We start from the raw sequence: 57,671 nt of genomic DNA, 5'->3' as shown, positions 1-57,671 counted from the left end.
GGCGCACTCCGTAAGGTGGTCGCGGAGTTCACCTGGGGGCTGTTGCAGCGTACGGCGGTCAGCGACCCGCGGCGTTGAGCACGTGCCGCACGACGCGCGGCACCGACCCGGGGTGCAGCCACAGGAACAGGTTCGGTTCGACCAGCTCCAGCTCCATCACCCGGGGCCGGCCGTCCTCCCCGTCCACGAGGTCGACGCGCGCGTACAGCAGCTCGGGCGCCCCGGGCACGGCGGCCAGGGCCCGCTCGGCGACGTCGATCTCGGCGGGGGCCGGGGTCCAGGCGGTCAGCCCGGGGTGGGCCACCTTGCGCCGGTCGTAGGGGGTCCCGGGTGCGAGCACCGGCCCCTTGCGGCTCGCGTGCAGCAGGCTCCCGCCGAAGAACTGCAGCGCCCGCTCACCAGCGGTGTCGATGCTGCGCACATAGGGCTGCACCATCGCGGTGAACCCCTCGTCGTGCATCCGCCGCAGATGCCGTACGGCCGTGTCGTGCTCCTCGGGCGTGTAGCGGGCGGCGAAGCGGGCGCCGGCGCCGGAGGTCGGCTTGACGACGTACTCGTGACCGTCCGGGAGGTCGACGGCGTCCCCGGGGGCCAGGTACCGGGTGTCCACCACCGGCACCCCGGCCCCGGCGAGCTCCCCGAGGTAGCGCTTGTCGGTGTTCCACCGCACCACGTCCGCCGGATTGGCCAGCCGCGTGGCCGTGCCGCACCGCTCGGCCCACGCGGTGAACTCGGCCGCCCGCCAGCTGTAGTCCCAGGTCGACCGGATCACGGCGAGGTCGAAGCCGCCCCAGTCGACGGCTCTGTCGTCCCACACTTCGGCGGACGCCTCGGCGCCCGCCTCCTCCAGAGCGCGCACCAGCCCCGGAAGGTCCCGGTCCTCGGAGACCTCGGGGCCGGGCCGGCAGGTCACTAGCGCGATACGGGGCACGACGGCTCACTCCTCGTACGAACAGCTGATCGACGAGCAGGCTAACAACCGCCCGGGAACCGCGACAGGCCGCTTGACCTTCACCTTCGGGGAAGCCCCAGCATCGGTGGCGGAACGCGGAACGGAGAGGGAGATGGACATGCTGACGATCGGCGCGTTCGCGAAGGCGTGCCGGCTGTCCCCGAAGGCGCTGCGGCTGTACGACGAGCTGGACCTGCTGCGCCCCGCCCGGGTGGATCCGGACACCGGTTACCGCTACTACGCGGCCGCGCAACTGGAGCAGGCCCGGCTGGTGGCGTGGCTGCGGCGGCTGGGCATGCCGCTCGCCGAGATCCGTCACGTCCGCTCGCTGGACGCCGGCGCCGCCGCCGTGGAGATCCGGGCGTACTGGGCCCGGGTGGAGGCGGAGACGGCCGTACGGCGGGACCTCGCCGCGTTCCTGGTCGATCACCTGACGGAAGAGTCGAGAAGGGACACCACCATGAACACGCTGGAGCTGCGCTACCGCGCCCACTCCGACCGGGGCCGCGTCCGCCCCGCCAACCAGGACACGGCCTACGCGGGCGGGCGGCTGCTGGCCGTGGCCGACGGCTTCGGGCCGGCGGGCGGGCCGGCGAGCAGCGCGGCGGTGGAGGCGCTGCGGTTCCTGGACACGGTGGAGATACCGGCGGGCGGGGTCCTCAACCTGCTGGAGGACGCGGTGCGGGGTGCGGCGCAGGCGGTGCGGGACGTGGCGGACGGCACGGAGGAGGCGGGCACCACGCTGACCGCCATGGTGTGGACGGGGTCCCGTCCGGCGCTGGTCCACATCGGCGACTCGCGGGCTTATCTGCTGCGCGACGGCGAGCTGTTCCGCATCACCCAGGACCACACCGTGGTGCAGTCGATGATCGACGAGGGGCGGCTGACCCCGGAGGAGGCGGTGTCCCATCCGCAGCGCACACTGCTGCTGAAGGCCCTCACGGGCACCGGCACGGCCGCCTCCCCCGACCTGCGCCTGCACGACGCCCGCCCCGAAGACCGCTACCTGCTCTGCTCCGACGGCCTCCCGACGGTGGTCCCCGACGACATCGTCCAGCACCTTCTCGCCACCGCCCCGACTCCCGACGAGGCGGTCGCCACCCTGATCGCCGCGGCCAACGAGGCCGGCGGCCCGGACAACATCAGCTGCGTGGTGGCGGACGTGGTGGAGACGGCGGCCTGACCGTCAGCGGGCGGTCAGCGCTGCTCCTCCGGGTCCCAGTCGAGCAGGCGGACCTTGGCCACCGTGCGGACGTGGCGGCGCATGGCGGTGGCCGCCCGGCGGGGCTGGCCGTCGGAGATGGCGTCGAGGATGGCCTGGTGCTGGGCCAGGGAGCGGTGGGGGCGGTCGGGCTGGCGGAGGGACTCGGTGCGGCTCTCGGCGATCTGCTCGGCGATGGTGCGCATGAACTCCGCGAGCAGGCCGCTGTGGGCGGCGGCCGTCACCGCCGCGTGGAACAGGCGGTCGCCCTCGACGCCGTGGCCGCCCGCCTCGATCTCCTCGGCCATGTGCGCGAGCGCGGACCGCAGCGCGTGCAGGTCGTCGTCCGTGCGGCGCTCGGCGGCCAGTTCGGCGAGCTTCGTCTCCAGCGCCTCCCTGGCCTCCAGTACGTCGGGGAGGCGCCGGCGGCGTTCCACCATCCGTTCGACCGGCTCGACGTCGAGGCTGTCCCGGACGAGGTAGGTGCCGCCGCCGTGCCGCGCCTCCACCAGGCCCTGGACCTCCAGGACCACGATCGCCTGCTTCACCGAGGCCCGGCTCACCCCGAGCCGCTGGGCCAGGTCCCGTTCGGGCGGGAGACGGTCACCGGCCCGCAGGCCGCCCTCGGTGACGTACTGGCGCAATCGGTCCAGTACCTGTTCGTACAGGCGCTGTTTCGTCATGGGGCGCAAGGCGTCGGTCACTGGGTCCCCCTCTCGTCGGGAGACTAGCACCGGGGTCACCCCAGTGGACGAGTGGCTGAACCAATTCCTGCGCGACCCCTTGACGTCCCTTCCCACGGGGCCCACTCTTTCCAGCCAGGCGTGCACCCCGACCCGCGCACAAGTGGTTCAGCCACTCAGCCACTCTTGTCTGCCCCCCCCCTCAACTGCCCGCTTCCACCCGCCCCCCTCCACTCCGCCGCTCCGCAGGGACCCAACGACGGGAGCCCGCATGTCCCCCGAACTCATCTCCATCCTCGTCCTGGCGGTGGTGTTCGTCATCGCCACCACCCGCTCCGTCAACATGGGCGCGCTGGCCTTCGCCGCCGCCTTCGGGGTCGGCACCCTCGTCGCCGACCTCGACGCGGACGGCGTCTTCGCCGGCTTCCCCGGCGATCTGTTCGTCGTCCTGGTCGGCGTCACGTATCTCTTCGCCATCGCCCGCGCCAACGGCACCACCGACTGGCTGGTGCACGCCGCCGTCCGGCTGGTGCGGGGGCGGGTGGCGCTGATCCCGTGGGTGATGTTCGCCCTCACCGGCGCGCTCACGGCGATCGGCGCGGTCAGCCCGGCCGCGGTCGCGATCGTCGCGCCGATCGCGCTGAGCTTCGCCGCCCGGTACCGGATCAGCCCGCTGCTGATGGGCGCGATGGTGGTGCACGGCGCCCAGGCCGGCGGCTTCTCGCCGATCAGCATCTACGGCTCGATCGTCAACGGCATCGTCGAGCGCGAGAAGCTCCCCGGCAGCGAGATCACCCTGTTCCTCGCCTCGCTGCTGGTGAACCTGGTCATCGCCGCGGTGGTGTTCGCCGTCTGCGGCGGGCCGAGGCTGTGGGCCAGGGGAGCGGTGACCGACGACTCCGCGACCGGCGCGGGCTCCACGGGAGGCACCGGCGGTGGCGGCGGCTCCGGCGCCGCGGGGGCGGGGGCGAAGACGGGGAACGGCACGGGGACCCGTACCGCCCCCGCGCCCACCGCCGTGGCCGAGCGCCCCGACGCACCCGCGGCCGTGCGGCTCACCACGCCCGTCATCGCCACCCTGCTCTCCCTGATCGCCCTCGTCGTCGCCGTCCTCGGCTTCGACCTGGACGCCGGACTCACCGCGATCACCCTCGCCGTCGTGCTGAGCGCCGCCTGGCCCGAGGACAGCCGCACGGCGGTCGGCCAGATCGCCTGGCCCACGGTCCTCCTGATCTGCGGCGTCCTGACCTACGTCGGTGTCCTGGACGAGATGGGCACGATCACCTGGGCCGGTGAGGGCGTCGGCGGCATCGGCGTCCCGCTGCTCGCCGCGGTGCTGCTCTGCTACATCGGCGCGCTCGTGTCCGCGTTCGCCTCCTCCGTCGGCATCATGGGCGCGCTGATCCCCCTGGCCGTGCCGTTCCTCGCCCAGGGCGAGATCGGCGCCGTCGGCATGGTGGCCGCGCTCGCGGTGTCGGCGACGGTCGTGGACGTGAGCCCGTTCTCCACCAACGGCGCGCTCGTCCTGGCCGCGGCACCGGACGTCGACCGCGAGCGGTTCTTCCGGCAGCTGATGGCGTACGGCGGGATCGTGGTCGCGGTGGTCCCGGCGGTGGTGTGGCTCACGATGGTCGTGCCCGGCTGGGGGTAGGACACCCGGACCACCGGGCACCGACAGCCTTCGCACGACGGCCTTCGAACGACACCCTTCGAACGACAGCCTTCGAACGACAGCCTTCGAACGACTCGAACGACGGCCGGCCGAAGACGGCCGGCAAGACAGCCAGCCAAGGAGTACGACGCGTGTCCTCTCTCTTCCCCGCCCTGACCGACGGCCCGGCCGACCGGCCCGCCCTGCGCTTCGGCGAACGCTCCCTGACGTATGGGGAACTCGCCGCGGCGGCCGGCGCGGTGGCCGGGGGCCTGGGGGAGGCCCGCCGGGTCGCCGTGTGGGCCACGCCGACCATGGAGACCGCGGTCGCGGTCACGGCGGCGCTGCTCGCCGGGGTGGCCGTGGTGCCGCTCAACCCCAGGTCGGGTGAGAAGGAACTCGGCCACATCCTGACCGACAGCACCCCGGACCTGGTGCTCACCGAGCCCGGCGCCGATCTCCCCGCCCCGCTGGGTGACCTGCCCCGCCTCGACGTCGACCCGACGGCCGGGACCGGCCCGGCGGCGCTCCCCGACGACCGCGCGCGGGACGAGGGCGAGCCGGCGCTGATCGTCTACACCTCCGGCACCACCGGCCCGCCCAAGGGCGCCGTCCTCCCCCGCCGCGCGATCGCCACGACCCTGGACGCGCTCGCCGAGGCCTGGCAGTGGACCGGCGACGACGTGCTGGTGCACGGGCTGCCGCTGTTCCATGTGCACGGCCTCGTCCTCGGCACCCTCGGCCCGCTGCGCCGCGGCGGCTCGGTGCGCCACCTCGGCAGGTTCACCACCGAGGGCGTGGCGCGCGAGCTGAACGGCGGCGCGACCATGCTGTTCGGCGTGCCGACGATGTACCACCGCGTCGCGGAGGCGCTGCCCACCGCGCCGGAACTGGTGAAGGCGCTGGCCGGCGCCCGGCTGCTGGTGTCGGGCTCCGCCGCCCTGCCGGTGCACGACCACGAGCGGATCGCGGCGGCGACCGGACGCCGCGTCATCGAGCGGTACGGCATGACCGAGACGCTGATGAACACCGGCGTCCGCGCCGACGGCGAGGCCCGCCCCGGCACGGTGGGCGTGCCGCTGCCGGGCGTGGAGCTGCGGCTGGTGGAGGAGGACGGGTCGCCGGTGACGTCGTACGACGGTGAGACGGTCGGCGAGATCCAGGTGCGCGGGCCTAACCTGTTCACCGAGTACCTCAACCGGCCGGACGCCACGGCCGCCGCGTTCACCGCCGACGGCTGGTTCCGCACCGGAGACATGGCGGTGCGCGACCCCGACGGCTATGTCCGCATCGTCGGCCGCAAGGCCACCGACCTGATCAAGAGCGGGGGGTACAAGATCGGCGCGGGGGAGATCGAGAACGCGCTGCTGGAGCATCCGGGGGTGCGGGAGGCCGCGGTCACCGGGGAGCCGGACGCGGATCTGGGCGAGCGGATCGTGGCGTGGGTCGTACCGGTGGACCCGCAGTCCCCGCCGGCCCTGGCCGAGTTGGCCGATCACGTCGCCGGGCGCCTCGCCCCGCACAAGCGCCCGCGCGTCGTCCACCACCTCGACGCGCTCCCCCGCAACGACATGGGCAAGATCATGAAGCGGGCGCTGCACCATGACTGACCGTCTCTCCGCCCGCGAGACCGTCGCCCTCGTCACCGACGACTTCACCGAACTCCCGTACCCGGCGCGGGAGTCGGCCGAGGACGGCCCGCTCGGCTGGCCGGGCTACGGCGCCGCCCGCGCCCGCGCCGCCGCACGCACCGGCGAGCAGGAGTCCGTGATCTGCGGCACCGCGCACATCGAGGGCACCCGGGCCGTCCTCGTCGCCTTCGAGTTCGGCTTCCTCGGCGGCTCCCTCGGCGAACGCACCGGCGACCGTCTGGAGGCGGCGTACGCCCACGCCCGCGCCCACCGGCTGCCGGTGGTGCCGCTGGTCGCCACCGGCGGCAGCCGCATGCAGGAGGGCATGCTCGCCCTCACCCAACTCCAGCGGGTGGCACGGGAGTCGGCGCTCACCCGGGAGGCCGGGCTGCCGCAGATCGCGGTGCTGCGCGATCCGACGACCGGCGGCGGCTGGGCGACCCTGGGCGCGGGCGCCGACGTCGTCCTCGCCCTGCCCGGCGCGCAGGTCGGTTTCGCCGGCTCACGGGTGCGGCCCGCGGACGCGGACCCGGCGGCGTACACGGCCGAGGCACAGGTGGCGGCGGGCGCGGCGGACGCGCTGGTACGGCCGGAGGAGCTGCGGGGGACGCTGGGCCGCTGGCTGCGGCTGCTGACCCGTCCCTCCACGGCGCCGGTCCCGCCGCCGCCCCCGCTGGGCGCGCGGGACCTCCCGGCCACCGGCTGGGACGCCGTCCGCCGCGCCCGCTCCCCCGAACGCCCGCGCGCCACCGCCTACTTGGACACCTACTTCACCCACCGCGTCGCCCTCGCCGGCGACCGCTGCGGCGGCACCGATCCGGACGGCATGCTGTGCGGCTTCGGTGAGCACGAGGGCCGTACGGTCGCCTACGCGGCACAGACCGGGACGGCGACCCGTCCCGCCGGGTACCGCACCGCCGCCCGGCTGGTCCGGCTCGCGGACCGGCTCGGCATCCCGGTGCTGACGCTGGTGGACACCCCGGGCGCGGCCAACGACGCGGAGGCGGAACGGCAGGGCGCGGGAGCCGCCATCGCCGACCTGTTCGGCGCCGTGGCCGCCGCCCGCACGCCGGTCACCACACTGGTCGTCGGCGAGGGCGGCTCCGGCGGCGCGCTGGCGCCGGCCGCCCCCGGCAACACCTGGGCCACCCCCGACAGCTACTTCTCGGTGATCGCCCCGGAACTCGCGGCGGCCATCCTCAAACGGCAGCCGGAGGAGGTGGAGGCGACCGCGGACCAGCTCCGCATCCGGCCGCAGGACCTCGTGGAGCTGGGGGTGATCCGGGGTGTCGTCGGAGTGGCGGACCCACGGGAAGGGCATCCGGCCGGTTAACCCCGGTGACACCGCAAACACCGCCCGTAACATGGGGGTTCACCACCGCAGTCGCACACCACGGGGAGCACGCCGAGCCATGGACGGGTTGATGCAGTTCACGACCGAGGACGGCGCCGCGGTCGTCGTGGAGGGCGTCGAGGACGAGTCCGGCGCCCGGCTCGTCTCGCGCGGCAACGGGCCCGCCCAGGCGGCGCGCACCTTCGAGAGCTCCCTGGAGGGCGTGCGGGCGGCGGCCGAGTCCGCGCTGCGGGTGTTCCGCGACGGCGCGCTCAGACCCGACACGGTGGAGCTGGAGTTCGGGGTGAAGCTGACCGCGGAGGCCGGGGCGGTCATCGCCAGGGGAACGGCGGAGGGACATCTGGTCGTCAAGCTCAGCTGGTCCCCGCAACAGAGCCGGACGAGCGCGGAGGCCGCCGACCGGTCATGAGCGACGCTGCCTGGCACACCCGGATCCGGTGCGGGAACGAGGTCGGCGCGGGCTTCCTCGTCTCCCCGCGGCAGGTGCTCACCTGCGCCCACGTCGTCGCGGCGGGCGACACGTCCCCGGTGTCCGTGAGCTTCCCGAACCGCGCCGACCTGGGTGAGGTCACCGCCGAGGTGACCGTCCACGGCGGCTGGCGGGGCGGCGACACCGACCCCGGCGACCTGGCCGTACTGGAGCTGGAGCGGGAGGTGGCGGTCACCCCGGCGGTCTTCGCGCCGCCCGGCGCCGAGCGCGGTGTCCCCGCGCCCGAGCTGGTCGCGTACGGCTTCCCCCGCGGCTACGACGAGGGCACCCTGGCGCTGTACCGGGCGGTGCCCGGTCCGCTGATCGCCGGTGAGTGGGTGCAGTTGGAGGCCGCCTCCGGGCACGGGCAGCCGCTGGCCCACGGTTTCAGCGGGGCCGCGGTGACCCTGGCCGACGGCTCGGTGGTCGGCATGGTCACGGCGGTCGCGGGCGGCCGGGAGGTCAGGGCCGGACGGATGCTGCCCACGGAGGTGATGGCCCGCTACTGGAGCGGCCTGGGCGAGCTGGTCCCCACCCCCGGCCACGCGACGGACACGCGCCGACGCCTGTACACCCTGGTGCGTCGGGCCGAGCGGACGGGACTGCGCTGTGATCCGCACCGGCTGTACGTCGACGCCGTGGGCCCCTTCGGCCCGCCCCTGCCGGACGGCGGCTTCGCCTCGCTGGCGTCGGCGGCGGCGTACGTGCAGTGGGAGGTCCCGGAGCCGGAGGCCGTGGCCCGGTTCGCCGACCGGCTGCGCGAGCTGCTGGACGGACCCCCCGCACGCCCCTCGGCCTGGTCCCCGGTGGTCGTCGAGATCGAGCACAGCGGCGCCGGCCCGGACCAGGTCACCGTCGAGGTGTCCGCATGCCTCGACGGCCGGCGCCACCCGGTGGGCGCGCGCCGGCTGCCACGCACCGGCGTACGCGCCTACGTGCAGGAGCGCATCGACGAAGCGGTCGCCCATCTCCCGCCCGGCGCGGAGGAGTTACTGGCCTTCGTGCTGCCGCGCGAGTGGCTGAACGAGCCCGTGGCGCACTGGGAGTGCGGCGCGGACGACCCCACACCGCTCGGCTGCGCCTACCCGCTCGTCGTCGCGGACCGGTCCCGGCACCGCAGCGGGCGGCTGCGCCACCAGCTCCGCAAGAAGTGGCAGAAACTGGACGCCGGCACGGGAGCGGCCGTGCACCGTATCGAGTGCGGCACCCCTGAGCGCCCGGCCGGCCTGCGCAAACGGCTGTGGGACGGCGACGCCGAACTGGCCGCCTTCCCGGCACCGCCCACGGCGGCCCGGCAGCACTTCGAGGTCGGCCTGAACGTTCCGGTGCCGGTGCTGCTGTGGCCCCGCACCGGCTGCCCGGAGCCGGGGCCCGACCACGGGAGTTCCTGCTCGGGCGGCGCGTTCCTCGACGAACTCAGCGCGTCCGTCGCCGGCGTGTTCCCCGCCGAACTCCCCCAGCACATCCTGTCGTTGCGGCTGACGGCGGACGCCGCCGAGGAACCGGACCGGCACTGGGCGAGGGACGTGCAGCTGCTGTGGGACGACCCGCGCTGCTTCCCCGCCACCGCCGCGAGCCTGCACTCGCCGGTCGCCTGACCGACCACCGTCCCCCGACCGCCGCCCCCACCGGAGAAGAGCACCATGCCCCTGTGGCCCGTCTACACCGGCACCGAGCGACCGCACGACGGCATCGACCGGTTACCGCCGCCCCCGCCCTGGCGTGCCTTCGACGGCGGGCCGGTGCTCGACCCGCCGGACGAGGCCGCCGACGCCTCCGCCGTCTCCCCCGACCGCGCCCACCGCGCCGTGACCTACCAGGCGACACCGCAGACGGTCCAGCTGGTCAACGCGGCCCTGTATCTGCGCCGCCCGCTGCTGGTCACCGGCCCGCCCGGCACCGGCAAGTCCTCCCTCGCCTACGCAGTCGCCCGCGAGCTGCGCCTCGGTCCGGTGCTGCGCTGGAACATCACCAGCCGCAGCACCCTGCACGACGGCCTCTACCAGTACGACCCGCTCTCCCGCCTGTACGCGGCACGGCAGAGCGCCGTCCGCCCCGGCGAGCGGTCCGACGCCGCGGCCCCGGAGCCGGGCGACGGGTCCGGTGTCGAGGACCACTTGCGCCTCGGCCCGCTGGGCACCGCCCTCCTCCCCTATGCCCGCCCCCGCGCCCTCCTCATCGACGAGATCGACAAGAGCGACCTCGACCTGCCCAACGACCTGCTGAACGTACTGGAGGAGGGCCAGTACGAGATCCCCGAACTGGTGCGCGCGGCACGCCGTCTCCCGCGGGCCGAGGTGATGGCCGACGGCACCGACGAGCGGGTGCCGGTGGAACGCGGCCGTGTCCGCTGCCGGTCCTTCCCGTTCGTCGTCCTCACCAGCAACGGCGAGCGCGAGTTCCCGCCCGCCTTCCTGCGCCGCTGCGTCACGCTGCGCCTGCGGCAGCCGGACGACGAGCAGCTCGCCGGGATCGTCCGCGCGCACCTGGGAGAACCCGACGCCCACGCCCGCCGTCTGATCGAGCGTTTCCTGTCCCGGGCGGGCGCCGGCGACCTGGCCACCGACCAGCTCCTCAACGCCATCTACCTCGCCCGGTCCTCCGGCCTCGGCGCCGGCTCCCTCGACGAACTGGCGGAGCAGCTGATGCCGTACCTGGGACAGGGCCCGCGACCCGATGCCTTCTGACCGGCGTCCCGGACCGCCGGGCGCCCCCGACCCGCTGGCCCGCCTCGCCGCCCTGCTGGCCGAGGTGTCCGGCGGTGTCCCTCCCACCCCGCTGGAACTGGCCGAACTCCTCTGGCTGGCCGGGACCATGGACACCGACGCGGCCGGCGCCCCGCCCGCGCGACCGCCCCGCGAGCCGGCCCCGCACCCCGTCGCCCCCGGCCACCGGCCGGAGCCCGCCCCCTCGCCCCGTGCCCCGCGCGAGGAGCGCGACGCCCCCCGCAGCCCGCTCCACCTGCCGTCCCCGGCCACCCCCGCCCCACCCCCCGGCGCGCGGACCGAACCGCACGCCACCCTGCTGGCGCCGGCGCCCCCGATGCTGCGCCACCCGCTGGCGCTGCAACGCTCCCTGCGCCCGCTCAAACGCCGGGTGGACTCCCCCGTCGGCTACGAACTGGACGAACGGGCGACCGCCGACCGGCTCGCCCGCCTGGGGGCCGCACCCGACGGGTGGCTTCCGGTGATGCGGCCCGCACGGGAGCGCTGGCTGCGCCTGTTCCTCGTGTGCGACGCCGGCCCCACCATGCCCGTCTGGCGGCCCCTGATCCGCGAACTGCGCACGGCGCTGGGGCAGTCGGGGGTGTTCCGCACGGTGACCGTGCTGCGCGCGGACCCCGACGGCACGGTACGCGGGCACGGCGCGCACGCCCCGGGGGACGGCCGCAGCGCCGCCCTCGTCATCAGCGACTGCATGGGCCCGCAGTGGCGGGAGGGCCCGGCCGGTGCCCTGTGGTACGCCACCCTGCACCGCTGGGCCCGCCGGATGCCCCTGGCCGTGGTCCAGCCCCTCCCGGAACACCTGTGGCGCGACACGGCCCTGCCCACCGTCGCGGGCCTGCTGGCGTCCCCGTACCCGGCCGCCCCCACCGCGGCACTCGCCTTCACCCCGTACGACACCCCCTGCGACACCCCGGACGCGCCGCGACGCGCCGTCCCGCTGCCCGTGCTGGAGCCGGACCCGCGGTGGCTGGCGAACTGGGCGTCCCTGGTCGCCGCGCCGGGCGGCGGCGAGGTCCCGGCCGCGGTCGCGGAGCTGGACGGACCGCTCCCGGCGGACCGCGACGAGCGTACGGACGTGGGCCGGCTCTCCCCCGAGGAGCTCGTGCTGCGGTTCCGGGCGACCGCCTCCCCGCAGGCGTTCCGGCTGGCCGGTCATCTGGCCCTCGGCCGTCCCGACCTGCCCGTGATGCGCCTGGTGCACGCCGCCATCGAACCCGACCCCCGGCCCCGGCACCTCGCCGAGGTGATCCTCAGCGGCATGCTCACCACCGTCCCCGGGCCGCCCGGCTCCTACGCCTTCCGCCCCGGCGTGCGGGACCTGCTGCTGCGGGGACTGCCGCGCACGGCCCGCAACCGCACCGCGGAACTGCTGGAACGGGTGGGCGGCCTGATCGACGAGCGTGCCGGCCGCGCGCCCGGCGACTTCCTCGCGTCCACGCCGTCCCGTTCCGGAACGCTCACGGGGCCCGCCGCCGGGGAGGCGTTCGCGACGGTCCGTCCGCGGATCGCGCGCCGGCTGTCCGGGTCCGTCGGGCCGTCCCCGGCGGCCGGCGCGGGCCGGTCCGGCTCCGCGCCGGCGCGGGACCACGCCACGATCACCTTCCGGGCCGAGGGCCTGGCCGGCCATCCGGAAGCGCGCATCACCCTCGAGAACGCCGTCCACGAGGTCCTCTCCCGGGGCGCCCTCACCCCTGCGCAGTACGAGGTGCGCGTCCTGCCCGACGGGTACGTCGTCCGCACCGGACCCGACGTCTATCTGCTGCCCGTCCTGGTCGCCATCCTGCGCCAGCTTCCCGGGGCGCTCGCCGGGCTCACGGATCCGCCGCGTCTGCGGGTGCTCCTCCGGGACGCGCCCGCCGCGCAGGCCGACCTGCCCGAGCCGCCCCGCCACGCCGGCACCGACCTCGTGGTCGTCGTCTCCCCCGCCCTGTGGGAGGAGTTCGCCGCCAGCTCCGCCGCCCGCGAGCCCCTGCGCTTCAGGCCCCTGTACCCCGCGGGCGCGCCGTCCGCCCCGCCGGTCGCCTGGTTCTGCCCGCTGGGCGGGCCGGCCGGCCCGCGGAACACCGACGCCCCGGCCCGCGATCTGGTGCGGGGCCCGTTCCTCACCCGTGACCTGCACGAGCTGGGTGCCCCCGCCCCGGGCCGTACGGCCGTCGTCCACACCCGGCCCGACGGCTCGCTCACCCTGCTCAACCCCATCCAGCCGTACGGCACCCGCGCACCGCATCCGGCGACGTACTACGTCGTCGACCTCACCGCACGACAGGCCCGGCACACGGTCACCCTGCCCGGCGCGCGGGGCGGCTCCTTCGCCGCGGCGGCCGACCTGTCCTGGCACGTGGCGGACCCGGTCGCCTTCGTCCGCGCGGAGGTCGCCGACGTGTCCGAGCTGCTGCTCGCCCATCTGCTGGACCGGGCGGCCCGCGTCACCCGCCACCACCCGGTACGCCGGGTGGGCGGGGCCCAGCGGGAGATCGACTCCGCTCTGGGCACCTGGCCGGTGCCGGGTCTCGCGGTGTCCTGCTCCGTACGGCTCGCCCGGGAGGGCACGCCGCTGCCGGAGCCGCCGGGACGGGGAGCGGCGGGTCTGCCGCCGGCCGAAGCCGTGGCCGACGTGCTGTCCCGCTCCGCCACCGTTCTCATCGGATTCGACGGGCCGCTCGCCCGCCTGTTCTCGGCGCACACCGCGCGCGAGGCCGCCCTGGACCTGCTGTCCGTCGTCGCCGAACACCGCGCGCCGCGCGACGCGTTCGCGGGCCGCCCGCCCGGCAGCGGTGACGTCTCCCGGGGGGCGCTGGTGCATCCGCTGGAGGTGCTGCGCGCCTTCGCGCACGACCCGCTGGGCGCGGTGCTGCGCGAACGCCTCGACGCGCTCGAACTGCGGGCGGCGCCCGACGCGCCCGCCACGCACCGCTCGGTCGCCCTGGTGCGTGCCCTGCACGCGTCCGGCCGGCGGGTCGTCGTCGTCGGCGACGTGGGCGAACAGGCGGTGCGGCGCTATCTGTTGCCCTACCGCATGCCGCTGTCCGGTATCCACGGCCGTGCCGACGACCTCACCCTGCTGATGCCCCACCCGGACTGCCTGCGGCGCGCCCTGGGCACCTCCGGCGCGCCCGCCGTACCCGCGGCCGTCGCACCCGCGGCCGTCGTGATCGGCTCGTCCGTCGCCGAGTTCACCGCCGCCCGGCAGAGCGGTCTGCCTTTCATCGGCTACACCTACACCTCCGCCGTCCGACGAAGCCTGCGCGAGGCCGGCTGCGCACTCACCGTCGACTCCCTGGACCCCCTCCTGGACGCCGCGCGCGGCCTGTCCCGCCCGGGCGGCTCATGAGGCGCGCCCCCCGTTCGGCGGCCCCCCACCCGGCCCCCCAGGAAAGGCGCCCGAACCCGCCCGCCGCGCACGATGCCTGAGAGGTCCGCCGTCCGGTGGGCCGTTGGGTCCGCACTCGGGAGGATCTGCCGTGACCGCCAGTCTGGAGCAGTTGCGCCGCTGCCACTTCGCCGTCGACCTGGGGGCGGCGCGCACCCGGGTGTACGTCAAGGGCACCGGACTCGTCGTGGACCAGCCGTCCGTCGCCGCCGTGAACACCCGCACCGGCGCGCTGATCGCGGTCGGTGAGTTCGCGGAGAAGATGAAGGGCCGCACGCCGGACTACATCCGCGTCGTACGGCCCGTCTCCGGCGGCACGGTCGTCGACATCGAGATGGCGCAGCGGATGCTGCGGCAACTGCTCGGTGACAGGATCCGCCGCACGCTGCGCCGCAAGCCCCGGCTGCGGGCCGCGGCCTGCACCCCGCACGACGCCGATCCGCTCGCCCAGCGCGCCGCGATCGAGACCCTGGTGGGTCTCGGCGCCCGCCGGGTGGAGCTGGTCGACACGCTCATCGCCGCCGCCGTGGGCTGCGGCCTGCCGGTGGAGCGGCCCGAGGCGACCATGATCATGGTGTGCGGGGCGGCGGCCACCCAGGTGGCCGTGCTCTCCCTCGGATCGATCGTGACGGCGGAGCGCATCCCGGTCGGCGGTGAGGCCGTGGACAACGCGATCGTGCAGCATCTGCGCCACCAGCACGAGCTGATGCTGCCCAGCCAGTCCGTACGGCCGTTGCAGCTGGCCCTGCACGGCAACGGGCTGACCCCGCAGGGCCCGGAGTCGACGGAGATCCACGGCCGGGACGTCGCCACCGGCCTGGCCCGTTCCGTGACGGTCGACACGGCGGCCGTGCGGCGGGCCATCCAGACGCCGCTGACCGCCGTCCTCGACGGCATCGGCACGGTGCTGCGGGAGTGCCCGCCCGATCTGGTCGCCGACCTCGCCGACCGGGGGATCATGATGGTCGGCGGGAGCGCCCTGCTGCCGGGACTGGACCAGATGCTGCGTCAGGCGACGGGCATGCCGGTGCACATCGCCGAGCGGCCGGACGTGTGCGCCGTGCAGGGGCTGGGCGAGATGCTGGAGGGCAGGATCGCGCCGATGGTGCTGGACCCGCTGGGCGCCTGAGCCCCGCGGAGGACGGCCGCGGAGGGCGGCGACGTGCGACAGCCAGTAGGGCCTGTCTGACGATTCCCGCCTGCCTCGCGACGCCATGCACGCACTCTCGCCGCACCGGGCGCAGAGCCGAGTACATCCCGTACGAGGCTCTACCCCCGGCACGCCGAGAGCACGCACCTGACACCGCGAGACCGCCCTGCGGGCGACGACGCGAATCGTCAGACAGGCCCTAACGGGCGAACCAGCACCGGATCGTCGTGCCCTCGTCCCCGGTGTGCACCCGCACCAGGTCGGCGATCAGATTGACCAGCAGCAGCCCCCGCCCGCCGCGCTGGTCGCGGGAGGCCGGCCGGCGTCCGGCGAGCGGATCGGTGAGCCGCCCCCCGTCACGCACCTCGCACAGCACGTGGCCGCCCTCGGCCCAGATCCGCAGCACGCCCGCACCGCCGCCGTGCAGCACACTGTTCGTGGTCAGCTCGGCCGTGGCGAGGGCCAGGTCCTCCAGGGTGATGCCGGTGAGGCCGAGCCGGCGTCCCTCCTCGGTCGCGGCATGCCGGGCCGAGGGCAGCGACTCGGCCGCGAACGGCACGGTCATGGCGTCCGCCACCAGCGGCAACGGCTCGTTGTAGCGGGCGACCACCGCGTCGGGGGCGTAGGCCTCGCTGTCCCGCACCGTGCGTGAGCCGGCGGGGATGACGGTGGGGTGGGTGGCGTACGCGTCGGCGAGGACGTGCCCGGGCAGGCGCACGGCGTCGTAGGGGCACAGGATGGTGACCGTACGCCCCTGGAAAGCGGCGTTGATCAGCGCCTCGTGCTGGACGCAGGCGGGGTACTCGGCCGCCGAGCGGCCGGCCCAGATCGGCTCGCCGATGATCCTGACCCGCTGTCCGGCCGGGCAGGTGTCGGCGAAGGCGCGCAGCACACCGGGGATGATCCGGCCCGGGTTGCGGCCGGCCTCCCGCATGTCGAGGAGCCGGACGGCGTCGGCGTCGGCGCCGAGCGCGTCCCTGATCAGCCGCAGCCGGTCACCGGGCACGGCGACCGCGACGGGTTCACCGGCCGCGAGTCCCTCGCGCACGAAGGAGACGGTGCCGTCCAGGTACTCCCCCTCGTCCCGGTAGAAGAGGGCGGGGTGGACGAAGTGCTCCTGGACGGTTTCCAGGGGTTCGGCCGCTGCGCTCATGACGTCGCCACCTCGATCGCCGGCAGGTGGGGCCAGAGCATCTTCAGCACCCGGCGCAGGGCCGGCGGCGGCCGGCGCACCACGAAGCGGCGGCCGTCCTCGAGCCGCTCGGCGGCGGCCACGAGCGCGCCCGCGCCCGCGACGTCGACGAACGTCACCTCGGACAGCTCCAGGTAGTACACCGACTCACCTCCGCGCACCGCCTGCTCCAGCACGCGTTCCCAGATCGAATGGGTGGCCAGGCCGATCTCACCGGCCACACGGACACCCCCGCACCCCTCCAGCGGGCGCACCGTCAGAGACGGCCCGGAAACTCCGGGCCCCGGCGTCCGATGCCGAGTGTCCGACACCCGTCTCCTCACACTCCCGGGGCCGTGCCTACCCCGTCGGTTCCCGGCCACTCCCCGGCCCGGTGTGTAGTACGCCGCGCGGTGGGCAGGCGCATCCGCAACGGAGCCGAGACCTTGGGCAGCCTACATGCCCGGTGGCGTCGGCGGCCGAACTCCCCCGAACCGCTCCGACTGCCCGCGAACGCCCCGACCATCCACGAGCACCGACAAGGCGGTGACATGACCTCCGCGGCATCGTTCCCCTTCCCGGGAAGGCTGAACACCTTGGTCATCGGCGGTCGTACGGACGCGGACAGAGCGCTGCTCACGCCGCGTGGTGAGCTGGTCCGCGGGTGCGCGGACATCTTGGCCGAAAGGCTTGCGCGGCTGCCCGCCGGCACGGCCCGGGTCGACCTGGACATGAGCGGTGTGTACTTCATGGACACGGCGGGCCTGGAGTTCCTGGAGGTGCTGCGCGATCACGGCCGGCGGCGGTCGATGCCGGTCACGGCCACACGCTGGAACGGTCAGCCGCGCCGCATCCTGGAACTCGCCGGCCTCGACACCACGGACCCGTTGCGCGCCCCGGCACCGGACGGTGCTCCGGCACCGGCCTCCTCGGCGGTGGCGCTGGAGCGGGAGGAGCGGCTGCGCAAGCTCCAGGAGGAGGTCGAGCAACTGCGGCGGGCGATCGCCTCCCGCCCGGTCATCGACCAGGCCCGCGGCATCCTGATGGCCACCTACGGCTGCACCTCGGACGAGGCCTGGCACATCCTCCGGGAGGCCTCGCAGACGTCCAACACCAAGCTCCGCGCGGTCGCCGAGGCCCTCACGTCCTCCGCGCAGGCGCGGGGCACTCCCCTGCCCGCGGAGGTCCGTGCGGCCCTGGCCCGGGCCCTCGCCCGCCGCTCGTCACGGTGACCCCGGCCCGCGCGGGGGTACCCGGCGGGGCGAGGCCCCGTGATCAGGGAGGAACACGATGAGCGAGCACACTCCGTCCCAGGCCGAGGGCGACAGGGACGACAGCGAGTGGACCACCCCGGACGTACCGCACACGACCCCCTCCCAGGCAGAGGGCGAGCGCGACCCGGCGGACGCCCCCACCCCGGCGGACGACGACGCCGTGGGCGGCTGAACCCCGCCCGCGCCGCCGGCCGTCCGACTTCGGGCCGGGCCGCCGTGATGCCCGCCCCGCGCGTTACGGCAGGCTCGCGCAGAGCGGGACATCCGGCAGCCGATTGTCCGGATGGCTGATGTAGATGTTGGAGATGTATCCGCCGTACTGGGGAAGGTAGGCCCACCAGTCGTTGGTGTACGGCGGGACGGAGACCGTCTGGCCCTTCTTCTGGCAGCCCACCAGTACCTCCACGCCGGCGGGCAGCCGGGTCAGCACGTTGTTCCCGAGAACCGGTGCGCTGCGGACGTTCACGAGCGAACTCCACGTCCCGTACCACTGTCCGGCGGGCGCCACGCCGCCGGGAACATCCAGTGAGCGGGTCAGCCGGCCCAGGTCGGTGAAGGCCTTGCCGTAGGACGTGCCGTTCGGGTGCAGCGTGAAGACCGCCACGATGGAGCGGTCACCGGCGCCGACCGTGCCGGTGGAGTGCAGGGCCGGACGCGTCAGGTCGACGTCCGCGGTGGCGGTGGACCCGGGCCCGGTCCCGTCCGCCGCCGCGTCCGCCCGGTTCGGGGCCGCACTCGGGGGGCCGCAGGTGCCGTCCGGGTAGGAGGAGCCCGCCCAGCCCTGCTTCACGGCCCACGGACGGTCGAAGGCGGCGGCGATACCGAAGTGCTGGTCGAACGTGTCCGACGCGCAGCGGGTCGACCGACGCAGGTTGCCCATGATGAAGTCGCGTACGGGCGCGGGTGCCCTTTCCAGGACATAGCGGTAGATCGTCACCGTGTCACGGGCCGACATGGCGGTGTAGCCCCAGAAGTCCTGGTCGACGGGGGGCGCCGTGTCGCTCAGACCGAGCCGGCTCACCATACGGGTGACGATCGAGGCATAGCCGTTGGCCGACCAGTAGTGATCGGCCGCCTCGTCGTCGCTGCTCCGCAGCATCGGTTCCAGCCTTGCCCGGTCGGCGGCGGGGACGCTGTAGTCGGGACCCCGGTTCCACAGGAAGTCGAGAGTGATCAGCAGCTTGACGATCGAGGCCGACCGGAATGGCGCGCTCGCGTTCACCTGCTCGGTGAAGCCGCCGGTCTGCCGGTCGAAGACGGCGACCCCGGCCGTGACGCCGGCGGGCACCTCGGCACTCGGTGCCGCGACGGACGAGGTGTCCGCGGGTCGATCCGGTGCGGCCGCCGCGGCAGGGGGGAGTGCGGCGCCGGCGACGATCAGGGAGAGTAACGCCGCGATCGCGGCGAGCGAGGTTCTGTGTCCACCACCCGTGGTGGCTCTGGATAAGGGAAAACGGCGCATATCGTCATCAGCCTTCGAGGTGAGAGGGCAGGGCTCCGAGGAGTCACGGCGCACGCCGTCGTGCGGGGAGCGCCGTCGTACCCGTGCCAGGTCCGAAGTCGTGCTCACGCATCGCTGTGGGTCTCGTGGGCGGGACGCCGGACGCGTCCTTCGCTCCCGTCCGGCCCCGCACCGCAGCTTGCCGACCCCCGGGTGAATCCGCGCCCCCTTTCGGTCTGGGCCGAATCCCGGTGGCGAGGGCACCTCGACGCGAGGCCGGGCACACGCCTCCCCCGGGGCCGTAGGCCCTCACGGCCGGTGCGGGGCGCTCCCCCTGCGCGGAGGACCGGGCCGCGTCACCAGCCGTGCGCGGCCATGGCGGCGGCCGCGGCCGCCCGCACCGCTTGTACGCCCGGACGGTCCCGGTGCTGGGCCAGCCAGCCGAGGGCCGACGTCGACGGGGACAGATCCGCCACGTCGACGTACCGCACCCCCGGGCGGGGGAACAGGTCCCGGGCTGCCGCCGGCAGGAAGCACACGCCTTCCCCCCGGGCCACGGCGAGAAGCAGCCCTTCCATGTCGGAGACCACGGGGCCGTAGCGCACGGGCGTGCCGTCCGGGCGCGGGTCCACCGCCCAGAAGTCCCACCAGAGCCGGGGCACCTGAGGGGGGACGTCCACGAAGGCGCGGTCGGTGAGGTCCACGAGGCGCAGTTCGGCCCGGTCCGCCAGGGGGTCGGCGGCCGCCAGGCAGGCGACACGGGGTTCCGAGGCCAGTTCCAGCAGCTCGATGGCCGGCGGCACCGGCGGCCTGAGGAAGGCGACATCGACGTCGCCGGAGAGCAACTGCGCAAGGTGTTCCGTGAAGTTGAGGCTGCGTATCTCCACGGTGATCCGGGGGTGGCGGGTGCGAAGGCGCTCGAGGATCGCGTGGGTGTAGGGCATCGCCGCCTCCGCGCCGATCGTCCCGACCACCACGTGCCCGGCGAGGGTGCGGGCCCACTGGTCGGCGCGGACGCGCAGCCGGCCCATCGCCTCCACCGTGGCGCGCGCCTCCGTCGTCAGGGCACTGCCCGCATCCGTGAGGAACACCGTGCGGCTGTCCCGTGAGAACAGCGGGACGCCCAGCCGCCTCTCCAGATCCCGTATCTGCCGGCTCAGCGCCGACTGGGTCATGTGCAGCCGCGCCGCAGCCCTGCCGAAGTGCAGTTCCTCGCTCAGCGCCAGGAACGACCGCAGTTGATGAATGCTCGGTTCCGCCGATCCCAGCGCATCAGGCACAGCAGACATCCTCCACCTGCGGCCATAGCAACCACTGCATCGATCAGTCGTATTTTCTCATCACTCGCCTCCCTGACAAACGCGTTGTTCCCGTATTGACTCGGAGAAGGCCACTTTGCCGACCGGACCGACCGCCGGGGACGGGCAGGGTGGCCGCAGCCGTGGAGCGAGGGGGAGACGGGGATGAGGACACGTCTGCTTTCAGGCGCGCACCATCTGCTGCCCGCCGGCTTTCCCGCGGCCGGCTTCTCCGCCGCCGCGTCGGTGCCCGTGTTCGTGCCGGCCGCACCACCGGGCCGCGTCGGCGGCGCCGAGCCCGGCACGGCGGTGGCACCGGCAGGAACGCCGCCCGGCACCCGCGCAGACCCGGCCCGTCGCGGCAAGGGCCCCTGGGCGGCCCGCACCGGGGGCACCGTCCCGCCTCGGTGACGGCCGCCGACGGAACGGCCGTCGGCCCCACTTCCCGGTTCACGGCTTCCTCTTCCGCGCGTCCGCGACCGGCGGGCGCGCCGCCACGCCCGCCCCCGAGGCGACGAACGCCGCGGTCCGCACCGGCAGTTCGGCTCCCTCACCCGCGGCAGGTGTCCCGCGTCGCCCGGAGCACACCTGCCGGACAGCGCGTCCACAGCGACCGACAGCGATCACCACACGGGGAGACAAGGTGCTGCGCATTCATTTCACGGACGGGGACCTGGCCCGCGTCCACCTCGCCCGGGAGCCGGATCCGGTCTGGGAAACCCTGTTGAGCCTGCACCAGCTGACCGTGCCACGGCGCGGCCTGCCGGTCTTCGCCCCGTGGCGGCGCGACGCCCTCGCCCGGCTGGCCGGGGATCACCTGGCGGGTCCGGTCCGGATGCTCTCCGCCCTGGCCCCCGCCTCGGCGGGCTACTGGCCCGACTTCCTGACTCCCGGCGCCTCGGCCGACGGCCTGGAGGCCGCGCTGGAGGCACTGCACGCCACCCCCGGTCCCCGGTTGCACCAGGAGATGAACCGGCTGGCCGGCACCCACCCGCTGCCGCGCTGGGCCCACGGCCTCGCCCGGGGCGAACGGGACCGGCTGGAGGAGGTCGCGACGGCCTTCCGGCTGGTGCACCGCACGATCATCACGCCCGACTGGACCGGAACGGCCAGGACCACCGAGGCCGACCGGGCCCTGCGGACGCGCGTGCTGCGCGATCGCGGCGTCCACGGACTGCTGGACTCCTTCCGCCCGCTGATGGACTGGCGGCCGCCCGTGCTGCACGTGCGCTACCCGGAGGACCGGGACCTGCACCTCGGCGGACGCGGCGTGCGGCTGATCCCCTCGCACTTCTGCTGGAACACTCCGATCGCCCTGGCCGATCCCACCCTGCCGCAGGTCCTGGCCTACCCCGTCGCCCATCCCCCGGCCTGGGCACCGGCGGCCACCCGCGACCGCCGTCCCGAGGCACTGGCCACCCTGCTCGGCCGGACCCGCGCACGCGTCCTGACCGCCCTGGACACCACCGCGACCACCACGGAACTCGCCCGGCGCCTGAACATCTCCGTATCCTCGGCCAGTGAGCACATCACCGCGCTGAGAGAGGTCGACCTCGCGCACAGCCAACGCGCGGGCACCCAGGTCATCCACACCCTCACCCCGCTGGGCACCGCGCTCCTGCGCGGCGAACTGCCGCCCCACGCCCCGTCCCTCTGAACCCGCGCACCCGTTCGCGGGACCACGAGCGGCGCCCGCCCCCGTCCGGTCGGGACAGGGGCGGGCGCCGTGGTGCGCGCGCGTCCGCGGTCACGGCCGCAGGACGACCGAGTTGATCGGCGTGAAGTCGATGCGTATGCCCGACCCGCCCTGGAGCGTGTGGAAGCAGTTCGTGCCGTTGTAGCCGTAGCAGAGGTCGACCTTGCCGTTGTCGTACTGGTTGTTGAGGATCCAGTGCATCCCGTACTGGTTGCTCAGGTTGTAGGCCCCGTAGGCCACGAACTCATGCGTCTTCGTGGTCGGCGGGTCCTGGTTCTCGGGATAGACGCAGGCCGCCCCGTACGAGCAGCCGGCCCACGGCGTGCCGTCGGCGGCCTGGGCCGTGGCGGTCGAGCCGACCGTCATCACGGCCGCGGCCACGGTCGCGACCGCGGCCGCCGCGGCGGCGCGAAACATCTTGCGCATGCGGATCTTCTCCCCTGTGTATGGATCTGCTGGGCGCGAGAGGCCGTCCGATCCGGCCCCGCGTCGCATCCTGCCGACCCGCGGGGGGAGCCCGCGCCCCCTTTCGGTCCGGGCCGAAACCCCCAGGTCCGGGGCACGACGGTGCGGCAGTGTCCGACCAGGGGATCGATAACGTCCGCGGGGTGGTGCCGACCACACCGGAGGGGGGAGTGAGCGGGTCGGGGCCGCCGCATCGGCCCGGCGACGGTGACCGTCGCGTTGCCGTACGGGGAAACGCTTCCTGCGCCCGAGGAGTCTGGGTGGGGCGGGTGGGACTCGAACCCACGGCCGACGGATTATGAGTCCGCTGCTCTAACCGGCTGAGCTACCGCCCCATAGCGGCGTGTCGCGTACAGGTGTGCGCGCCGTCTGCCGCAGCATAGCCGCTCATACGATCTCCTGCTTCGGATGGTCGGCTGCGTACGGCCCTCGTGACCATGGAGACTTCGCCGAGCCCCGCACGGTTCCCCCGCACATGAAAAAGGACCCCTGTGGGGTCCTCGTTCAGCATGCTCCCCCGACTGGACTCGAACCAGTAACCTGCCGGTTAACAGCCGGCTGCTCTGCCAATTGAGCTACGGAGGACCGAGCTCCCCCGACTGGACTCGAACCAGTAACCTGCCGGTTAACAGCCGGCTGCTCTGCCAATTGAGCTACGGAGGAATGCCTCGTTGCATCGAACGCACCCGCCTGGGTATTCGCCAGGGGGCGCGCGCTCGCTGCGACACATACATTAGCGCAAGCAGGGGGGTGCTCCGCCAATCGGTACTCCTCGGCGCTGTCGCCGCACCGGATACCTACGCAGACTGGAACAACGGGAAGGGTGGCCGCCATGCGTTACCGGCTCACGTTCGTCGCCGGAGTCGTCCTGGGTTACGTGCTGGGCACGAAAGCCGGGCGCGAGCGCTACGAGCAGTTGAAGAGGTCCGCGCAGCAGTTCTCGCAGAATCCCGCCGTCCGCAACACCGCGGAGAGCGCGGCGCAGCAGGGCCGCGAGTTCGCGGACAAGGCCTACCACGTGGTGAGCGACAAGGTCGGCGACCGCATGCCCGACTCGGTCGCCCAGCGCGTGCGCACCCTGCGCGAACGCACCGCCCACGGCCCGGCGGAGGACGACTGGGGCACCAGCAACACGTAAGGACACCTGTCCACACACCGGTCTCAACGGCGCCCACGCCCCACCCACCCCTCCCCATGCGGCAAAATCGGGCGCATGGGGATAGTCGCCGGGCTGGACAGTGCGCCCGATTTCACTCGCATCGTCGTCTGCGACACGGACACCGGAGCCGTGCTCAGGCAGGGGTACGCCCACCATCCGGCGCAGGGCCCCGACGGCGGACCTCGTTCCTCCGACGTCGACCCGCAGGCCTGGCTGCTGTCGCTGGGCGAGGCGGCGGGCGGCGGGCTGCTGGAGAGCGTGCAGGCCATCGGGGTGTCCGCGCAGCAGAACGCGCTGGTGCCGCTGGACTCGCAGGGCAACACGGTGCGGCCCGCCATGGTCGGCGGCGACAAGCGGGCGCAGGTCGCGGCGGCCGATCTGGTCGACGCGCTCGGCGGGCGGGAGGCGTGGGCGCAGGCCGTGGGCTGTGTGCCGGGGGCCGCCCAGCCGGTGACCAAGCTGCGCTGGTTGGCCCGTAACGAGCCGGAGAACGCCGCGCGCACCGCCGTACTGCTCCAGGCGCACGACTGGCTGGTGTGGCAGTTGCTGGGCCGGCCGGTGCGGCGGACCACCGACCGGGGCGGCGCCTCCGGCACCGGGTACTGGGCGGCGGCCACCGGTGGCTACCGGCCCGATCTGGTGGAGCTGGCGCTCGGTCACCAGGCGATGCTGCCCGAGGTGATCGGCCCGTCGGACGCGGCCGGTACGACGCCGGAGGGGCTGCTGATCTCCGCCGGTACGGGCGAGACGATGGCGGCGGCGTTCGGACTCGGGATCGGGCTGGGCGACGCGGTGGTGTCGCTGGGCGCGTCCGGGTCCGTGATGGCCGTGCACCCCGAGGCGCTGGTCGACCAGCACGGGATGATCACCTCGCTGGCCGACGCGACCGGCATGCACCTGCCCGTCGTCACCACCCTGAACGCCGTACGCGCCCTGCGCGGGACCGCGGAACTGCTCGGGCTGCCCGATCTGGAGAGCCTGTCCGAGCTGGCGATGAAGTCGACGCCGGGGGCGCACGGGCTGGTGCTGCTGCCGTATCTGGAGGGTGAGCGCACCCCGAATCTGCCGCACACCGCCGGGACGCTGGCGGGGCTGAGGCGCGAGTCGATGAAGCCGGAACATCTGGCGCGGGCCGCGTTCGAGGGGATGCTGTGCGGGCTCGCGGACGCGCTGGACGTGCTGCGCGGCCGGGGCGTGGACGTGCGGCGGGTCTTTCTGCTCGGTCCGGCGGCGGAGCTGCCCGCCGTGCAGGCGGCGGCGCCCGCGCTGTTCGGGGCGCAGGTGGTGGTGCCGCAGCCCGCGGACTACGCGGCGATCGGCGCGGCCCGGCAGGCCGCCTGGGCGCTCGGGGTGTCGCAGGGCACCCTCGATCCGCGCAACCCGCCGGTCTGGCAGGGTCCGGTGGCGCAGGTGCTGGATCCCGGCGAGGAGCTGGCGGTGGGGCAGGCGGTGCGTCAGCAGTACGTATCGGTGCGTGAGCAGACGCATCCGGGGGCCTTCCGCGGATAGCACGGCCGGCCGATTAATTCGGTTGAGGTAACGCGGGTGGAGTGTCCGACGATGGGGGCCACGGGCAACCGAACGCCCCCGCCGACCACCCGAGAGATTCAGCGTGCTCATACGACTTCTGCGGACCTTTCTCAGGCCCTACAAGAGACCCATCGTCCTGCTGGTGCTGCTGCAGTTACTGCAGACCTGCGCCACCCTCTACCTGCCCACGCTCAACGCGGACATCATCGACAGCGGCGTCGTCCAAGGTGACACGGGTTACATCCTGAGCTACGGCGCCCTGATGATCGGCATCTCGCTGGCCCAGGTCGTGTGCAACATCGGTGCCGTGTACTACGGCGCCCGGACCGCCTCGGCGCTGGGACGGGATCTGCGGGCCACCGTCTTCGACCGGGTCCAGTCGTTCTCCGCGCGTGAGGTGGGTCACTTCGGCGCGCCCTCGCTGATCACCCGTACGACGAACGACGTCCAGCAGGTGCAGATGCTGGTCCTGATGACGTTCACCCTGATGGTGTCGGCGCCCATCATGTGTGTGGGCGGCATCGTGATGGCGCTCGGGCTGGACGTCCCGCTGTCCGGGGTGCTGGTCGCGGTGGTGCCGGTGCTGGGGATCTGCGTGACGCTGATCGTGCGGAGGCTCCGTCCGCTGTTCCGGACCATGCAGGAGCGGCTCGACACGGTGAACCGGGTGCTGCGGGAGCAGATCACCGGCAACCGGGTGATCCGCGCGTTCGTGCGCGACACGTACGAGCAGGGACGGTTCCGTAAGTCGAACACCGAGCTGACCGACGTCTCGCTGGGCACCGGCAATCTGCTCGCGCTGATGTTCCCGGTGGTCATGACGGTGGTGAACCTGTCGTCGATCGCGGTGGTGTGGTTCGGCGCGCACCGGATCGACAGCGGCGGGATGCAGATCGGTGATCTGACCGCGTTCCTCGCCTATCTGATGCAGATCGTCATGTCCGTGATGATGGCCACCTTCATGTTCATGATGGTGCCGCGCGCCGAGGTGTGCGCCGAGCGCATCCAGGAGGTGCTGGACACCTCGTCGAGCGTCGTGCCGCCCGTCGCGCCCGTCACCGAGCTGCGCCGGCACGGTCATCTGGAGCTCAGGGGCGCGGGCTTCCGCTACCCGGGCGCCGAGGAGCCGGTGCTGAGGGCGGTCGATCTGGTGGCGCGGCCGGGGGAGGTCACCGCCGTGATCGGTTCGACCGGCAGCGGCAAGTCCACGCTGCTCGGGCTGGTCCCGCGGCTGTTCGACGCGACCGAGGGGCAGGTGCTCGTGGACGGCGTGCCCGTGGCGGACGTCGACCCGGCGCTGCTGGCGAAGACGGTCGGGCTGGTCCCGCAGCGGCCGTATCTGTTCGCGGGCACGGTGGCGACCAATCTGCGCTACGGCAATCCGGACGCCACGGACGAGGAACTGTGGCACGCGCTGGAGGTGGCGCAGGGCAAGGACTTCGTCGAGCGGCTGGAAGGCGGCCTCGACGCGCCGATCGCCCAGGGCGGGACGAACGTCTCCGGCGGTCAGCGCCAGCGCCTGGCGATCGCCCGGACGCTGGTGCAGCGTCCGGAGATCTATCTCTTCGACGACTCCTTCTCCGCGCTCGACTACGCCACCGACGCGGCCCTGCGCGCCGCGCTCGGGCGGGAGACGGCCGAGGCGACGGTGGTGATCGTCGCCCAGCGGGTGGCGACCATCCGGGACGCCGACCGGATCGTGGTCCTGGACGAGGGCCGCGTCGTCGGCACCGGCCGGCACCACGAGCTGATGGCGGACAACGAGACCTACCGGGAGATCGTGCTCTCCCAGCTGACGGAAGCGGAGGCTGCCTGATGGCGGGTCCCGGAGGACGGATGATGGCCGGGGGCGGCCCCGACCAGCGCACGATCGACTTCAAGGGGTCGAGCAAACGGCTCATCGCCCGCTTCACGCCGGAACGCCTGACGATCTACGGGCTGCTGGCCTGTGTCGTGCTGAGCGTGGGGCTCAGCGTGATCGGGCCGAAGATCCTCGGCCGGGCGACCGATCTGGTCTTCGCGGGCATCGTCGGACGCGAGATGCCGGAGGGCGCCACCAAGGAGCAGGTGCTCGACTCGATGCGGGAGCGGGGCGACGGCGATGTCGCCGACATGCTCCGCAGCACCGACTTCACCCCCGGCGAGGGCATCGACTTCACGGCGGTGGGGAACGTCCTGCTGTTCGCGCTGGCGGTGTTCGCGGTCGCCGGTCTGCTGATGGCGGTGGCGACGCGGCTGGTGAACCGGGCCGTGAACCGCACCATGTTCCGGATGCGCGAGGACGTGCAGACGAAGCTGTCGCGGCTGCCGCTGTCGTACTTCGACAAGCGGCAGCGCGGTGAGGTGCTGAGCCGCGCCACCAACGACATCGACAACATCGGGCAGACGCTCCAGCAGTCGATGGGCCAGCTGATCAACTCGCTGCTCACCATCATCGGTGTGCTCGCGATGATGTTCTACGTCTCGTGGATCCTCGCGCTGGTCGCGCTGGTGACCGTACCGCTGTCGTTCGTCGTCGCCACGCGCGTGGGCAAGCGGTCGCAGCCGCACTTCGTGCAGCAGTGGCGGACCACCGGCACGCTCAACGCGCACATCGAGGAGATGTACACCGGGCACACCCTGGTGAAGGTGTTCGGGCGGCAGGAGGAGTCGGCCGGCAAGTTCGCCGAGGAGAACGAGGCGCTGTACGAGGCCGGGTTCAAGGCGCAGTTCAACAGCGGCATCATGCAGCCGCTGATGTTCTTCGTGTCCAACATCAACTATGTGCTGGTCGCCGTCGTCGGGGGTCTGCGGGTCGCGTCGGGCTCGCTGTCCATCGGTGACGTGCAGGCGTTCATCCAGTACTCGCGGCAGTTCTCGATGCCGCTGACCCAGGTCGCCTCGATGGCGAACCTGGTGCAGTCCGGTGTCGCCTCGGCCGAGCGGGTCTTCGAACTGCTGGACGCGGAGGAGCAGGAGGCGGACCCGGAGCCGGCGGAGAAGCCGCGGGAGCTGCGCGGGCGGGTGGCGCTGGAGCGTGTGTCGTTCCGGTACGACCCCGAGAAGCCGCTGATCGAGGACCTGTCGCTGACGGTCGAACCGGGCCGGACGGTGGCCATCGTCGGCCCGACCGGCGCCGGCAAGACGACGCTGGTGAACCTGCTGATGCGGTTCTACGAGGTGTCCGGCGGGCGCATCACGCTCGACGGGGTGGACATCGCGCGTATGTCCCGGGACGACCTGCGGGCCGGGATCGGCATGGTGCTCCAGGACACCTGGCTGTTCGGCGGCACCATCGCGGAGAACATCGCGTACGGGGCGTCCCGTGAGGTCACCCGGGAGGAGATCGAGGAGGCGGCGCGGGCGGCGCACGCCGACCGGTTCGTCCGTACGCTGCCCGACGGGTACGACACGGTGCTCGATGACGAGGGCAGCGGGGTCAGCGCGGGTGAGAAGCAGCTGATCACCATCGCGCGGGCGTTCCTGTCCGACCCGGTGATCCTGGTGCTGGACGAGGCGACGAGTTCCGTGGACACACGCACGGAGGTGCTGATCCAGAAGGCGATGGCGCGGCTGGCGCACGGGCGTACGTCGTTCGTCATCGCGCACCGGTTGTCGACGATCCGGGACGCGGACACGATCCTGGTCATGGAGAACGGGGCCATCGTGGAGCAGGGCGCGCACGAGAAGCTGCTGGCGGCGGACGGGGCGTACGCCCGCCTGTACAAGGCCCAGTTCGCGCAGGCGGTGGCGGAGGTCGACTAGGCCTGTCTGACAATGCCCGCCTGCCTCGCGACGCCATGCGGGCACTCTCGCCGCACCGGGCGCAGAGCCGAGTACATCCCGTACGAGGCTCTACGCCCGGCACGCCGAGAGCACGCACCTGACGCCGCGAGGCCGCCCTGCGGGCGACGACGCGAATCGTCAGACCGGCCCTAGCCTTCTCCGCTCCCGCCGCCCCTCCCCGGGGGCTGCGCCCCGGACCCCCGCTTGGGCCCCGAAAGGGCCTCGTCCTCAGCCGCCGGACGGGCTGACTTCCAGCCCCTCCGGCGTTCGGGGAGCGGGGTCCGGGAGCCCCAGGCCGGGACGGGAAGGGGCGGCGGGGGCGAGAAGAATCAGTCCAGGTAGCCGCGCAACTGATCGGCGAACGCGTGGTCGCGGAGCTTGTTGAGGGTCTTGGACTCGATCTGGCGGATGCGTTCGCGGGTGACGCCGAAGATGCGGCCTATCTCCTCCAGGGTGCGGGGACGGCCGTCGACGAGTCCGTAGCGAAGCTGGACGACCTTGCGCTCACGCTCACCCAGCGTGGACAGCACCGCCTCCAGGTGCTCCCGCAACAGCAGGAACGCCGCCGACTCGACGGGACTCGCCGCGTCGCCGTCCTCGATGAGGTCGCCGAGCGCCACCTCGTCCTCCTCGCCCACGGGGGCGTGCAGGGAGACCGGTTCCTGGGCGAGCCGCAGCACCTCGCCGACCCGCTCGGGAGGCAGGTCCAGGTGGGCGGCGACCTCGGCCGGGGTCGGCTCGTAGCCGCGTTCCTGGAGCATGCGCCGCTGGACGCGGACGACGCGGTTGATGAGTTCGACCACGTGGACGGGGACGCGGATGGTGCGCGCCTGGTCGGCCAGGGCGCGGGACATGGCCTGGCGGATCCACCAGGTCGCGTACGTGGAGAACTTGTAGCCGCGGGCGTAGTCGAACTTCTCCACCGCCCGGATCAGGCCGAGGTTGCCCTCCTGGACCAGGTCGAGCATGGTCAGGCCCCGGCCGATGTACCGCTTGGCGACGGACACGACGAGCCGCAGATTCGCCTCGATCAGCCGGCGCTTGGCCAGCCGGCCCATGACGACGAGCCGGTCCAGGTCGAGGGCGAGCCGGCTGTCCAGGTCGGGGGTCAGGCGCAGCTTCTCCTCGGCGAACAGCCCGGCCTCGACACGTCGGGCGAGTTCGACCTCCTCGGCCGCGGTCAGCAGGGGGATGCGGCCGATCTCGCGCAGGTACTGGCGGAACAGGTCCGAGGAGGGGCTGCCGGTCTCGGGGCGGGCGGGCGCGGCCGGCCCGACGAGTTCGGCCGGGGGGTCGGCCTGGTCGGCCTGGAGGTCGGCCGGCGGTTCGGCCTGCTCCAGGGCTTCGGCCGGAGGTTCGGCCGGCTCGGGCGGTGTCTCGGGGTGGTGCGCGACGCGGCTCTGCGCGGGCACGGCGACGAGGACGCCGGCGTCGGGCTCGGTGAGGGTCTGGGTCTGGGTCTGGGTCTGCACGGGGGCGACCTCCAGGATGATCGCTGCCAAGGAGTGCGGCAGCGGTACTTCGGGGGCGGAGGCGGCGGCCTCGCCGCTGTCCGTCCCGTACGCGATGAGCGGAACCGCGGATGTCCGGGACCCGTCGGTGACGGATGGGCCGCGCTCCGAGGACTCAGGCACCGCCACCCAGTGTGGGGTACGACACATCGTCCTCACGAGGGGCGTGCGATGACTTTTTGCGTCCGCTCGGTGACCGGGCGATTACTCAGGCCGGGGACGCGGCGCCGGCCGCGATCACAGCGCGGCCGCGCCGTGCTCCCGCAGGGCCTGGTCGTACTGCTGGAGGACCCACAGCTCGTTCTGTACGGCGGTCAGTTCGGCCGGGTCGCCGTGGGTGCCGAGGCGGGTGAGACGGCTGGCGATGTCGCGGATGCGGCGTTCGACGGCGCGGCGGCGGACGGTGACCAGCTGGGCGCCGGCGTAGGTCTCGTCGACCTCCTTGACGCCGCGGTGCAGCATGATCGCCTCGACGGCGAGTTCGGTGACCATGGCGCGCACGGTGTCGTCGGGGGCGACCTCGCGGACCCGGATCAGATACTCCTGCGGGTCCTGGATGCCGTACTCCGCGCCGCCCGCGTCCAGGATCGCCTGGCGTACGGCCGCGTAGGGCGGGGCGGTGAACTCGTCGACGCCGTACGCGTCGAAGGCCGGGGCGACCAGTGCCGGGCGCTGGAGGGCGAGCTTGAGCAGTTCCCGTTCGGTGGCGAAGACGGGGTTGCGGAGGTTGAGGGCGGGGCCGCGCGGGGCCGCCGGGGCGGGGGCGCCGGCGTGCTGCTGCGGACCGCCGCCGCGCTGCTGCCGGTCGGGGGCGGGGCCCTTGCCGCCGCGGTCGCGGGCCCAGCGGGCGAGTTGGGCGACCCGCTTGACGACGAACTGGGTGTCGAGGATGCCGAGCATGCCGGCGAGTTCGACCGCGACCTCGTGCTGGGCGCCGCTGTTCTTGATGCGGGCGACGATCGGGGCCGCCTCGTCGAGGGCGGCGGCGCGGCCGGCCGGGGTGTCCAGGTCGTAGCGGCGCACGATCTGGCGGAGGGCGAACTCGAAGAGGGGGGTGCGGGGTTCGACCAGATCGGCGACGGCCTCGTCGCCCTTGGCGAGGCGCAGGTCGCAGGGGTCCATGCCGTCGGGGGCGATGGCGATGTAGGTCTCGGCGGCGAACTTCTGGTCGTCCTCGAAGGCGCGCAGGGCGGCCTTCTGACCGGCCGCGTCACCGTCGAAGGTGAAGATCACGCGGGCGCTGCCGTTGTCCATGAGCAGGCGGCGCAGGATCTTGATGTGGTCGCCGCCGAAGGCCGTGCCGCAGGTGGCGATCGCGGTCGTCACACCGGCCAGGTGGCAGGCCATGACGTCGGTGTAACCCTCGACCACGACCGCGCGGGAGGACTTCGCGATGTCCTTCTTCGCCAGGTCGATGCCGTAGAGGACCTGGGACTTCCTGTAGATCGCGGTGTCGGGGGTGTTGAGGTACTTGGGGCCGTTGTCCGCCTCGTAGAGCTTGCGGGCACCGAAGCCGACGACCTCTCCGCCGATGTCGCGGATGGGCCACATCAACCGGCCGCGGAAGCGGTCGATGGGGCCTCGGCGGCCCTCCTGGGAGAGGCCGGAGAGCAGCAGTTCCTTGTCGCTGAAGCCCTTGCCGCGCAGGAAGCGGGTGAGGTGGTCCCAGCCCTGGGGGCTGTAGCCGACGCCGAAGTGGAGGGCGGCGGCCTGGTCGAAGCCGCGCTCGGCGAGGAAGACCCGGCCGGTGTCCGCCTCGGGGGAGGTCGCGAGCTGTTCCGCGTACCACTCGGCGGCGATCTTGTGGGCCTCGACCAGGCGGATGCGTTCGCCGCGCTGGTGGGTGGGGTTGTACCCGCCCTCCTCGTAGCGCAGCGTGATGCCGGCCTGTCCGGCGAGGCGCTCGACCGCCTCCGAGAAGGAGAGGTGGTCGATCTTCATCACGAACGTGATGGTGTCGCCGCCCTCCTGGCAGCCGAAGCAGTGGAACAGTCCCTTGCTCGGGCTGACCTGGAAGGACGGTGACTTCTCGTCGTGGAAGGGACAGAGGCCCTTGAGGTTGCCTCCGCCCGCGCCCCGCAGCTGGAGGTACTCGGACACCACGGCGTCGATCGGGACCGCGTCCCGTACCGCCTTCACGTCCTCGTCGTTGATCCGTCCTGCCACGCGTGAATCCTACGGGGGACGAGTGCCATCCCGGGGCCGCCGCTGCGCCCCGAAGGGGCGCGGGGCTGTGACCCGTGCGGCTCCGCCGCGTGGGCGCGACCGGCCACGGGGCCCCGCGCCCGCGTGCGGCGGAACCCGGCGGGCGCCTACGCGACAAGGCTGTCCAGAGGGACGTGCGGGTCGGCGAGCGCCTCCGTGTCCACCCGCGTCCGGGACCGGATCAACTGCTGGATCGGATCCGTGACATCCCACACATTCACATTCATCCCCGCCAGCACGCGGCCCTCCCTCACCCAGAACGCGATGAACTCCCGCTTCCCCGCGTCGCCCCGGATGACCACCTGGTCGTAGGACCCGGCCGGCGCCCACCCGGAGTACTCCATACCGAGGTCGTACTGGTCGGTGAAGAAGTAGGGGACGCGATCGTAGATCTCGTCCCGGCCCAGCATCGCGCGGGCCGCCGCCGGACCGCCGTTCAGCGCGTTCGCCCAGTGCTCCACGCGCAGCCGGGTGCCGAACAGGGCGTGCGGGAAGGAGGCGACGTCGCCGGCGGCGTGGATGTCGGGGTCGGAGGTGCGCAGCCGTTCGTCGACGAGGACGCCGCCGCCGTCCGCGCGGTCGGCGAGGCGAAGGCCCGCCGCCTCGGCGAGGGAGGTGCGCGGGGCCGCGCCGATCGCGGCGAGGACGGCGTGCGCGGGGTGCTCCTCGCCGTCGTCGGTGCGGGCGGCGAAGACCATGCCGTCCTGGCCGGTGATCTCGGTGAGGGTGGCGCCGAAGTGGAAGCGCACGCCGTGCCGGCGGTGCAGATCGGCGAAGAGCTGGCCGAGCTCGGGGCCGAGGACCGAGTGCAGCGGGGTCGGCCCCCGGTGGACGACGGTGACCTCCGCGCCGTACTGGCGGGCCGCCGCCGCGATCTCCAGGCCGATCCAGCCGGCGCCGGCGATCACCAGGTGGCCGTTGTCCCGGCCGAGGGAGGTCAGGACGCCCTTGAGGCGTTCGGCGTGGGCGAGGCGGCGCAGGTGGTGGACGCCGGCCAGGTCCGTGCCCGGGATGTCGAGGCGGCGGGGCTCGGCGCCGGTGGCGAGCAGCAGCTTGTCGTAGCGGACGGTGGTGCCGTCCTCGCCGAAGCGGACGGTCTTCGCGGCGCGGTCGACGGCGTCGACGGTCTGGCCGAGGTGCAGTTCGATGTCGTGGCGCGCGTACCAGGCGGGCTCGTGCACGAAGACGCTGTCGCGTTCCTCCTTGCCGAGGAGGTAGCCCTTGGACAGGGGCGGACGCTCGTAGGGGTGATCGCGTTCGTCGCAGATCAGTATCACGCGGCCGGTGAAGCCCTCCGTTCGCAGCGTCTCGGCCGCCTTCGCGCCGGCCAGGCCGCCTCCGACGATGACGAATGTCTGATCCGCGTCGACCACGTGATGCCTCCTCTTGAGGGTGTCGCCACCTGCGAGCGTCCCGCACGCACGGTGCTGCCGGAAGGGGGAGTGACCCGATCAGGCCATGCGGGTCATGCCTGCCCCGTCAGCCGGGCGTGAAGCGAGCGGGCCGAGGCGTCCGTGAGGGACGCGATCTGGTCGACGATCACGCGCTTGCGGGCCCGGTCGTCCGGAGCCCGGGAGAACAGGGTGCGGAACTGGGGGTCCAGTCCCTCGGGGGCGCGGGCGGTGAGGGCCTCGGCCAGTTCGACGACGACGATGCGCTGGTCGGCGCGGAGCCGCTCCTGCTCGGCGCGCTGCATGACGTACCGGTCGGCGACCGCCTTGAGGACCGCGCACTCCATGCGCGTGCCGCGCGGTACGACCAGCTCGGCGCCGTATCGGGTGAGGCGCCCACCGCTGTACGCCTGCCGCGTGGCGCCCTCGGCGGCGAGGCAGAAGCGGCCGATGAGCTGGCTGGTGGCGTCCTTGAGGCGGGCCTGGGCGACGGCGGTGCCGTCGTAGGCGTGCGGCCACCACTCCTGGGCGAGGAGGCGGTCGAGGGCCTCGGCCAGTTCCCCGGGGTCGGTGTCCGCCGGGACGTACCGTCCGACGGCGACGGCGAAGACCGCCCGGCGTTCGGGTTCGGCGTGCAGGCAGTCGGGGTCGATGTGGCCGGCGTGCAGGCCGTCCTCCACGTCGTGCACCGAGTAGGCCACGTCGTCGGACCAGTCCATGACCTGGGCCTCGAAGCAGGTGCGGGTGCCGGGGGCGTCCTTGCGGATCCAGTCGAAGACGGGGCGGTCGTCGTCGTAGACCCCGAACTTCGGGGAGGCGGGGTCGGTGGGGTGGCCGCCGCGGGGCCAGGGGTACTTGGTGGCGGCGTCGAGGGCGGCACGGGTGAGGTTCAGGCCCACGGAGCCTTCGGGGGTGAAGCGCTTGGGTTCGATGCGGGTGAGGAGGCGGAGCGACTGGGCGTTGCCCTCGAAGCCGCCGCAGTCCTGCGCGAACTCGTTCAGCGCCTGTTCGCCGTTGTGCCCGAAGGGCGGGTGTCCCAGGTCGTGGGAGAGGCAGGCGGCCTCCACGAGGTCGGGGTCGCAGCCGAGGGCGGCGCCGAGTTCGCGGCCGACCTGGGCGCATTCGAGGGAGTGGGTGAGGCGGGTGCGGGGGCTGGCGTCCCAGACGCTGTTGCTCTCCCCCGGTGTGACGACCTGGGTCTTGCCGGCGAGGCGGCGCAGGGAGGCGGAGTGCAGCACGCGGGCGCGGTCGCGCTGGAAGGCGGTGCGGCCGGGACGCTTGTCGGGTTCGGCGGCCCAGCGCTCGACGGCCGGCGGGTCGTATCCGGCGGGCGGGACGTGGTTCTCGTACGGCGCGGGGGGTGCGGGTGTGTCGGATGTGATGCCTTCCATGCACCGACAGTAAACGCCGCCACTGACATTCGGGACGTCGGCGGCCGTTTCACGCCGACGCGAGGACCGGTTCGGTGAACGCCGTGCGGGTCCTCAGGGACTGGTCGTAGCGGTGCAGGAGGAGGCGGGCCATCGCGGGGTGGGTGCCCAGGGGGGCGGACGCGATCCCGGGCGCCGCTGCCGCGCATTCCGTGGCGAAGCGGCCGGGGGCGGTGAAGTAGGAGGCGACGGCGACGCGGTGGCGGCCCCGGGCGGCGAGCGCGCGGATCGCGTCGGGCACGGTGGGGGCGGCGGCGGAGGCGTAGGCGGGCACGACGGGGACGCCGAGCCGTGCGGCGAGCTCGTCGGCGGTGCGGGCGGTGTCGATCCGCGCCTCGGGGTCGCGGGATCCGGCGGCGGCCAGGACGACACCGCTCGCGCGGCGGGTCGCCGCGTCCGCCGGGGCACGCCAGCCGGCCTCGGTGAGGCGGGCGTGCAGGGCGTCCACGAGCAGGGGGTGCGGTCCGAGCGGGGCGGCCACGCGCGCGGACAGCCGCGCCTCGGCGGCCATCTCGGGGATGTCCCGCTTGACGTGGTAGCCGCGGCTGAGCAGCAGCGGCACGAGGACGGCGGCCCCGGTTCCGCGCGCGTCCAGCTCGGCGAGGGTGTCGGGGAGCAGGGGCGCGTTCAGCTCGATGTGGCCCAGGTGCACGGGCAGGCCCGGGCGCAGCACGCGGACGCGGTCCAGGAGCTGCCGTACGGTGCTCAGCGCGCGCGGGTCGCGGCTGCCGTGGGCCACGACGACGAGAGCGGGGGGCGGGGCGACCGGGTGGTGCCGGCCGACGCGGTTCTTGGGATACGCCGTCATGCACCGATCGTGACCGCGCGACGTTGCCTCCCCGTTGCGCGGGTATCACGGGTGTTTTCCGGCGGTTCACGGTGCGGTCCCGGTGGGGTGTGAGGCCGTTCGACCTGTGGTTTCCTCCGTGCCGTGAAACCGGTCACAGGGCGTTTCGCGAACCGGGAGGCCCGCCGGGGCGTCTTGCACGGTCGAGGAACCCACCGGGAGGGGCCCGTCCGATGCGCCGTTTCAGAGTTCGCCGACCGCGTCCGCCCCGTACCCGCACGGGGCGGCGGCGGCTGGTGCAGGTCGTGGTGGCGGTGTGCGTGCTGGCGCTGCTGCCGGCGACGTGGCTGCGCCTGACGACGGACGACCGGCTGCGCACCACCGCCGATGTGCCGCGCACCGACGTCGCCGTGGTCTTCGGCGCGGGCCTGTGGGACGGGGAGCCGTCGCCGTATCTCGCGCACCGGCTGGCCGCGGCGGCGGGGCTGTACCGCGCGGGGCGCGTCGAGGTGATCCTGGTCACCGGCGACAACAGCCGCGAGGACTACGACGAGCCGGACGCCATGCGCGCCTATCTGACCCGGCACGGGGTGCCCGACGCGCGGATCGTCAGCGACTACGCGGGCTTCGACACCTGGGACTCCTGCGTGCGCGCCAGGAAGATCTTCGGCGTGGACCGCGCGGTGCTGATCAGCCAGGGCTTCCACATCCGCCGCGCGGTGGCCCTGTGCCGGACGGCCGGGGTCTCCTCGTACGGCGTCGGCGTCGACGACCGGCACGACGTCACCTGGTACTACGGCAGCGTCCGGGAGCTCTTCGCGGCGGGCAAGGCGGCCCTGGACGCGGTCCTGCGTCCGGACCCGCGCTTCCTGGGCCCGAGGGAGCCGGGGGTGGAGCGGGCGCTCGCGGACGCTCGGGCCCCTGCCGCACCGGAATGACGGGCGCGCACGCGCGCATACGGCGGCGGTGCGCTCGCCGCGCCTGCGGCTCCTCGGCGTCCGAGGCGGCGACCGCCGCGCACCGCGCCCACGCCCCCTCACCGCGGGCCGCGAGGGGCGGGGAGGTCGCCGTACCGGGCGTGTAACAGGGGCCGGCGCGCCGTGTAACACCGGCGGCGCAGGGTGAACCGTATGCAGAACACCGTGACGCCCACGCACTGCCCCTACTGCGCCCTGCAGTGCGGGATGAATCTGACGTCCGCCCCGGACGGGACCGTCGAGGTGAGCGAGCGCGCGGACTTCCCGGTGAACCGGGGCGCGCTGTGCGGGAAGGGGCGTACGGCGCCGGCCGTGCTGTCGTCGAGCGTGCGTCTGACCTCGCCGTTGGTGCGCTCCGAGGGGGGCTCGCTGGTGCCGGCGTCCTGGGAGGAGGCGCTGGGCCGGATCGCCGGGAGGCTGGGGCGCACGCGTGCGGAGTTCGGGGCGGACGCGGTCGGGGTGTTCGGCGGGGGCGGGCTGACCAATGAGAAGGCGTACTCCCTCGGGAAGTTCGCGCGGGTGGTGCTGGGCACCTCCCAGATCGACTACAACGGGCGCTTTTGCATGTCGTCGGCGGCGGCGGCGGGCGGCAGGGCGTTCGGGCTGGACCGCGGACTGCCGTTCCCGTTGGAGGACATCCCGAAGACGGGCTGCGTGATCCTCGTCGGGTCGAACCCGGCGGAGACCATGCCGCCGTCGCTGCGCTACTTCACCGAGCTGAAGGAGAACGGCGGCACGCTGATCGTCGTCGACCCGCGCCGCACGAGGACCGCCGAGCAGGCCGATCTGCATCTGGCCCCGCGCCCCGGCACCGATCTCGCGCTGGCGCTGGGTCTGCTGCATCTGATCGTCGCCGAGGGCCGCACCGACGAGGCGTACATCCAGGAGCGCACGACCGGCTGGGAGGAGACCCGGGCCGCGGCGATGGCGCACTGGCCGGAGTACGTGGAGCGGATCACGGGGGTTTCGGTTCCCCAGCTGCGGGAGGCCGTACGGCTGTTCTGCGAGCCGGAGGCCGCGATGGTGCTGACCGCGCGCGGGCCCGAGCAGCAGTCCAAGGGCACCGACACGGTGGGCGCGTGGATCAACCTGTGCCTGGCGACGGGACGGGCGGGCCGGCCGCTGTCCGGGTACGGGTGCCTCACCGGGCAGGGCAACGGCCAGGGCGGGCGCGAGCACGGCCAGAAGGCGGACCAGTTGCCCGGCTACCGCAAGCTGACCGACCCGGCGGCGCGCGCGCACGTGGCCGCGGTGTGGGGCGTGGCCCCCGACTCCCTCCCCGGCCCGGGACGCAGCGCCTACGAGCTGCTGGACGCGCTCGGTACGGACATCCGCGCACTGCTGCTGATGGGCTCCAACCCGGTCGTGTCGGCGCCGCGCGCCGCGCACATCGAGGAGCGGATCCGCTCGCTGGACTTCCTGGCGGTGTGCGACGTGGTCCTGTCGGAGACGGCCGCGCTCGCCGATGTCGTCCTTCCGGTGACGCAGTGGGCGGAGGAGACGGGGACGACCACCAACCTGGAGGGCCGGGTGCTGCTGCGCCGCCGGGCGATCACTCCGCCCGAGGGCGTCCGCAGCGACCTGGAGGTCATGCACGAACTGGCGGCGCGGCTGGGCGGCGAGGGGGGTGGCCTGGAGAAGGGCTTCCCGGTCGACCCGGAGGAGGTCTTCGAGGAGCTGCGGCGCGCCAGCGCGGGCGGCCCCGCGGACTACTCCGGGATCACCTACCGCAGGCTGGCGGAGGAGAACGGCGTCTTCTGGCCGTGCCCGGCACCGGCGGCCGGACCCGGCCCGCTGCACGCCGCCGGCCCCGAGGCCGGCGCCCTCGACACCGTCTCCGACGGCCCGGCGCGGGCCGGGGAACCCCGCACCGGCACCGGCGTCCACCCCGGCACCCCTCGCCTCTTCCTCGACCGGTTCGCCACCGAGGACGGACGGGCCCGGTTCGTACCGGTCTCGCACCGGGCGATCGCCGAGGAGCCCGACGCCGAGTACCCCGTGCTCCTGACCACCGGGCGGGTCGTGGCGCAGTACCAGTCCGGTGCCCAGACCCGGCGCGTCGACGAGCTGAACGCCGCCGCTCCCGGCCCGTTCGTGGAACTGCACCCCCGGCTCGCGGAGCGGCTCGGCGTGGCCGACGGCGACCCGGTGGCCGTGGTGTCCCGGCGGGGCCGGGCGGTGGCACCGGGGCGGATCACCACCGCGATCCGCCCCGACACGGTCTTCATGCCGTTCCACTGGGCCGGCGAGGGCCGTGCCAACACCCTCACCAACCCCGCCCTCGACCCGATTTCCCGCATGCCGGAGTTCAAGGCGTGCGCGGTACGGGTGGAGGCGGCACGGCCGTAGGGCCGGTGCGGCGCCGCACCGGCCCCGGGACCGGTCAGCCCACGTTCACCGCGCTCCAGGCCGCCGCGACCGCGGCCTGCTCCGTGCTGCCCTCGCCGTAGAGGTCCTCGGCCGCGTTCAGGGTCGCCGTGCGGGCGGCCGCGTAGTCGGTCGAGGAGGTCATGTGGACCGTCAGGGCGCGGTACCAGATCTTGCCCAGCTTGGCGCGGCCGATGCCGGTGACCGTCGAGCCGTCGCAGGTGGGCGAGGAGTGGGCGACGCCGCCCAGCGTCTTCGCGCCGCTGCCCTCGGCGAGCAGGTACGCGAAGTGGTTGGCGACGCCGGAGGAGTAGTGGACGTCGAGGTCCTTGACCGTGGCGTCCCAGCAGTCCGCGGACTTGCCGTCCTTGGACGGCTCGTCCATGTAGCGCAGGGCGTCCTTGCCGAAGCCGTCGCGGACGATCTCCTCGCCGATCAGCCAGTCCCCGGTGTCCTCGGCGTTGGCCGCGTGGAACTCCACCAGCGTGCCGAAGATGTCCGAGGTGGCCTCGTTCAGGCCGCCGGACTCGCCCGAGTAGGTCAGGGCCGCCGTCTTCGACGTCACCCCGTGGGTCATCTCGTGCCCGGCCACGTCCAGCGACACCAGCGGGCCCATCAGGGTGCCGTCACCGTCGCCGTACGTCATGCAGAAGCAACGGTCGTCCCAGAAGGCGTTGTTGTAGTCGTTGCCGTAGTGCACGCGGTTGTACGAGCCCTTGCCGTCGCCCGCGATGCCGCGGCGGCCGTGGACGTCCTCGTAGTAGTCCCAGGTGACGTCGGTGCCGTACTGCGCGTCCACCGCGACCGTGGCGCGGTCGGACTGCTCGCCCGTGCCCCAGTGGTTGTCGGCGTCGGTGAAGGGGGTGGCCGGGGCGCGGTCGAGGCAGACGACCAGGACGCACCGGTCGGTCGTGTTGCCCGCGTCGCCGGTGTAGGTGTTGCCGCGGGTGGGGTCCTTCAGCTCGTATCCGGACGCCGTGGGCGTGGTCTCCAGCGGGACCGTGCCGCCGTACAGGGACGTGCCGTCGCCGGAGGCGTTCTCGAGGCTGTCCCAGGCGTCGATGCGGGTGCCGGTGCGCGCGTCGGTCAGCACGGTGCGGGCGACCGGGTTGCCGGCGGAGTCCTGGGCGGCCGTGTCGGTGCGCCAGGCCAGTGCGGGGGCGCCGTGCAGGGCGTCGACCACCAACCGGGGTCGCGCGGTGAGGCTCTTGAGGGTCTCGCCGAGGTGGGCGGCGCGCAGGGCGTTCGCCGCGAGGTCGGCGGCCTTCGGCGCGGCGAGCTTCGGGGTGACGGTCGGGAGGTCGATCGCGGCGCGGGTGGCGCGGGTGGCGCCGCGGTAGCCGCCGTCCGGGGCCAGGTGGAGCACGAAGTCGCCGCCGAGGACCGGGAGATCGCGGTAGGTGCGGTCGTAGCGGACGTGCTGGGTGCCGTCCGGGTCGACGACGACGTCTCGGACCTTCGTCGCCTGGTCCGCGGTGAGGCCCAGGGCCCCGGCACGGTCGGCGAGGACCGAGGCGGCGTTGGCGACGGCGGTGGCGCGGGTGGGGCGGTCGGCCGCGCCGGCGGTGGTGGGGGAGAGTGCGGCGGCCAGCAGGGCGGCGCTGGTGACGGTGACGCCGGCGGTGACGAGTCGGGAACCTCGGACATGCCGTATCCGGCTCAAGCGGTCTCCTAGAACGGGCGCCCCGGCATGGATGGGGGGAGGGGCGGCGACGGGGATGTTGACCGCGATTCAAGTGCCGCGCGAATGTCATGTCCATAGCGCAAATGTGCGGGTGTGTGAGGGGTGAGAATCGTTCCTGCAAGGCTCCGGTGGCACTTCGGTGCAGAGGGGCTCAACCGACCGTCCGCGCAGGTGAAACGAGTGAGCCTCCCCTTCTTCGTCTACGGCACCCTCCGCCCCGGCGGGACCAACCACGACCGCTTCCTGCGCGGCCGCACCCTGCGCGAGGAACCCGGCCGGCTCACGGGCGCGGTGCTGTACGAGGGGCCCGGCTATCCGTACGCCGTCGAGGAGGCGGGCGGCGCGGTGGGCGGCGAGCTGGTGACCGCGCGGCCGGAGGCGTACGCGGACCTGCTCGCCGCGCTGGACCGGCTGGAGGAGTACGTACCGGGTGATCCGCGCAACCTGTACGAGCGGGTGGCGCGGGACGTCGTGCGGGACGCGGACGGAACGGCGGTGCGGGCGTGGGTGTACCTCGCCGCACCCGCCGTCGCCGCGCGGCTGCGGGCACGAGGGGTGCGGATCGAGGACGGTGTCTGGCGGGTACGGCGCTGACCGCGGCGCAGTCGGCGCCATATCCGCGGCCGGCCCGCGCAGGACCCGCCACCGTTCGACGCGCGGCCCCACCCCACCACCGGCATCCGGCCGCCGCACGGCATGTGCGCCCCGACCGCCCGCGGTCGGCCGCCGCGCACCCCGCGCCCCGTCCCCCCGCGGTCAGCTGCCGTACGGCCTGCGCCGTCGTGCCTCGCGGAGTGCCGTCGCCCACCACACCAGCTGGTCCAGCATCGTCTTCGCCGCCGTGTCCGGCCCCACCGGATCCTTCAGGCGGCCCTCGTCGTCGAAGGCCGCGCCCGCGTTGTGGAAGGAGACGGTGTCCCGGACGGTGACGGCGTGCAGTTCGGCGAAGACCTGGCGCAGGTGCTCGGCCGCGCGCAGCCCGCCGGCGAGTCCGCCGTAGGTGACCAGCGCGACCGGCTTGGCCCGCCACTCGCCGAAGTGCCAGTCGATGAGGTTCTTCAGGCCCGCCGGGAAGGAGTGGTTGTACTCCGGGGTCAGCACGACGAACGCGTCCGCCCGGTCCAGCTTCGGGGTGACGTCGGCCAGTGCCGCGGTGGCCCGGCCGGTCGGCTCCATGGTGGTGGGCAGATCGAGGTCGGCGACGTCCACGACGTCGACGGTGAGGCCGTCGCGGGCGCGGACGCGGTCGAGCAGCCAGCCGGCCACGACGGGTCCGAAGCGGCCGTGCCGGTTGCTGCCGACGACGACGGTCACATGGAGGGCATCGGTTGCTGTCTTCACGCGGCACAGCCTGATACCTCGACTTTGGTCGAGGTCAAGTCCCGCCCGGCCGGGCCCGGGTCACTCACCCGTTCACAGCCGCGCCGCCCACCCTTCGGACACTTTCCCCGGCCGGACCCACGGGGCACCGGTGACCTGCTGGAACGCGCCGCGCGCGAGGTGCGGCCGACGCCGTCTGACACCCATTCAGCCCCGGCCCTGACGCCCGTTCAGGAAGCGGCAGGGGCGCGGGGGCACTTACCTCGGAGGGGCAGGGACGCGTCCGACGGCGGCACATGGGGGTGCCGCGGGCCGTGGCCCCTTCGTGAGCCCGAGGGAGCATCGATGCGACGTACCGCCCGGCCGCTGACCGGCATGACCGGCACCGCGCTCGCCGTGGCCACCGCGGGGCTGCTCGCCGCGCCCGCGTACGCCGGGGAGGCCGCCGCCGCGGCCCACCCCCACGGCACGTCCGCCGGGAGCCTGGAGGTGTACCCGTCCTCGGTCGCGCCGGGCGCACAGGTCACGGTGAACACCGCGGCGTGCGCCGACGACGGATCGGCGGCGGGCGACGCCTCCGCCGTCGGAGCCGGCCGGTTCACGCTGGCGTCGCGCGCGCACGAGCGCGAGGTGACCGGGCGGTTCCAGGTGCCGCCGGGCGCGCAGCCGGGGACGTACGAGATCGTCGCGACGTGCGCCGGGAGCGACCGGCGGGTGGCCGGTGACCTGGAGGTCACGCTGACGCCCGGTACGCAGCAGGTGTATCCCCGGGGCAGTGTGAAGACGGGGGTCGGGGGCGCGCTGGGCCCCGACCCCGCGCAGACCGCGGCCGGTGTGACGGCTCTCGCCGTCGCCGCCGCGGGCGGTACCTGGCTCCTGCATCGCCGGGCGAGAGGCGACGGGATCTGACGGGCACCCTCCGCTGCCCGTCACGCCGGTACCGCAACTCCCCTCCCCCTCCGGGTCCGACGCCCCTCGCGGCCCGGAGGGGGGTACGGGGCCGACTCGAGATGAGGGCCGTCCGTCATGCGCCGCAGGTTCCGCCGGACCGGGAGTCCGGGCAACACAGCGATAGCCGCCGTCACCGTGTGCGCGCTGTGCTCCGGGATGTGGCTGCTGCGCGACGGCACCGGGGCGCCCGCCCCGCCGCAGCCCTCCGCCGCCCAGGCGCACACCGGGACCGGCGGCCACGGCGCGGCCCCGTCCGCTGCGCCCGCCCTGCCGCCCTCCCCGCCCGCGCGCGTGCGCATCCCCGCGATCGGCGTGGACGCGCCGCTGACCGGGCTCGGTCTGACGGACACCGGCAGCCTGGACGTCCCGCCCGCCGACCGGAAGAACCTCGCCGGCTGGTACGAGGCGGGCACCACCCCCGGTGAGACCGGCACCGCGATCGTCGCGGGCCACGTCGACAACGCCGACGGCCCCGCCGTCTTCTACTCCCTCGGCGCCCTGCGCAAGGGCAGCACCATCGAGGTGGACCGGCGCGACGGCGGCGTGGCCGTGTTCACGGTGCACGCCGTCGAGGTGTACGACGCCGACGACTTCCCCGACGCGCAGGTCTACGGCGCGGCGGACCGACCGGAGCTGCGGGTCATCACCTGCGGCGGCGGCTGGTCACGGACGACCGGCTACCAGGGGAACGTCGTCGTCTACGCGCACCTGACCGGCAGCCGCTGAACCGTCCCGCGTCCCCCCTCGGCCGGCCCCCGCCGAGCCCTCCCCCGCCTCGCGGCCGGCAACCTCCGTGCCCTCCCCCGCCTCGCGGCCGGCCCCCGCCGTGCCCTCCCCGGTCCCGCGGTAGGCGTCCCCGATCACGTTCCGCCGGCCCCACACGCCGAGCGGCTCCAGCGCCGCGTTGAGGTCGGCGCCCCGGGGCGTCAGCGAGTACTCCACGCGGGGCGGCACCTCGTCGTACTCCTCGCGGTGCACGATGCCGTCCGCCTCCAGCTCCCGCAGTTGCGCGGCGAGCACCTTCTCCGTGACGCCCGGCACACTCCGGCGCAGTGCGCCGAAGCGGTGCGGCCGTTCCCCCAGCGCCCAGAGGATGAGCACCTTCCACTTCCCGCCGATCACGTCCATCGCCGCGTCGATCCCGCACACGTACGCGCCCGGCCGCCGTACCGCCGCCATCCCCATCACCCCGTCCACCGTCGCTGCCTGCCCCCTTTCCCCGGGGTAAGCGCCCACTTCGAAGTGCGTACTTGAGCTGGGCTTCTCCCGCGGCGAGCCTGGTCCTCATGACCGACAACATCCTTACCACCACCCCTGCTTCCCGCACTCCCCTGACCCTCCTCGGCACCGGCGCGATGGGCACCGCCCTGGCCCGTGCCTGGCTCGCCGCCGGACATCCGGTGACCGTCTGGAACCGCACCCCGGGCCGTGCCGCCGCCCTGGCCGCCGACGGCGCGACGGTCGCCGCGAGTGCCGCCGAGGCGGTCGCCGCCAACCGCCTGGTGATCGCCTGCCTGCTGGACGACGCCTCCGTGGGCACGGCGCTGGAGGACGCCGACCTGACCGGGCGGGACCTGGTGAACCTCACCACCGGGACCCCGGCCGAGGGCCGCGCCCGCGCCGCCTGGGCCGTCTCGCGCGGCGCCCGTTTCCTGGACGGCGGCATCATGGCCGTACCGCCGATGATCGGGCACCCGGAGTCCGGGGCCTACGTCTTCTACAGCGGTGCGGGCGACCTGTTCGAGGAGCACCGCGACACCCTCGCCGTCCCCGCCGGCACCCAGTACGTGGGGACCGACCCGGGCTTCGCCGCGCTGCACGACGTGGCGCTGCTCAGCGCGATGAGCGGACTGTTCGCGGGCATCACGCACGCCTTCGCGCTGGTCCGCGACGAGGACATCGCGCCGAAGGACTTCGCGCCGCTGCTCGCCTCCTGGCTCACCGCGATGACGTCGTCCGTGCACCAGACGGCCGAGCACCTGGCCAGCGGCGACTACACCAGCGGCGTGGTCTCCAACCTCGCGATGCAGTCGGCCGCCAACTCCACCCTGCTGAGCACGGCCGAGGAGCAGCGCGTCAGCGCGGAACTGCTGACGCCGTACATGGAGCTGATGGCCCGCCGCGTCGCCGACGGCCACGGCGACGAGGACACGGCGGGGATGGTCGACCTGCTGGTCTCGCGGGGCCGCGCCACCTGACCGTACCGGCCGACCCGGGTGCGGCCCCAGGGCCTGTCCGATCATTCGCGTCGTCGCCCGCAGGGCAGGCGGGAATCGTCAGGCAGACCCTAGGCCAGCCACTGCTCGTACGCCAGATTCGCCACCAGGGCGAAGACGACCGTCAGCAGGACGACGCGGACGAAGCCGCTGCCCTTCTTCAGGGCCGTGTGGGCGCCGAGGGTGCCGCCCGCCAGGTTGAACACGGCCATCACGGCGGCCAGCTGCCACAGCACCGCGCCCTGCCAGGCGAACGTCGCCAGGGCGCCTGCGTTGGTGCAGCAGTTGACGATCTTGGCGGTGGCGGACGCGGCGACCAGGTCCAGGTGCAGGACGGCGGTGAGCGCCAGCACGAGGAACGTGCCGGTGCCGGGGCCGATGAGACCGTCGTAGAAGCCGATGCCGAGACCGGCGAGGCCGATCGCCGCGAGGATGCGGCGCGGGGTCGCCGGGCCGGTGGCGGGGGCCGTGCCGAAGGCGGGGCGCAGGATGACGAAGGCGGCCACGGCGAGCAGCACCACCATGATGACCGGCTTGAGCACCTCGGTGCTCATCCCGGCCGCGAAGAACGCCCCCGCCGACGATCCGGCCAGGGCGGCCAGTCCGATGCGTACGGCCGTCCGCACATCGACCGGCGCCTTGCGGGCGTAGGTCACCGCGGCGCCCGTGGTGCCCACGATCGCGACCGCCTTGTTGGTGCCCAGGGCGTGCGCGGCCGGGGTCCCGGCGGGCAGGCCGAGCAGCAGGACCGGCAGGAGCAGCAGCCCGCCCCCGCCGACCACGGCGTCGATCCAGCCTGCGGCGAGGGCGGCCAGACAGAGCAGGACGACCATGGTCAGGGAGATGTCGGGCATGGTCGCGAGCCTATGGAGGCGATAGATGTGGCGTCCATCAAGATGAGCGTTTGTTGAGGTTGGCCTCCTCACATCCAGGACCGGCCCCGGACCCGCGCCCCTCACCTCCCCGCACGAACCCGGACCCGCGCCCCTCACCTCCCCGCACGATCCGGGAGCCGGAACCCTCACCTCCCCGCACGATCCGGGAGCCGGAACCCTCACCTCCCCGCACGATCCGGGAGCCGGAACCCTCACCTCCCCGCACGATCCGGGAGCCGGAACCCTCACATCCGCCCCGCTCCCCCACTGAGGGCAGCGTTCCGCGCGGGAAACAGAGGTGATGCTGCCGGGTAACACCCGCACCGCACGCTCGATGACATGACCTCGAATGAGCGTGTGGTGGTGATCGGCTCCGGCCTCGCGGGCGTACGACTCGCCCGGCGGCTCGGCGAGCTCGGCACGCCCGTGACGCTGGTCGGCGAGGAGGAGCACCGCCCGTACAACCGGGTACTGCTCGCCGAGGTGCTGGCCGGGCGCTACAGCCCCGAGGTGATCGCCCTGCCGGCGCCCGCGGAGCTGACCCGGGCCCGGGTCACCGGCATCGACCGCGCCGGGCGGACCGTCGCCTGCGCGGACGGTCCCGTGATCGCATACGACAGGCTCGTCCTGGCCACCGGCTCCAACGCCGTACTGCCGCCGCTGCGCGGCCTGTTCACCGAGGACCACGAGCTGCCCGAGGGCGTGCACGCGTTCCGCACCATGGACGACTGCCTGGGCCTGGCCAAGGCGGTACGGCCGGGCGTGCGGGCGGTGGTGATCGGCGGCGGGCTGCTCGGGGTCTCCGCGGCCCGCGCGCTCGCCGTGCGCGGCGCGCAGGTCGTCCTCGCCCAGCAGTCCGAGCGGCTGATGGAACGCCAGCTCGACCCGGCCGCGTCCGCGCTCGTCGAGCGGCATCTGACCGACCTGGGCGTCGAGGTGCACACCGAGTGCCGGGTGCGGGACGTGCGCTGCGTCGGCGGCGCCGTCCGTTCGGTGGAGTTGGCCGACGGATACGCCCTCGACGCCGATCTCGTGGTGCTGGCCTGCGGGGTGCACCCGAGGGCCGGCCTCGCCACGGCGGCCGGGCTCGAGGTCCGCAAGGGGATCGTCGTCGACGACGAACTGCGCACCTCCGACCCGTACATCCACGCCGTCGGCGACTGCGTCCAGCACGCCGGCACGGTGTACGGGCTCGCCGCGCCGGCGCTGGAACAGGCCGACGCGCTCGCCGCCCTGCTCGCCGGGGACACCGGCGCCCGCTACACCGGCACCCGCTCCCTGACCCGGCTGACCCTCACCGGTCCCGACAGCCCCTTCGACCTCGCCGCGTTCGGCGAGACCGAGGTGCTGCCGGGCGACGACGTCGTCCAGCTCACCGACGCCACCCGGGGCACCTACCGCAAGGTCGTCGTCCGCGACGACCGCCTGGTCGGCGGGGTCCTCGTCGGCGAACTCGGCACCGTCGGCGCCCTCGCGCGCGCCTGGGAGGGAGCAGAGCCGCTCCCGTCCGACGGCGGGCCCCTGCTCCACCTGCTCACCAACGATGGAGGCTCCTGATGACCGCCACCCCCGGGGCATCCCCCACGATCGTGCTCGTCGGCCACGGCATGGTCGGCCAGCGCTTCCTGGAGGCGCTGGCCGAGCGCGGCCTGACCGCCACGCACCGCGTGGTCGTGCTGTGCGAGGAGCCGCGTCCGGCGTACGACCGCGTCCAGCTCACCTCGTACTTCTCGGGGAAGACCCCCGAGGACCTGTCCATGACGGACCTGGAGTTCATCGAGGACCACGGCATCGAGCTGCACATCGGCGACCCGGCGGAGACGGTCGACCGCGAGGCGCGCCGGGTGACGGCCCGTTCGGGGCTGACCGTCGACTACGACGTCCTGGTCCTGGCCACCGGCTCCTACCCGTTCGTGCCGCCCGTGCCGAACAAGGACGCCGAGGGCTGCTTCGTCTACCGCACGATCGAGGACCTGCTCGCGATCGAGGAGTACGCGAAGAAGGCGACGACCGGTGCCGTGGTCGGCGGCGGTCTGCTCGGCCTGGAGGCGGCGGGAGCGCTCAAGGGCCTCGGACTCACCTCCCACATCGTGGAGTTCGCGCCCCGCCTGATGCCCGTCCAGGTCGACGAGGGCGGCGGCGCCGCGCTGCTGCGCACCATCGAGGACATGGGCCTGTCCGTCCACACCGGCGTCGGCACGCAGGAGATCGTGGTCGGCGAGGACGGCGCGGTCACCGGGATGAAGCTGTCCGACGGTTCCGAACTCGCCACCGACCTGGTGGTGTTCTCCGCCGGTGTCCGCCCCCGCGACCAGCTCGCCCGCGACTGCGGTCTGACGGTCGGCGAGCGCGGCGGCATCGCGGTCGACGAGCAGTGCCGCACGGTCGCCGACCCGCACGTCTTCGCGATCGGCGAGTGCGCGCTGGCCGCCGACGGCCGGGTGTACGGCCTGGTCGCCCCCGGGTACGAGCAGGCCGAGACGGCCGCCGCGACGATCGCCGCCGACGAGGCGTCCTTCACCGGCGCGGACCTGTCCACCAAGCTGAAGCTGCTCGGCGTGGACGTGGCCTCCTTCGGCGACGCGCACGGCGCGACCGAGGACTGCCTGGACGTCGTCTACTCCGACTCCCGCGCCGGCCTGTACAAGAAGCTGGTCATCGGCCGCGACGGCACGCTGCTCGGCGGCATCCTGGTGGGCGACGCGGAGGCGTACGGCACGCTGAAGGCGTTCACCGGCTCGGTCCCGCCGGTCGCCCCCGAGTCGCTGGTGCTGCCCGCCGGCGCCGGGGCGCCCGCCCAGCTCGGACCGGCCGCGCTGCCGGACGACGCGATCATCTGCTCCTGCAACAACGTCCGCAAGGGCACGATCCGCGGCGCGGTCACCGAGCACAACTGCACCACCGTGCCCGAGGTGAAGAAGTGCACCAAGGCCGGGACGACGTGCGGCAGTTGCGTCAAAGTGCTCGGCCAGCTGATCACCGCCGAGCTGGAGGCGAGCGGCGTCGAGGTCGACAAGGGCCTGTGCGGCTGCTTCTCCCAGACCCGCGAGGAGCTGTACGAGATCGTCCTGGCCCTGCGCATCACCTCCTACCAGGACCTCCTCGACCGGCACGGCCGTGAGGCCGCCCGGGGCGGCGACGGCTGCGAGGTCTGCAAGCCGACGGTCGGCTCGATCATCGCCTCCCTCGCCCCGGCGATCGGCGCCAGCAACTACGTCCTGGACGGCGAGCAGGCGGCGCTGCAGGACACCAACGACCACTTCCTGGCCAACCTGCAGAAGAACGGCTCGTACTCGGTCGTGCCCCGCATCCCCGGCGGCGAGATCGCCCCGGAGAAGCTGATCGTGATCGGCGAGATCGCCCGCGACTTCGGCCTCTACACGAAGATCACCGGCGGCCAGCGCATCGACATGTTCGGCGCGCGGGTCGAACAACTCCCGCTGATCTGGGCCCGTCTGGTGGACGCCGGTTTCGAGTCCGGCCACGCCTACGGCAAGTCGCTGCGCACGGTGAAGTCCTGCGTGGGGCAGACCTGGTGCCGCTACGGCGTGCAGGACTCGGTGCGGATGGCGATCGACCTGGAGCTGCGCTACCGGGGGCTCAGGTCGCCCCACAAGCTCAAGTCGGCGGTCTCCGGCTGCCAGCGCGAGTGCGCGGAGGCCCAGTCCAAGGACTTCGGCGTCATCGCCACCGCGAGCGGCTGGAACCTCTACGTCGGCGGCAACGGCGGCGCGACCCCGCGCCACGCCGACCTGCTCGCCCAGGACCTGTCGGACGCCGAGCTGATCCGCCTGATCGACCGGTTCCTGATGTTCTACATCCGCACCGCCGACCGCCTGGAGCGCACCAGCGTGTGGCTGGACCGGATCCCCGGCGGCCTGGACCACGTACGGGACGTCGTCGTGCACGACTCGCTCGGGATCTGCGACGAGCTGGAGGCCCTGATGGCCGCCCACGTCTCCCACTACCGCGACGAGTGGGCCGAGACCATCAACGACCCGGAGAAGCTCTCCCGGTTCGTGTCCTTCGTGAACGCGCCCGACACCCCCGACCCGGTGGTCGCCTTCGTCCCGGAGCGCGACCAGATCAAGCCCGACCTGCCGCTGCTGAACATCGGCCTGCGACCTGCCGACGACATCCTGGAAGGAAGCGTCACGCGATGACCCTGGCACTCGAGACCACCGATCTGAAGGTCCGGCTCCGCCTGGCGGAGGACTGGTTCACGGTCTGCGACCTGAGCGCGCTGATCCCGGGCCGGGGAGTGGCCGCCCTGCTCCCCGACGGCCGCCAGGTCGCCGTCTTCGCCGACCGCACTGGCCGGCTGTACGCCATCGACAACCGCGACCCCTTCACCGGCGCGGCGGTCCTCTCCCGCGGTCTGACCGGCACCCACCGGGGCCGCCCCTTCGTCGCCTCTCCGCTCCTCAAGCAGCGCTTCGACCTGGAGTCGGGCCGGTGCCTGGACGACGAGACGGTCCGGGTGACGGCGTACGAGGTGAAGGCGGCGTGATCCCGTAGGGCGCCTGTCGAATTCCTGTCGAGTTCGGGTCGTTCCGCTTCGTGGGCGCCGCCTCCGTGGTCCGCCATCCCCTGGGATGGTCATCTGCCGGTACGTCCCCGGCCATGAGGCGTCCATTCCGCTCCTCTAGGTTCACTGCTCGCACGCCCCCGCCGCCGACCGGCGGCGGGACGGTCACGGCACCTCTTGGAGCGACAGTGGAACGTCGTACCTTCCTTCGTGCGACCGCCGTCGGCGGCACCTCCGCCGTGCTCGGCGGGACCTTGTGGCGCGGCGCGGCGTACGCCGCCCCCGCCCGGCCCGGCACCGGCCCGTACGGTCCGCTCGGCGCGGCGGACGCCAACGGGATCAGCCTGCCCGCCGGATTCACCAGCCGGGTCGTCGCCCGTTCCGGCAGAACGGTCACCGGCACCTCGTACACCTGGCACAACGCCCCCGACGGCGGCGCCTGTTACGCGGACGGCTCGGGCTGGATCTACGTCTCCAACTCGGAGATCAACCCGTCGGGCGGGGCGAGCGCGCTGAAGTTCTCGGCCACCGGTGCCGTCACGGGCGCGTACCGCGTCCTGTCCGGCACCCGGCAGAACTGCGCGGGCGGGAAGACCCCGTGGAACACCTGGCTGTCCTGCGAGGAGGTGGACCGGGGGTACGTCTACGAGACCGACCCGTGGGGGGTGAAGGCGGCCGTCCGCCGTGACGCCATGGGCCGCTTCAAGCACGAGGCGGCGGCCGCCGACCCGGTGCGCAAGGTGATCTACCTGACCGAGGACGTGTCGGACGGCTGCTTCTACCGTTTCCGGCCCACCACCTGGGGCGACCTGTCGTCGGGCACGCTGGAGGTGCTGGTCGCGGGCAGCGGCACCAGCGGCCCGGTGAGCTGGGCGCGGGTCCCGGACCCCTCCGGCGCGACCGCCACCCGCGGCCAGGTCTCCGGCGCCAAGCGCTTCAACGGCGGCGAGGGCTGCTACTACGCGAACGACACCTGCTGGTTCACCACCAAGGGCGACAACCGCGTCTGGCAGTACGACGCGTCCGCCCAGACCATCGAACTCGCCTACGACGACTCGCTGGTGACGGGCGGCACGGCTCCCCTGACCGGCGTCGACAACGTCACCGGTGCCTCCTCCGGCGACCTCTTCGTGGCCGAGGACGGCGGGAACATGGAGATCTGTGTCATCACGCCGGACGACGTGGTGGCCCCGTTCCTGCGCATCGGCGGCCAGTCGGGCTCCGAGATCACCGGCCCCGCCTTCTCCCCGGACGGCAGCCGCCTGTACTTCTCCAGCCAGCGCGGCACGAGCGGGAGTTCGTCGGGCGGCATCACGTACGAGGTGAAGGGACCCTTCCGGGTGTAACAAGGGGGCCGAAACGGAGAGTTACCCTTCGGTCACGTCACGTTCGCATCACGGGTCCTCCGTAACCCCTCCACTCCACGAGCCCCCCAGTAGCTTCGGCAGCCTCGTACCGCACACGCACCATCTGGGGGGCTCCCTGTGATTTCGTTCCGCAAGCCTGCCGCCGTGGCCGTCGCCGCGCTGGCGCTGGCCGCGCTGCCGGTCACCGCCGAGGCGCACGGCGGCAACACCCCGTTCGAGAACTGCTCCGAGGCCTACGGAAACGGGCACGCCAACATCCCCGCGACCAGCCCTCACTACGGCGAGCACCTGGACCGGGACGGCGACGGCATCGGCTGCGACCGGCCGCCGGCGGACTTCGTCCCCGCGACGGAGAGCGACACCGACACCGGCGACGACAGCGGCACCGAGACCGAGACCGACACCGATGACGGCGCCGGCGCCGGCGAGCAGGGCGGCGGCACCGACCTCGCCGAGACCGGTGGCAGCGACGCCACCCCGTACCTCGCGGCCGGCGGTGCGGCCGTGGTCCTGGCGGGCGGCGGCTTGCTGCTCGCGGCCCGCAGGCGGCGCGAGAACCGCTGACGCCGGCCTGTGACGCCGGGAGCGGGCTCCAAGGCCCGCTCCCGGCGTCACAGGGACAGCAACAGGGATTCGGTCTTCCCCTGCCGACGGCGCACATGCCCGCGCCGGCCGGCCAGGACCGCCATGAGCGTCCACGCCACGAGGCCGGCGATCAGACCACCGAGCCGCCCCGCGGCGTCCACGTCGTCCGCCTGCTCCATGGGCACCACGCCCTCCGGGTCACGGATGACGTCGAACCGGTCGCCCACCCCTGGCGCCCCGGAACCGTTGTGGGTGAGCCGCTCCTCCAGTTCCCCGCCGTCCGCCGTCCGCAGCGTGAGCCGGTGGTTCTTGCCGTCCTTCCCGGTCGCGCTGTCCGCGACGATCACCACGCTCTCGCGCACCCCGCGCACCTCCAGCGCCGCCTCGGGCGCGTACTGGACGGCCCCGACGAGGATGAACAGCGCGGGTACGAGGCTCAACAGGGCGATCCACCCGGCGCGGTGCAGCAGGGCCAGCAGGACGACGAACGCCAGGCACAGCACGACCCCCACGGCAATGGGCACCCACACCCAGCGCAACGCCAGGTAGGACGCGCCGGCGGTGACGGCCGCAGCCGCCCACCCGAAGAGCACCACCCCGACCGTGCGCCGGAACGACCGCCAGGGGTCGACGGCGTGCCCGCCCATGCTGCTCAACGGCCTGATGCCGCTCCTGCGTATGCCCAGTGGCACTGCTTCTCCCTGTACTCCCCCGTCACGGCGGCTCCGTGAGTCCGGCACAGGACACTACAGCCCGCCGGAACTGCCACGGCGCCAGTGCGGAATACTCAAGAGCACAGCCGTTGGGGCGGTTCAGGCGGGGTCGGGGCGGTGCCACTGCTCAGTCGGCCGCCACGGTTCACACCGAAGGGGCAGCCTGCTGAACCGGGGCAGGGGAACCCGTTCGGCCTGACGCGCTGTGTCCTGCCCGGCTTCGTCCGCGGTGGCTGCACGATTCTCGGCGACGCCGACCGGAGCCCACTGATGACCGTCCCATTCCTGAATACCGCGCGGCGCCTCGGGGTCGACGTGAGTGCCCTGCTCCTGCTGCTCGCCGAGCGGAAACACACGACGCTCCCCGGGCGCGGGGCGGCGCTGCTCACGGCGCGCTGCCCAATCATCGAGAGGCTCGTCTTCCACGGGGTGCTCCATCAGCCGCCATTGCGGCTTACCCGTCGGTACCCCGAGATCGTCGACTTCCCCGAAGGAACAGCGAGCCCACAGCACGCCGCGCAGGTCGCGGTCCCGGGGGTCCTCATCGGCGTAGCTCAGTTGGTAACGGCCTGCTCCGAGCGGGGACAGAAGCAGGTTGGCGGGGGCGGAGTCCTCCCCCTCACGCTGTACGACGAAGGGGACCAGGGGCAGGTCGGAGCGCATGGTGTTCTCTCTGAGGCGTGGCAGGGCGATACGGGCGGGCGCGTGGAGGTGGGTCATGCCACCTTCTCCAAGCAGCGCGCTTCGACCAGCTGTTCGAGGAGCTCGTTGACGATCCAGCCCCTCCGGCGCAGGTGGCCCACGGCCCGGCGATGATCGCCGGGGACGCCCTGGGTACGCAGCGTGCGGGCCCGCTCGATGAGCTGCGCCGCGTCTGCGTCCCTTCCTGCTTCGGCAGCGATGGCGATGTTCACCAGCCGCATGAGGTGACCGAGGAACCGCTGCGCGATCTCTTGGGTGACCTCTTCGGCCGGGGCCACGTCGTCCAGGGCCAACGCGACGTCGTCAAGGAGGGCGTCGCCGTCGAAAGCGGTCCAGCCGCGGAGCCTGTTCAGGACGGTGGCGAGTTCACCGCCGGACAAGGGCGGTGTCCACTGCGGCGCGGAACAAAAGAAGTGTTCGGCGCTGGGGGCGGTCACGGGCGGCCGTCGGGGACGGCGAGGTTGCACCAGGCGGTGGCACCGTCGTCGCTGGTCCCCCAGTTGCCACCGCGGGCGGTGGCGAGGCAGTCGACGAGGAAGAGTCCGCGGCCGTGCTCGGCGTCGTCGTCAGCGGTGCGGACGGCCGGTTCACCGGGTGTCTCGTTGTGCACGGCCAGGTGCAGGAAGCCATCGCGGACGCCCATGGTGAAGGTGACTTGCTTCCCGTAACCGTGCTGGATGGCATTGGTGACGAGCTCGGAGACGATGAGCGTGGCATCGTCGGCCAGCGGCTCCAGGCCGCAGTGGCGCAACCGGGCCACTGTCAGCCTCCGGACTGTCCCGACGTGGCACGCGTCGCCTTCGGGGACGCCGTCCGTGGCCCGGGCCGGGGAAACCTCGAAGCACACGCTCATCCGGTCCTCGGCCAGACGCGAGCGCGCGGGCCGGTAGTGGTCGTGAGGTGAGCGGTCCGCCGCGGCGGCGGCAGGCAGGCAAGGCTCGGCAGCGTCTGAGGCGCTCCGTCGGGTGTGCCCCGCAGCGGGGATGTGTGCAGTCGTCATGGTCGTTCGCCTCGCTCTCGGTTCGGCGCTCTGCCCGCTCCCCACGGGGGAGGGAACGGACAGAGCCGACAGCGGCCTTCCACACGGGCGGTGGCTGGCTGGTGACCAGACAACTACTGCGCATGACGGGTTGGTTAGGACGATCGAGGCCCATCTGACCGAACACCCTAGGGCGATTTGACTCCAGCCATACCTCACGGTCGGGCAGCAAAGGGCTACGGTGCGTAGATGAACACCACGCGCAATGAGGCTCTTGAGACGTGGATGGGCGAGCACGGTTACAGCTCCAACAGCCTGGCCGAAGCGGTGAACAGGGCCCTTGAACGACTGACCGGACGGCTCGGTGGGCTGGACGGCTCGTCGGTCCGGGCCTGGAAAGCGGGTCGCGTCAGATGGCCCAGTCAGCCACCCGCAAAGCTCTTGAGGACGTCACCGGCTTACCCCCCACCGCTTTAGGGTTCACGCCACGGGGCCGGGGCCACGTCCACCCCGGCCGCACCACAGGAGGACCCCGACATGAAGCGCCGTACCCTCGTCGGCGGCATCGCGGCTGCCGCCGCAGCAGCAGCTGCCCCTGGCACCGCCACCCCTCGCCGAATCGCAATGAGCGACGTCGACCGCCTACAGCAGCGCTTCGCCGAGATCATCGCCAGCGACCATCGCCACGGCGGCCAACTCGGCATCGAACAGCGGGCTGCCGCGCTCGCCGACGAGGCACTGAACCTCCAGAGTGCCGGCAGCGCCACCCAGCGCGTACGCAGCAACCTGTACGCCTGCGCGGCGTCATTTCGCTCCTCCGCCATGTGGGCAGCAATCGACGGCCGCCGCTACGACGATGCGAAGACGCACATGCGCGAGGCCCAGGCTCTCGCCGAAATGTCCGGCGATCAGGCCATCAAGTTCCGCATTTGGAGCCACGCCGGGGCCATGTACCGGCACATGGGCCGCCCCGCCGACGCCTTCGCCACCAACGACGTCGCGCGCAACCTCCACATCACACGCCGCGACCCCATGTTCGCCTCCCTGGGCCTGGCCCGGCAGGCAGCCATCCACGGCGCAGCCCAGGACCGCACCGGCACCCGCCGCGCGTTCGACCAAGCACGGGAGGCCATGCAGCGCGCCAACCCCGACGACTACCGGCCGGTGTGGCTGCTCGCCTTTTACGATGAGGCCGAATTGGACTCGCTCGCGTTGTCCGCCAACCTCGCGCTCGGCGACTACCCGACTGCCGAACTTCACGCGCACCGCTGCCTTTCCGCCCTGCGCCCCCACATGCGACGGTCCCACGCCCTCACCACCACGCGCCTCGCGCATGCCCAGCTCGCCCAGGGAGACTTCGAAACCGCTACCGCAACCGCGATGAAGATCCCTGCCGACGCCGCTACCCAGCACGCCCGCGTCTCCCGCATGCTTCAGGAATTCGGGGCCGCCCTGCGTGCCAAGGCGCCGGGGAGCGGAGCCGCGCATGCCTGGACCGAGCACGCCCGTGACGCCTGGAGGACCGCCGCATGACCACGGCACACACAACGGAACTGCGCACGTTCACGAAGCTGGAACCGGTCCGCGGCGACCTGATCGACGTGTACGCGGAGGTGCGCGCCCCTCTGCTCCACCTGCCGAACTACGCGGTCACCGCGTTCGGTGAACGGCTCGACCGGCACGGCGCCGAACCCGGATTCGCGGCCGTCCTCGCGTACGCGGGCGGTCACCCTGTCGGGTACGTCTACGGCAACCGCATCGAGCGAGGTGACCGGTACTGGCAGCGCACTGCCCCGGAGCCGGCGCAGGAGTACACCAGCCGCCCGGCCGTGGCCTTGAAGGAAATCGGACTACGGCCGGCCTGGCGGAAGACGGGCACCGCCCAGCGCATGCACGATGCCTTCCTCGCCACCCGTCTCGAGCCCTACGTGACGCTCATGGTCAATCCGGCAGCCGGTGAGGGGAAGGTGCACGCGCTCTACCGGTCCTGGAGGTACCAGGACATCGGGCAGAGCCGGCCCTCACCGGCCTCGCCGGTCCTTACGGTGATGATCCGCGCCACCCGCATGTAAAGGGGCCGTTCCTCTCGGCCGAGAG

The 57,671-nt window shown here is 73.3% G+C and carries 50 protein-coding genes, 3 tRNA genes and 1 pseudogene (1 of these 54 running past the window's edge); 31 read left to right on the top strand and 23 right to left on the bottom strand.

What is annotated here, in order from left to right:
- A protein-coding gene (locus IE178_RS02740) for a hypothetical protein (RefSeq protein WP_193511145.1) crosses the window boundary here: on the top strand, positions 1–78 show its end. The gene continues 534 nt to the left of window position 1, outside the view; 78 of the gene's 612 nt are visible here — the last part of the coding sequence; its start codon lies off the left edge, out of view; it ends in the stop codon at positions 76–78.
- On the opposite strand, the gene IE178_RS02735 is transcribed toward IE178_RS02740, so the two are convergent.
- Positions 59–931, bottom strand: coding sequence for an ATP-grasp domain-containing protein (locus tag IE178_RS02735; RefSeq protein ID WP_193511144.1), 873 nt, complete (start codon positions 929–931; stop codon positions 59–61). The genes IE178_RS02740 and IE178_RS02735 overlap by 20 nt on opposite strands.
- A gap of 133 nt (positions 932–1,064) precedes the next feature.
- Between IE178_RS02735 and IE178_RS02730 the strand changes: the two genes are divergently transcribed.
- Complete coding sequence (locus IE178_RS02730) at positions 1,065–2,135, top strand: MerR family transcriptional regulator (protein WP_184760757.1); 1,071 nt, start codon at positions 1,065–1,067, stop codon at positions 2,133–2,135.
- Positions 2,136–2,149: 14 nt separating this feature from the next.
- On the opposite strand, the gene IE178_RS02725 is transcribed toward IE178_RS02730, so the two are convergent.
- Positions 2,150–2,857 (bottom strand): FadR/GntR family transcriptional regulator, encoded by a 708-nt coding sequence (locus IE178_RS02725; RefSeq protein WP_193511143.1) that lies wholly within the window; start codon positions 2,855–2,857, stop codon positions 2,150–2,152.
- A gap of 250 nt (positions 2,858–3,107) precedes the next feature.
- Between IE178_RS02725 and IE178_RS02720 the strand changes: the two genes are divergently transcribed.
- The 8 genes from IE178_RS02720 (at position 3,108) to IE178_RS02685 (ending at position 15,166) form a co-directional block, all read left to right on the top strand.
- Complete coding sequence (locus IE178_RS02720) at positions 3,108–4,487, top strand: SLC13 family permease (RefSeq protein ID WP_193511142.1); 1,380 nt, start codon at positions 3,108–3,110, stop codon at positions 4,485–4,487.
- Positions 4,488–4,639: 152 nt separating this feature from the next.
- Positions 4,640–6,097, top strand: coding sequence for an acyl-CoA synthetase (locus IE178_RS02715; protein WP_193511141.1), 1,458 nt, complete (start codon positions 4,640–4,642; stop codon positions 6,095–6,097).
- Entirely contained in the window at positions 6,090–7,451 is a 1,362-nt protein-coding gene (locus IE178_RS02710) for a carboxyl transferase domain-containing protein (protein WP_193511140.1), read from the top strand. Before IE178_RS02715 ends, IE178_RS02710 begins: the two co-directional genes overlap by 8 nt.
- A 79-nt stretch (positions 7,452–7,530) precedes the next feature.
- A complete protein-coding gene (locus IE178_RS02705; RefSeq protein WP_193511139.1) occupies positions 7,531–7,881 on the top strand; it encodes a CU044_2847 family protein in 351 nt (116 codons plus the stop codon).
- Positions 7,878–9,539, top strand: a complete 1,662-nt coding sequence (locus tag IE178_RS02700) for a VMAP-C domain-containing protein (protein WP_193511138.1) — start codon at positions 7,878–7,880, stop codon at positions 9,537–9,539. Before IE178_RS02705 ends, IE178_RS02700 begins: the two co-directional genes overlap by 4 nt.
- 45 nt (positions 9,540–9,584) lie before the next feature.
- Positions 9,585–10,628: an AAA family ATPase gene (locus IE178_RS02695; RefSeq protein WP_184760750.1), complete on the top strand. Its 1,044-nt coding sequence runs from the start codon at positions 9,585–9,587 to the stop codon at positions 10,626–10,628.
- Positions 10,618–13,998 (top strand): SAV_2336 N-terminal domain-related protein, encoded by a 3,381-nt coding sequence (locus IE178_RS02690; protein ID WP_193511137.1) that lies wholly within the window; start codon positions 10,618–10,620, stop codon positions 13,996–13,998. The genes IE178_RS02695 and IE178_RS02690 overlap by 11 nt, the downstream gene beginning before the upstream one ends.
- 130 nt (positions 13,999–14,128) lie before the next feature.
- Complete coding sequence (locus IE178_RS02685) at positions 14,129–15,166, top strand: rod shape-determining protein (protein WP_184760748.1); 1,038 nt, start codon at positions 14,129–14,131, stop codon at positions 15,164–15,166.
- Between the two features lie 220 nt (positions 15,167–15,386).
- On the opposite strand, the gene IE178_RS02680 is transcribed toward IE178_RS02685, so the two are convergent.
- Positions 15,387–16,340, bottom strand: a complete 954-nt coding sequence (locus IE178_RS02680) for an anti-sigma factor RsbA family regulatory protein (RefSeq protein WP_193511136.1) — start codon at positions 16,338–16,340, stop codon at positions 15,387–15,389.
- Entirely contained in the window at positions 16,337–16,633 is a 297-nt protein-coding gene (locus IE178_RS02675; RefSeq protein WP_318279802.1) for an STAS domain-containing protein, read from the bottom strand. The genes IE178_RS02680 and IE178_RS02675 overlap by 4 nt, the downstream gene beginning before the upstream one ends.
- A 276-nt stretch (positions 16,634–16,909) precedes the next feature.
- Between IE178_RS02675 and IE178_RS02670 the strand changes: the two genes are divergently transcribed.
- Both IE178_RS02670 and IE178_RS02665 read left to right on the top strand, forming a co-directional pair.
- Entirely contained in the window at positions 16,910–17,590 is a 681-nt protein-coding gene (locus IE178_RS02670; protein ID WP_193511134.1) for an ANTAR domain-containing protein, read from the top strand.
- A 58-nt stretch (positions 17,591–17,648) separates the two neighbouring features.
- A complete protein-coding gene (locus IE178_RS02665) occupies positions 17,649–17,804 on the top strand; it encodes a hypothetical protein (protein ID WP_184760744.1) in 156 nt (51 codons plus the stop codon).
- 63 nt (positions 17,805–17,867) lie between these two features.
- Here IE178_RS02665 and IE178_RS02660 read toward each other — a convergent pair whose 3' ends face one another.
- Positions 17,868–18,920, bottom strand: coding sequence for a hypothetical protein (locus tag IE178_RS02660; protein WP_438874340.1), 1,053 nt, complete (start codon positions 18,918–18,920; stop codon positions 17,868–17,870).
- 509 nt (positions 18,921–19,429) lie between these two features.
- Positions 19,430–20,362 carry a LysR family transcriptional regulator gene (locus IE178_RS02655; RefSeq protein ID WP_184760742.1) on the bottom strand — a complete coding sequence of 311 codons (933 nt, stop codon included), beginning with the start codon at positions 20,360–20,362 and terminating at the stop codon, positions 19,430–19,432.
- 174 nt (positions 20,363–20,536) lie between these two features.
- Between IE178_RS02655 and IE178_RS02650 the strand changes: the two genes are divergently transcribed.
- On the top strand, positions 20,537–20,782 hold the full coding sequence (locus IE178_RS02650) for a hypothetical protein (RefSeq protein ID WP_193511132.1): 246 nt from the start codon (positions 20,537–20,539) through the stop codon (positions 20,780–20,782).
- Positions 20,783–21,014: 232 nt separating this feature from the next.
- Positions 21,015–22,028: a helix-turn-helix domain-containing protein gene (locus IE178_RS02645; protein WP_193511131.1), complete on the top strand. Its 1,014-nt coding sequence runs from the start codon at positions 21,015–21,017 to the stop codon at positions 22,026–22,028.
- A 90-nt stretch (positions 22,029–22,118) separates the two neighbouring features.
- Here IE178_RS02645 and IE178_RS02640 read toward each other — a convergent pair whose 3' ends face one another.
- The 4 genes from IE178_RS02640 to IE178_RS02625 form a co-directional block, all read right to left on the bottom strand.
- Complete coding sequence (locus IE178_RS02640) at positions 22,119–22,493, bottom strand: hypothetical protein (protein WP_193511130.1); 375 nt, start codon at positions 22,491–22,493, stop codon at positions 22,119–22,121.
- Between the two features lie 300 nt (positions 22,494–22,793).
- Positions 22,794–22,867, bottom strand: a tRNA-Ile gene (locus IE178_RS02635).
- Between the two features lie 177 nt (positions 22,868–23,044).
- Positions 23,045–23,117, bottom strand: a tRNA-Asn gene (locus tag IE178_RS02630).
- A 5-nt stretch (positions 23,118–23,122) separates the two neighbouring features.
- A tRNA-Asn gene (locus IE178_RS02625) sits at positions 23,123–23,195 on the bottom strand.
- A 169-nt stretch (positions 23,196–23,364) separates the two neighbouring features.
- On the opposite strand from IE178_RS02625, the gene IE178_RS02620 reads away from it, so the two are divergent.
- From IE178_RS02620 to IE178_RS02605, 4 genes are all read left to right on the top strand, one after another.
- Complete coding sequence (locus IE178_RS02620; protein ID WP_184760738.1) at positions 23,365–23,670, top strand: YtxH domain-containing protein; 306 nt, start codon at positions 23,365–23,367, stop codon at positions 23,668–23,670.
- Between the two features lie 75 nt (positions 23,671–23,745).
- The gene (locus IE178_RS02615; RefSeq protein WP_184760737.1) at positions 23,746–25,200 is read left to right on the top strand and encodes an FGGY family carbohydrate kinase; all 1,455 of its coding nucleotides are present in this window, start codon (positions 23,746–23,748) and stop codon (positions 25,198–25,200) included.
- A gap of 103 nt (positions 25,201–25,303) precedes the next feature.
- On the top strand, positions 25,304–27,037 hold the full coding sequence (locus IE178_RS02610) for an ABC transporter ATP-binding protein (protein ID WP_193511129.1): 1,734 nt from the start codon (positions 25,304–25,306) through the stop codon (positions 27,035–27,037).
- Positions 27,037–28,965, top strand: coding sequence for an ABC transporter ATP-binding protein (locus IE178_RS02605; protein ID WP_193511128.1), 1,929 nt, complete (start codon positions 27,037–27,039; stop codon positions 28,963–28,965). Before IE178_RS02610 ends, IE178_RS02605 begins: the two co-directional genes overlap by 1 nt.
- Positions 28,966–29,315: 350 nt before the next feature.
- On the opposite strand, the gene IE178_RS02600 is transcribed toward IE178_RS02605, so the two are convergent.
- The 5 genes from IE178_RS02600 to IE178_RS02580 form a co-directional block, all read right to left on the bottom strand.
- Positions 29,316–30,620 carry an RNA polymerase sigma factor gene (locus IE178_RS02600; RefSeq protein ID WP_193511127.1) on the bottom strand — a complete coding sequence of 435 codons (1,305 nt, stop codon included), beginning with the start codon at positions 30,618–30,620 and terminating at the stop codon, positions 29,316–29,318.
- 114 nt (positions 30,621–30,734) lie between these two features.
- Positions 30,735–32,663 carry a DNA primase gene (gene dnaG, locus IE178_RS02595; protein WP_184760733.1) on the bottom strand — a complete coding sequence of 643 codons (1,929 nt, stop codon included), beginning with the start codon at positions 32,661–32,663 and terminating at the stop codon, positions 30,735–30,737.
- Positions 32,664–32,809: 146 nt separating this feature from the next.
- Complete coding sequence (locus IE178_RS02590; RefSeq protein WP_184760732.1) at positions 32,810–34,075, bottom strand: NAD(P)/FAD-dependent oxidoreductase; 1,266 nt, start codon at positions 34,073–34,075, stop codon at positions 32,810–32,812.
- A gap of 92 nt (positions 34,076–34,167) precedes the next feature.
- Complete coding sequence (locus tag IE178_RS02585; protein WP_193511126.1) at positions 34,168–35,484, bottom strand: deoxyguanosinetriphosphate triphosphohydrolase; 1,317 nt, start codon at positions 35,482–35,484, stop codon at positions 34,168–34,170.
- 49 nt (positions 35,485–35,533) lie between these two features.
- Entirely contained in the window at positions 35,534–36,331 is a 798-nt protein-coding gene (locus IE178_RS02580; protein ID WP_193511125.1) for a sirohydrochlorin chelatase, read from the bottom strand.
- Between the two features lie 212 nt (positions 36,332–36,543).
- Between IE178_RS02580 and IE178_RS02575 the strand changes: the two genes are divergently transcribed.
- Both IE178_RS02575 and IE178_RS02570 read left to right on the top strand, forming a co-directional pair.
- Positions 36,544–37,248 carry a SanA/YdcF family protein gene (locus IE178_RS02575; protein ID WP_193511124.1) on the top strand — a complete coding sequence of 235 codons (705 nt, stop codon included), beginning with the start codon at positions 36,544–36,546 and terminating at the stop codon, positions 37,246–37,248.
- A 192-nt stretch (positions 37,249–37,440) separates the two neighbouring features.
- A complete protein-coding gene (locus IE178_RS02570; RefSeq protein WP_193511123.1) occupies positions 37,441–39,636 on the top strand; it encodes a molybdopterin oxidoreductase family protein in 2,196 nt (731 codons plus the stop codon).
- Positions 39,637–39,670: 34 nt separating this feature from the next.
- Here the strand turns inward: IE178_RS02570 and IE178_RS02565 are convergent, their stop codons facing one another.
- On the bottom strand, positions 39,671–41,317 hold the full coding sequence (locus IE178_RS02565; RefSeq protein WP_193511122.1) for a M4 family metallopeptidase: 1,647 nt from the start codon (positions 41,315–41,317) through the stop codon (positions 39,671–39,673).
- A gap of 201 nt (positions 41,318–41,518) precedes the next feature.
- Between IE178_RS02565 and IE178_RS02560 the strand changes: the two genes are divergently transcribed.
- Entirely contained in the window at positions 41,519–41,932 is a 414-nt protein-coding gene (locus IE178_RS02560) for a gamma-glutamylcyclotransferase family protein (protein ID WP_184760726.1), read from the top strand.
- A 162-nt stretch (positions 41,933–42,094) separates the two neighbouring features.
- Here the strand turns inward: IE178_RS02560 and IE178_RS02555 are convergent, their stop codons facing one another.
- Positions 42,095–42,679 (bottom strand): NADPH-dependent FMN reductase, encoded by a 585-nt coding sequence (locus IE178_RS02555; RefSeq protein WP_193511121.1) that lies wholly within the window; start codon positions 42,677–42,679, stop codon positions 42,095–42,097.
- 324 nt (positions 42,680–43,003) lie between these two features.
- On the opposite strand from IE178_RS02555, the gene IE178_RS02550 reads away from it, so the two are divergent.
- Both IE178_RS02550 and IE178_RS02545 read left to right on the top strand, forming a co-directional pair.
- Entirely contained in the window at positions 43,004–43,567 is a 564-nt protein-coding gene (locus IE178_RS02550) for a hypothetical protein (protein ID WP_184760724.1), read from the top strand.
- 117 nt (positions 43,568–43,684) lie between these two features.
- Positions 43,685–44,335, top strand: coding sequence for a class F sortase (locus IE178_RS02545; RefSeq protein WP_193511120.1), 651 nt, complete (start codon positions 43,685–43,687; stop codon positions 44,333–44,335).
- Between the two features lie 132 nt (positions 44,336–44,467).
- On the opposite strand, the pseudogene IE178_RS35675 reads toward IE178_RS02545, so the two are convergent.
- A pseudogene (locus tag IE178_RS35675) lies at positions 44,468–44,788 on the bottom strand (winged helix-turn-helix transcriptional regulator); the annotation flags it as partial.
- Between the two features lie 107 nt (positions 44,789–44,895).
- On the opposite strand from IE178_RS35675, the gene IE178_RS02535 reads away from it, so the two are divergent.
- On the top strand, positions 44,896–45,807 hold the full coding sequence (locus IE178_RS02535) for an NAD(P)-dependent oxidoreductase (RefSeq protein ID WP_193511119.1): 912 nt from the start codon (positions 44,896–44,898) through the stop codon (positions 45,805–45,807).
- Positions 45,808–45,896: 89 nt separating this feature from the next.
- Here IE178_RS02535 and IE178_RS02530 read toward each other — a convergent pair whose 3' ends face one another.
- Complete coding sequence (locus IE178_RS02530) at positions 45,897–46,679, bottom strand: sulfite exporter TauE/SafE family protein (RefSeq protein ID WP_193511118.1); 783 nt, start codon at positions 46,677–46,679, stop codon at positions 45,897–45,899.
- Positions 46,680–47,039: 360 nt separating this feature from the next.
- On the opposite strand from IE178_RS02530, the gene IE178_RS02525 reads away from it, so the two are divergent.
- From IE178_RS02525 to IE178_RS02505, 5 genes are all read left to right on the top strand, one after another.
- Positions 47,040–48,257 carry an NAD(P)/FAD-dependent oxidoreductase gene (locus IE178_RS02525; RefSeq protein ID WP_193511117.1) on the top strand — a complete coding sequence of 406 codons (1,218 nt, stop codon included), beginning with the start codon at positions 47,040–47,042 and terminating at the stop codon, positions 48,255–48,257.
- Positions 48,257–50,863: a nitrite reductase large subunit NirB gene (gene nirB, locus IE178_RS02520; RefSeq protein WP_193511116.1), complete on the top strand. Its 2,607-nt coding sequence runs from the start codon at positions 48,257–48,259 to the stop codon at positions 50,861–50,863. Before IE178_RS02525 ends, nirB begins: the two co-directional genes overlap by 1 nt.
- Entirely contained in the window at positions 50,860–51,210 is a 351-nt protein-coding gene (gene nirD / locus IE178_RS02515) for a nitrite reductase small subunit NirD (RefSeq protein ID WP_184760718.1), read from the top strand. Before nirB ends, nirD begins: the two co-directional genes overlap by 4 nt.
- Before the next feature lie 206 nt (positions 51,211–51,416).
- The gene (locus IE178_RS02510; protein WP_193511115.1) at positions 51,417–52,574 is read left to right on the top strand and encodes an alkaline phosphatase PhoX; all 1,158 of its coding nucleotides are present in this window, start codon (positions 51,417–51,419) and stop codon (positions 52,572–52,574) included.
- 138 nt (positions 52,575–52,712) lie between these two features.
- Complete coding sequence (locus IE178_RS02505; protein WP_193511114.1) at positions 52,713–53,159, top strand: excalibur calcium-binding domain-containing protein; 447 nt, start codon at positions 52,713–52,715, stop codon at positions 53,157–53,159.
- A 47-nt stretch (positions 53,160–53,206) separates the two neighbouring features.
- On the opposite strand, the gene IE178_RS02500 is transcribed toward IE178_RS02505, so the two are convergent.
- The 4 genes from IE178_RS02500 to IE178_RS02485 all read right to left on the bottom strand — a co-directional run bounded on the left by IE178_RS02500 (position 53,207) and on the right by IE178_RS02485 (position 55,355).
- Positions 53,207–53,872 (bottom strand): hypothetical protein, encoded by a 666-nt coding sequence (locus IE178_RS02500; RefSeq protein WP_318279798.1) that lies wholly within the window; start codon positions 53,870–53,872, stop codon positions 53,207–53,209.
- Positions 53,873–53,992: 120 nt separating this feature from the next.
- Entirely contained in the window at positions 53,993–54,613 is a 621-nt protein-coding gene (locus IE178_RS35670) for a DUF6087 family protein (RefSeq protein ID WP_318279797.1), read from the bottom strand.
- Positions 54,610–55,032 carry a DUF6415 family natural product biosynthesis protein gene (locus tag IE178_RS02490; RefSeq protein WP_193511113.1) on the bottom strand — a complete coding sequence of 141 codons (423 nt, stop codon included), beginning with the start codon at positions 55,030–55,032 and terminating at the stop codon, positions 54,610–54,612. The genes IE178_RS35670 and IE178_RS02490 overlap by 4 nt, the downstream gene beginning before the upstream one ends.
- Positions 55,029–55,355, bottom strand: a complete 327-nt coding sequence (locus IE178_RS02485) for an ATP-binding protein (RefSeq protein ID WP_438874339.1) — start codon at positions 55,353–55,355, stop codon at positions 55,029–55,031. The genes IE178_RS02490 and IE178_RS02485 overlap by 4 nt, the downstream gene beginning before the upstream one ends.
- Positions 55,356–56,111: 756 nt before the next feature.
- Here IE178_RS02485 and IE178_RS02480 point away from each other — a divergent pair.
- Together IE178_RS02480 and IE178_RS02475 are read left to right on the top strand one after the other, a co-directional pair.
- On the top strand, positions 56,112–57,107 hold the full coding sequence (locus IE178_RS02480; protein WP_193511111.1) for an NsdA family TPR-like regulatory protein: 996 nt from the start codon (positions 56,112–56,114) through the stop codon (positions 57,105–57,107).
- On the top strand, positions 57,104–57,646 hold the full coding sequence (locus IE178_RS02475) for a GNAT family N-acetyltransferase (protein ID WP_193511110.1): 543 nt from the start codon (positions 57,104–57,106) through the stop codon (positions 57,644–57,646). Before IE178_RS02480 ends, IE178_RS02475 begins: the two co-directional genes overlap by 4 nt.
- Positions 57,647–57,671 lie beyond the last annotated feature (25 nt).

The organism is Streptomyces griseoloalbus (assembly GCA_014650015.1).
Classification (GTDB): Bacteria; Actinomycetota; Actinomycetes; order Streptomycetales; family Streptomycetaceae; genus Streptomyces; species Streptomyces griseoloalbus.
This window is presented reverse-complemented; position numbering and strand designations above follow the sequence as displayed.

Coding starts and splice junctions, on each gene's coding strand:
- nirD (WP_184760718.1), top strand. CDS start 50,860: ATGACCCTGGCACTCGAGACCACCGATCTGAAGGTCCGGCTCCGCCTG.
- IE178_RS02620 (WP_184760738.1), top strand. CDS start 23,365: ATGCGTTACCGGCTCACGTTCGTCGCCGGAGTCGTCCTGGGTTACGTG.
- IE178_RS02575 (WP_193511124.1), top strand. CDS start 36,544: ATGCGCCGTTTCAGAGTTCGCCGACCGCGTCCGCCCCGTACCCGCACG.
- IE178_RS02650 (WP_193511132.1), top strand. CDS start 20,537: ATGAGGACACGTCTGCTTTCAGGCGCGCACCATCTGCTGCCCGCCGGC.
- IE178_RS02680 (WP_193511136.1), bottom strand. CDS start 16,340: ATGAGCGCAGCGGCCGAACCCCTGGAAACCGTCCAGGAGCACTTCGTC.
- IE178_RS02710 (WP_193511140.1), top strand. CDS start 6,090: ATGACTGACCGTCTCTCCGCCCGCGAGACCGTCGCCCTCGTCACCGAC.
- IE178_RS02480 (WP_193511111.1), top strand. CDS start 56,112: ATGAAGCGCCGTACCCTCGTCGGCGGCATCGCGGCTGCCGCCGCAGCA.
- IE178_RS02475 (WP_193511110.1), top strand. CDS start 57,104: ATGACCACGGCACACACAACGGAACTGCGCACGTTCACGAAGCTGGAA.
- IE178_RS02700 (WP_193511138.1), top strand. CDS start 7,878: ATGAGCGACGCTGCCTGGCACACCCGGATCCGGTGCGGGAACGAGGTC.
- IE178_RS02640 (WP_193511130.1), bottom strand. CDS start 22,493: ATGCGCAAGATGTTTCGCGCCGCCGCGGCGGCCGCGGTCGCGACCGTG.
- IE178_RS02690 (WP_193511137.1), top strand. CDS start 10,618: ATGCCTTCTGACCGGCGTCCCGGACCGCCGGGCGCCCCCGACCCGCTG.
- IE178_RS02550 (WP_184760724.1), top strand. CDS start 43,004: ATGCGACGTACCGCCCGGCCGCTGACCGGCATGACCGGCACCGCGCTC.
- nirB (WP_193511116.1), top strand. CDS start 48,257: ATGACCGCCACCCCCGGGGCATCCCCCACGATCGTGCTCGTCGGCCAC.
- IE178_RS02535 (WP_193511119.1), top strand. CDS start 44,896: ATGACCGACAACATCCTTACCACCACCCCTGCTTCCCGCACTCCCCTG.
- IE178_RS02695 (WP_184760750.1), top strand. CDS start 9,585: ATGCCCCTGTGGCCCGTCTACACCGGCACCGAGCGACCGCACGACGGC.
- IE178_RS02570 (WP_193511123.1), top strand. CDS start 37,441: ATGCAGAACACCGTGACGCCCACGCACTGCCCCTACTGCGCCCTGCAG.
- IE178_RS02665 (WP_184760744.1), top strand. CDS start 17,649: ATGAGCGAGCACACTCCGTCCCAGGCCGAGGGCGACAGGGACGACAGC.
- IE178_RS02705 (WP_193511139.1), top strand. CDS start 7,531: ATGGACGGGTTGATGCAGTTCACGACCGAGGACGGCGCCGCGGTCGTC.
- IE178_RS02655 (WP_184760742.1), bottom strand. CDS start 20,362: ATGTCTGCTGTGCCTGATGCGCTGGGATCGGCGGAACCGAGCATTCAT.
- IE178_RS02585 (WP_193511126.1), bottom strand. CDS start 35,484: ATGGAAGGCATCACATCCGACACACCCGCACCCCCCGCGCCGTACGAG.
- IE178_RS02545 (WP_193511120.1), top strand. CDS start 43,685: ATGCGCCGCAGGTTCCGCCGGACCGGGAGTCCGGGCAACACAGCGATA.
- IE178_RS02525 (WP_193511117.1), top strand. CDS start 47,040: ATGACCTCGAATGAGCGTGTGGTGGTGATCGGCTCCGGCCTCGCGGGC.
- IE178_RS02730 (WP_184760757.1), top strand. CDS start 1,065: ATGGACATGCTGACGATCGGCGCGTTCGCGAAGGCGTGCCGGCTGTCC.
- IE178_RS35670 (WP_318279797.1), bottom strand. CDS start 54,613: ATGACCCACCTCCACGCGCCCGCCCGTATCGCCCTGCCACGCCTCAGA.
- IE178_RS02615 (WP_184760737.1), top strand. CDS start 23,746: ATGGGGATAGTCGCCGGGCTGGACAGTGCGCCCGATTTCACTCGCATC.
- IE178_RS02580 (WP_193511125.1), bottom strand. CDS start 36,331: ATGACGGCGTATCCCAAGAACCGCGTCGGCCGGCACCACCCGGTCGCC.
- IE178_RS02720 (WP_193511142.1), top strand. CDS start 3,108: ATGTCCCCCGAACTCATCTCCATCCTCGTCCTGGCGGTGGTGTTCGTC.
- IE178_RS02605 (WP_193511128.1), top strand. CDS start 27,037: ATGGCGGGTCCCGGAGGACGGATGATGGCCGGGGGCGGCCCCGACCAG.
- IE178_RS02530 (WP_193511118.1), bottom strand. CDS start 46,679: ATGCCCGACATCTCCCTGACCATGGTCGTCCTGCTCTGTCTGGCCGCC.
- IE178_RS02670 (WP_193511134.1), top strand. CDS start 16,910: ATGACCTCCGCGGCATCGTTCCCCTTCCCGGGAAGGCTGAACACCTTG.